The 56704-nt window shown below is 62.4% G+C and carries 51 protein-coding genes (1 of these 51 cut by a window edge); 22 read left to right on the top strand and 29 right to left on the bottom strand.

Annotated elements, in window-relative coordinates; all coding sequences use genetic code 11:
• The 4 genes from nuoL to H0Z09_RS08990 form a co-directional block, all read left to right on the top strand.
• A protein-coding gene (gene nuoL, locus H0Z09_RS09005) for an NADH-quinone oxidoreductase subunit L (protein WP_169376055.1) crosses the window boundary here: on the top strand, positions 1-445 show its final stretch. 1409 nt of this gene lie to the left of the window's left edge; only the last 445 of its 1854 coding nucleotides appear in the window; the start codon falls outside the window, past its left edge; the stop codon is at positions 443-445.
• A 55-nt stretch (positions 446-500) separates the two neighbouring features.
• A complete protein-coding gene (gene nuoM, locus H0Z09_RS09000) occupies positions 501-2033 on the top strand; it encodes an NADH-quinone oxidoreductase subunit M (protein WP_010209575.1) in 1533 nt (510 codons plus the stop codon).
• Between the two features lie 7 nt (positions 2034-2040).
• Positions 2041-3504, top strand: a complete 1464-nt coding sequence (gene nuoN, locus H0Z09_RS08995) for an NADH-quinone oxidoreductase subunit NuoN (protein WP_076950809.1) — start codon at positions 2041-2043, stop codon at positions 3502-3504.
• A gap of 444 nt (positions 3505-3948) precedes the next feature.
• Positions 3949-4185, top strand: a complete 237-nt coding sequence (locus H0Z09_RS08990) for a DUF6555 family protein (RefSeq protein ID WP_186689800.1) — start codon at positions 3949-3951, stop codon at positions 4183-4185.
• A 31-nt stretch (positions 4186-4216) separates the two neighbouring features.
• Here the strand turns inward: H0Z09_RS08990 and H0Z09_RS08985 are convergent, their stop codons facing one another.
• Together H0Z09_RS08985 and H0Z09_RS08980 are read right to left on the bottom strand one after the other, a co-directional pair.
• Positions 4217-4417 carry a DUF6021 family protein gene (locus H0Z09_RS08985; RefSeq protein ID WP_186689798.1) on the bottom strand — a complete coding sequence of 67 codons (201 nt, stop codon included), beginning with the start codon at positions 4415-4417 and terminating at the stop codon, positions 4217-4219.
• Positions 4418-4432: 15 nt separating this feature from the next.
• Complete coding sequence (locus H0Z09_RS08980; RefSeq protein WP_165448098.1) at positions 4433-4609, bottom strand: hypothetical protein; 177 nt, start codon at positions 4607-4609, stop codon at positions 4433-4435.
• A gap of 113 nt (positions 4610-4722) precedes the next feature.
• Here H0Z09_RS08980 and H0Z09_RS08975 point away from each other — a divergent pair, with 113 nt between their 5' ends.
• Positions 4723-5244: a DUF3087 family protein gene (locus H0Z09_RS08975; RefSeq protein WP_186689796.1), complete on the top strand. Its 522-nt coding sequence runs from the start codon at positions 4723-4725 to the stop codon at positions 5242-5244.
• 1 nt (position 5245) lies between these two features.
• On the opposite strand, the gene H0Z09_RS08970 is transcribed toward H0Z09_RS08975, so the two are convergent.
• The 4 genes from H0Z09_RS08970 to H0Z09_RS08955 form a co-directional block, all read right to left on the bottom strand.
• The gene (locus tag H0Z09_RS08970) at positions 5246-6385 is read right to left on the bottom strand and encodes an MFS transporter (protein WP_186689794.1); all 1140 of its coding nucleotides are present in this window, start codon (positions 6383-6385) and stop codon (positions 5246-5248) included.
• A gap of 57 nt (positions 6386-6442) precedes the next feature.
• Positions 6443-7810 carry an MFS transporter gene (locus H0Z09_RS08965; protein ID WP_186689792.1) on the bottom strand — a complete coding sequence of 456 codons (1368 nt, stop codon included), beginning with the start codon at positions 7808-7810 and terminating at the stop codon, positions 6443-6445.
• 112 nt (positions 7811-7922) lie between these two features.
• Positions 7923-8255: a hypothetical protein gene (locus H0Z09_RS08960; RefSeq protein ID WP_186689790.1), complete on the bottom strand. Its 333-nt coding sequence runs from the start codon at positions 8253-8255 to the stop codon at positions 7923-7925.
• Between the two features lie 168 nt (positions 8256-8423).
• Positions 8424-9293, bottom strand: coding sequence for a Dyp-type peroxidase (locus tag H0Z09_RS08955; RefSeq protein ID WP_186689788.1), 870 nt, complete (start codon positions 9291-9293; stop codon positions 8424-8426).
• Positions 9294-9430: 137 nt separating this feature from the next.
• Between H0Z09_RS08955 and H0Z09_RS08950 the strand changes: the two genes are divergently transcribed.
• Together H0Z09_RS08950 and H0Z09_RS08945 are read left to right on the top strand one after the other, a co-directional pair.
• Positions 9431-11047, top strand: a complete 1617-nt coding sequence (locus H0Z09_RS08950) for an NADP-dependent glyceraldehyde-3-phosphate dehydrogenase (RefSeq protein WP_186689786.1) — start codon at positions 9431-9433, stop codon at positions 11045-11047.
• A 380-nt stretch (positions 11048-11427) separates the two neighbouring features.
• A complete protein-coding gene (locus tag H0Z09_RS08945) occupies positions 11428-12489 on the top strand; it encodes an FUSC family protein (protein WP_076950818.1) in 1062 nt (353 codons plus the stop codon).
• A gap of 179 nt (positions 12490-12668) precedes the next feature.
• Here the strand turns inward: H0Z09_RS08945 and H0Z09_RS08940 are convergent, their stop codons facing one another.
• A complete protein-coding gene (locus H0Z09_RS08940; RefSeq protein ID WP_186689784.1) occupies positions 12669-13427 on the bottom strand; it encodes a TetR/AcrR family transcriptional regulator in 759 nt (252 codons plus the stop codon).
• 358 nt (positions 13428-13785) lie between these two features.
• On the opposite strand from H0Z09_RS08940, the gene H0Z09_RS08935 reads away from it, so the two are divergent.
• Genes H0Z09_RS08935 through H0Z09_RS08920 form a run of 4 tightly spaced genes read left to right on the top strand, consistent with a single transcriptional unit; the run spans position 13786 to position 18394 of the window.
• Positions 13786-14490 carry an ABC transporter ATP-binding protein gene (locus H0Z09_RS08935; protein ID WP_186689782.1) on the top strand — a complete coding sequence of 235 codons (705 nt, stop codon included), beginning with the start codon at positions 13786-13788 and terminating at the stop codon, positions 14488-14490.
• Positions 14487-15686 (top strand): ABC transporter permease, encoded by a 1200-nt coding sequence (locus tag H0Z09_RS08930; RefSeq protein ID WP_186689780.1) that lies wholly within the window; start codon positions 14487-14489, stop codon positions 15684-15686. The genes H0Z09_RS08935 and H0Z09_RS08930 overlap by 4 nt, the downstream gene beginning before the upstream one ends.
• Entirely contained in the window at positions 15679-17157 is a 1479-nt protein-coding gene (locus H0Z09_RS08925; protein WP_186689778.1) for a TolC family protein, read from the top strand. The genes H0Z09_RS08930 and H0Z09_RS08925 overlap by 8 nt, the downstream gene beginning before the upstream one ends.
• Positions 17147-18394, top strand: coding sequence for an HlyD family efflux transporter periplasmic adaptor subunit (locus H0Z09_RS08920; protein WP_186689776.1), 1248 nt, complete (start codon positions 17147-17149; stop codon positions 18392-18394). Before H0Z09_RS08925 ends, H0Z09_RS08920 begins: the two co-directional genes overlap by 11 nt.
• Positions 18395-18497: 103 nt before the next feature.
• Here H0Z09_RS08920 and H0Z09_RS08915 read toward each other — a convergent pair whose 3' ends face one another.
• The 11 genes from H0Z09_RS08915 to H0Z09_RS08865 all read right to left on the bottom strand — a co-directional run bounded on the left by H0Z09_RS08915 (position 18498) and on the right by H0Z09_RS08865 (position 29869).
• Positions 18498-19892 carry an FAD/NAD(P)-binding protein gene (locus H0Z09_RS08915; protein ID WP_186689774.1) on the bottom strand — a complete coding sequence of 465 codons (1395 nt, stop codon included), beginning with the start codon at positions 19890-19892 and terminating at the stop codon, positions 18498-18500.
• A 12-nt stretch (positions 19893-19904) separates the two neighbouring features.
• Entirely contained in the window at positions 19905-20672 is a 768-nt protein-coding gene (locus H0Z09_RS08910) for an ABC transporter ATP-binding protein (protein WP_186689773.1), read from the bottom strand.
• Between the two features lie 3 nt (positions 20673-20675).
• A complete protein-coding gene (locus H0Z09_RS08905) occupies positions 20676-22016 on the bottom strand; it encodes an ABC transporter substrate-binding protein (protein ID WP_186689771.1) in 1341 nt (446 codons plus the stop codon).
• Between the two features lie 19 nt (positions 22017-22035).
• Positions 22036-23085 carry a branched-chain amino acid ABC transporter permease gene (locus H0Z09_RS08900; RefSeq protein WP_186689769.1) on the bottom strand — a complete coding sequence of 350 codons (1050 nt, stop codon included), beginning with the start codon at positions 23083-23085 and terminating at the stop codon, positions 22036-22038.
• A gap of 4 nt (positions 23086-23089) precedes the next feature.
• Positions 23090-23971, bottom strand: a complete 882-nt coding sequence (locus H0Z09_RS08895; protein ID WP_186689767.1) for a branched-chain amino acid ABC transporter permease — start codon at positions 23969-23971, stop codon at positions 23090-23092.
• Positions 23968-24741, bottom strand: coding sequence for an ABC transporter ATP-binding protein (locus H0Z09_RS08890; RefSeq protein ID WP_186689765.1), 774 nt, complete (start codon positions 24739-24741; stop codon positions 23968-23970). The genes H0Z09_RS08895 and H0Z09_RS08890 overlap by 4 nt, the downstream gene beginning before the upstream one ends.
• Positions 24738-25640 carry an AMP-binding protein gene (locus H0Z09_RS08885; RefSeq protein WP_186689763.1) on the bottom strand — a complete coding sequence of 301 codons (903 nt, stop codon included), beginning with the start codon at positions 25638-25640 and terminating at the stop codon, positions 24738-24740. Before H0Z09_RS08885 ends, H0Z09_RS08890 begins: the two co-directional genes overlap by 4 nt.
• 594 nt (positions 25641-26234) lie before the next feature.
• Positions 26235-27614 (bottom strand): LLM class flavin-dependent oxidoreductase, encoded by a 1380-nt coding sequence (locus H0Z09_RS08880; protein WP_186689762.1) that lies wholly within the window; start codon positions 27612-27614, stop codon positions 26235-26237.
• A complete protein-coding gene (locus H0Z09_RS08875) occupies positions 27614-27940 on the bottom strand; it encodes an acyl-CoA dehydrogenase (RefSeq protein ID WP_186689761.1) in 327 nt (108 codons plus the stop codon). Before H0Z09_RS08875 ends, H0Z09_RS08880 begins: the two co-directional genes overlap by 1 nt.
• A gap of 13 nt (positions 27941-27953) precedes the next feature.
• Positions 27954-29150, bottom strand: a complete 1197-nt coding sequence (locus H0Z09_RS08870) for an SfnB family sulfur acquisition oxidoreductase (RefSeq protein WP_186689760.1) — start codon at positions 29148-29150, stop codon at positions 27954-27956.
• Between the two features lie 155 nt (positions 29151-29305).
• Entirely contained in the window at positions 29306-29869 is a 564-nt protein-coding gene (locus H0Z09_RS08865; RefSeq protein ID WP_186689758.1) for a helix-turn-helix domain-containing protein, read from the bottom strand.
• A gap of 93 nt (positions 29870-29962) precedes the next feature.
• Here H0Z09_RS08865 and H0Z09_RS08860 point away from each other — a divergent pair, with 93 nt between their 5' ends.
• The 8 genes from H0Z09_RS08860 to H0Z09_RS08825 all read left to right on the top strand — a co-directional run bounded on the left by H0Z09_RS08860 (position 29963) and on the right by H0Z09_RS08825 (position 37569).
• Positions 29963-30892 carry a DMT family transporter gene (locus H0Z09_RS08860; RefSeq protein WP_076950839.1) on the top strand — a complete coding sequence of 310 codons (930 nt, stop codon included), beginning with the start codon at positions 29963-29965 and terminating at the stop codon, positions 30890-30892.
• A 124-nt stretch (positions 30893-31016) separates the two neighbouring features.
• Positions 31017-33938: a monovalent cation/H+ antiporter subunit A gene (locus H0Z09_RS08855; RefSeq protein WP_186689756.1), complete on the top strand. Its 2922-nt coding sequence runs from the start codon at positions 31017-31019 to the stop codon at positions 33936-33938.
• A complete protein-coding gene (locus tag H0Z09_RS08850; RefSeq protein ID WP_003192163.1) occupies positions 33938-34282 on the top strand; it encodes a Na+/H+ antiporter subunit C in 345 nt (114 codons plus the stop codon). The genes H0Z09_RS08855 and H0Z09_RS08850 overlap by 1 nt, the downstream gene beginning before the upstream one ends.
• On the top strand, positions 34279-35961 hold the full coding sequence (locus tag H0Z09_RS08845; protein ID WP_186689754.1) for a monovalent cation/H+ antiporter subunit D: 1683 nt from the start codon (positions 34279-34281) through the stop codon (positions 35959-35961). The genes H0Z09_RS08850 and H0Z09_RS08845 overlap by 4 nt, the downstream gene beginning before the upstream one ends.
• Positions 35958-36446, top strand: a complete 489-nt coding sequence (locus H0Z09_RS08840; protein WP_186689752.1) for a Na+/H+ antiporter subunit E — start codon at positions 35958-35960, stop codon at positions 36444-36446. Before H0Z09_RS08845 ends, H0Z09_RS08840 begins: the two co-directional genes overlap by 4 nt.
• Positions 36443-36721 carry a K+/H+ antiporter subunit F gene (locus H0Z09_RS08835; RefSeq protein ID WP_186689750.1) on the top strand — a complete coding sequence of 93 codons (279 nt, stop codon included), beginning with the start codon at positions 36443-36445 and terminating at the stop codon, positions 36719-36721. The genes H0Z09_RS08840 and H0Z09_RS08835 overlap by 4 nt, the downstream gene beginning before the upstream one ends.
• A complete protein-coding gene (locus H0Z09_RS08830) occupies positions 36718-37056 on the top strand; it encodes a Na+/H+ antiporter subunit G (RefSeq protein WP_186689748.1) in 339 nt (112 codons plus the stop codon). The genes H0Z09_RS08835 and H0Z09_RS08830 overlap by 4 nt, the downstream gene beginning before the upstream one ends.
• A gap of 183 nt (positions 37057-37239) precedes the next feature.
• Positions 37240-37569, top strand: coding sequence for a helix-turn-helix domain-containing protein (locus tag H0Z09_RS08825; protein ID WP_186689746.1), 330 nt, complete (start codon positions 37240-37242; stop codon positions 37567-37569).
• Here H0Z09_RS08825 and H0Z09_RS08820 read toward each other — a convergent pair.
• From H0Z09_RS08820 to H0Z09_RS08805, 4 genes are all read right to left on the bottom strand, one after another.
• A complete protein-coding gene (locus tag H0Z09_RS08820; RefSeq protein ID WP_186689739.1) occupies positions 37566-38348 on the bottom strand; it encodes an SDR family oxidoreductase in 783 nt (260 codons plus the stop codon). The genes H0Z09_RS08825 and H0Z09_RS08820 overlap by 4 nt on opposite strands.
• A gap of 335 nt (positions 38349-38683) precedes the next feature.
• Positions 38684-39229, bottom strand: coding sequence for a hypothetical protein (locus H0Z09_RS08815; RefSeq protein ID WP_186689737.1), 546 nt, complete (start codon positions 39227-39229; stop codon positions 38684-38686).
• 262 nt (positions 39230-39491) lie between these two features.
• The gene (cysS, locus tag H0Z09_RS08810) at positions 39492-40874 is read right to left on the bottom strand and encodes a cysteine--tRNA ligase (protein ID WP_186689735.1); all 1383 of its coding nucleotides are present in this window, start codon (positions 40872-40874) and stop codon (positions 39492-39494) included.
• Positions 40875-40892: 18 nt separating this feature from the next.
• Complete coding sequence (locus H0Z09_RS08805) at positions 40893-42593, bottom strand: glutamine--tRNA ligase/YqeY domain fusion protein (RefSeq protein ID WP_186689733.1); 1701 nt, start codon at positions 42591-42593, stop codon at positions 40893-40895.
• A 248-nt stretch (positions 42594-42841) separates the two neighbouring features.
• On the opposite strand from H0Z09_RS08805, the gene H0Z09_RS08800 reads away from it, so the two are divergent.
• Positions 42842-43345 (top strand): peptidylprolyl isomerase, encoded by a 504-nt coding sequence (locus H0Z09_RS08800; protein ID WP_186689731.1) that lies wholly within the window; start codon positions 42842-42844, stop codon positions 43343-43345.
• Complete coding sequence (lpxH, locus tag H0Z09_RS08795; protein WP_186689729.1) at positions 43342-44091, top strand: UDP-2,3-diacylglucosamine diphosphatase; 750 nt, start codon at positions 43342-43344, stop codon at positions 44089-44091. Before H0Z09_RS08800 ends, lpxH begins: the two co-directional genes overlap by 4 nt.
• Before the next feature lie 280 nt (positions 44092-44371).
• Here the strand turns inward: lpxH and H0Z09_RS08790 are convergent, their stop codons facing one another.
• From H0Z09_RS08790 to H0Z09_RS08760, 7 genes are all read right to left on the bottom strand, one after another.
• Positions 44372-45901, bottom strand: coding sequence for a DHA2 family efflux MFS transporter permease subunit (locus tag H0Z09_RS08790; protein WP_186689727.1), 1530 nt, complete (start codon positions 45899-45901; stop codon positions 44372-44374).
• The gene (locus tag H0Z09_RS08785; protein WP_186689725.1) at positions 45901-47103 is read right to left on the bottom strand and encodes an HlyD family efflux transporter periplasmic adaptor subunit; all 1203 of its coding nucleotides are present in this window, start codon (positions 47101-47103) and stop codon (positions 45901-45903) included. Before H0Z09_RS08785 ends, H0Z09_RS08790 begins: the two co-directional genes overlap by 1 nt.
• Positions 47104-47118: 15 nt before the next feature.
• Complete coding sequence (locus H0Z09_RS08780; protein WP_186689723.1) at positions 47119-48570, bottom strand: efflux transporter outer membrane subunit; 1452 nt, start codon at positions 48568-48570, stop codon at positions 47119-47121.
• Positions 48567-49040 (bottom strand): MarR family transcriptional regulator, encoded by a 474-nt coding sequence (locus H0Z09_RS08775; protein WP_186689721.1) that lies wholly within the window; start codon positions 49038-49040, stop codon positions 48567-48569. The genes H0Z09_RS08780 and H0Z09_RS08775 overlap by 4 nt, the downstream gene beginning before the upstream one ends.
• Positions 49041-49427: 387 nt before the next feature.
• Positions 49428-53099 carry a translocation/assembly module TamB domain-containing protein gene (locus tag H0Z09_RS08770; protein WP_186689719.1) on the bottom strand — a complete coding sequence of 1224 codons (3672 nt, stop codon included), beginning with the start codon at positions 53097-53099 and terminating at the stop codon, positions 49428-49430.
• The gene (locus H0Z09_RS08765) at positions 53099-54826 is read right to left on the bottom strand and encodes an autotransporter assembly complex family protein (protein ID WP_186689717.1); all 1728 of its coding nucleotides are present in this window, start codon (positions 54824-54826) and stop codon (positions 53099-53101) included. The genes H0Z09_RS08770 and H0Z09_RS08765 overlap by 1 nt, the downstream gene beginning before the upstream one ends.
• A gap of 64 nt (positions 54827-54890) precedes the next feature.
• Positions 54891-55541, bottom strand: coding sequence for a GNAT family N-acetyltransferase (locus H0Z09_RS08760; protein ID WP_076950855.1), 651 nt, complete (start codon positions 55539-55541; stop codon positions 54891-54893).
• A gap of 169 nt (positions 55542-55710) precedes the next feature.
• On the opposite strand from H0Z09_RS08760, the gene xthA reads away from it, so the two are divergent.
• Complete coding sequence (gene xthA / locus H0Z09_RS08755) at positions 55711-56523, top strand: exodeoxyribonuclease III (RefSeq protein WP_186689715.1); 813 nt, start codon at positions 55711-55713, stop codon at positions 56521-56523.
• Positions 56524-56704 lie beyond the last annotated feature (181 nt).

Below are 56704 nucleotides of genomic sequence, written 5' to 3'. Positions count from 1 at the left end.
CGCCCTGATCACCCCGCCACTGGCCGGTGTGCTGCCTGAAAGCGTCGGCCATGCCGGCGGCGCCGACAAGCACAGCCTGGAAATCGCCTCGGGCGCCATCGCCATTGCCGGTATCCTGCTGGCGGCCCTGCTGTTCCTCGGCAAGCGTCGCTTCGTCACGGCGGTCGCCAACAGTGGCATCGGGCGCTTCCTGTCGGCCTGGTGGTTCGCCGCCTGGGGCTTCGATTGGCTCTACGACAAACTGTTCGTCAAGCCTTACCTCGCCATCAGCCATGTACTGCGTAAAGATCCGCTCGACCAAACCATCGGTTTGATCCCGCGTGCCGCCAAGGCCGGTCACACCGCCCTGAGCCGCAGCGAGACCGGCCAATTGCGTTGGTATGCAGCGTCCATGGCGGCGGGTGCCGTTCTGGTGATCGGCGCCATCGTCGTGGTAGCGGTCTGACTATGTTTAAGTGCACTGCGTACTTTGCGAACTTGCGAAAGGAAACGAGCCCGTCATGATTCTGCCCTGGCTAATCCTGATCCCCTTTATCGGCGGCCTGCTCTGCTGGATGGGTGAACGCTTCGGCGCCACCCTCCCCCGCTGGATTGCGTTGCTGACCATGTCCCTGGAACTCGCGCTCGGCCTCTGGCTGTGGGCCCATGGTGACTATTCATTCGCTCCGGCACCGGGCGTCGATCCCACCTTCGCGCTTGAATTCAAGCACGTGTGGATCCAGCGCTTCGGCATCAACGTGCACCTGGCCCTCGACGGCCTGTCGCTGTTGATGATCCTGCTGACCGGCCTGCTGGGTATCCTCTCGGTACTCTGCTCCTGGAAAGAGATCCAGCGTCACGTGGGCTTCTTCCACCTGAACCTGATGTGGATTTTGGGCGGCGTTGTCGGCGTGTTCCTGGCGCTGGACCTGTTCATGTTCTTCTTCTTCTGGGAAATGATGCTGGTGCCGATGTATTTCCTCATCGCGCTCTGGGGTCACAGCTCTTCGGACGGCAAGAAAACCCGGATCTACGCGGCGACCAAGTTCTTCATCTTCACCCAGGCTTCCGGCCTGATCATGTTGGTGGCGATCCTGGGCCTGGTACTGGTCAACTTCAACAACACCGGCGTGATTACCTTCAACTACGCCGACCTGTTGAAGACCAAGATGTCCCTGACCACCGAGTACATCCTGATGCTGGGCTTCTTCATCGCGTTCGCGGTGAAGCTGCCGGTGGTGCCGTTCCACTCTTGGCTGCCTGACGCTCACGCCCAGGCGCCGACTGCCGGTTCCGTGGACCTGGCCGGTATCCTGCTGAAAACCGCTGCCTACGGCCTGCTGCGTTTCGCCCTGCCGCTGTTCCCGAATGCCTCGGCCGAATTTGCGCCGATCGCCATGACCCTGGGTCTGATCGGGATCTTCTACGGTGCGTTCCTGGCTTTCGCCCAAACCGACATCAAGCGCCTGATTGCCTTCTCGTCCGTTTCCCACATGGGTTTCGTACTGATCGGCATCTACTCCGGCAGCCAACTGGCGCTGCAAGGCGCGGTGATCCAGATGTTGGCCCACGGTGTGTCGGCCGCTGCGCTGTTTATCCTCAGTGGCCAGCTGTATGAGCGCCTGCATACCCGTGACATGCGTGAAATGGGTGGCGTGTGGTCGCGCATCGCGTACCTGCCGGCGATCAGCCTGTTCTTCGCCGCCGCGTCCCTGGGCTTGCCGGGTACCGGTAACTTCATCGGCGAGTTCCTGATCCTGATGGGTGCCTTCGTGCAAACGCCGTGGATCAGCGCCATTGCCACCTCCGGCCTGGTGTTCGGTTCGGTCTACTCGCTGATCATGATCCACCGCGCCTACTTCGGCCCGGCCAAGTCCGACACCGTCCTGCAAGGGATGGATGCTCGCGAACTGATCATGGTGCTCGGCCTTGCGGTATTGCTGATCTACATCGGCGTGTACCCGCAACCGTTCCTGGACACTTCTGCCGCGACGATGCATGGCGTGCAGCAGTGGTTCGGCACCGCCTTCTCTCAACTCGCTTCGGCCCGGTAAGAGCGCTATGGAATTCACGATCCAACACTTTATCGCGCTTGCGCCGCTGCTGATCACCAGCCTCACCATTGTGGTGGTGATGCTGGCGATCGCCTGGCGCCGCAATCATTCGCAAACGTTCCTGCTGTCCTGTGCCGGTCTCAACCTGGCTCTGCTGTCGATTATCCCGGCCCTCAAGGTCGCGCCACTGGCGGTCACGCCGTTGATGATGATCGATGACTTCGCGTTGCTGTACATCGCGCTGATCCTGGTCGCGACCCTGGCCTGCGTCACCCTCGCCCACGCTTACCTTGGCGAAGGCGGCACCGGTTACCCGGGCAACAAGGAAGAGCTGTACCTGCTGATCCTGCTGGCGGCGGCCGGCGGTATCGTGCTGGTCAGCGCGCAGCACCTGGCCGGCTTGTTCATCGGCCTGGAACTGCTGTCGATCCCGACCTACGGCCTGGTGGCGTACGCCTTCTTCAACAAGCGTTCGCTGGAAGCCGGCATCAAGTACATGGTGCTGTCGGCCGCCGGTTCCGCGTTCCTGTTGTTCGGTATGGCCCTGCTTTACGCCGAAGCCGGCAGCCTGAGCTTCACCGGTATCGGTCACGCCCTGGCCGCCACCAGCATGCCTGCGCCCATCGCCCAGCTGGGCCTGGCCATGATGCTGATCGGCCTGGCGTTCAAGCTGTCGCTGGTGCCGTTCCACCTGTGGACCCCGGACGTGTACGAAGGCGCCCCGGCGCCGGTGGCGGCGTTCCTGGCGACCGCGTCGAAGGTTGCCGTGTTTGCGGTGATGGTGCGTCTGTTCCAGATCTCGCCAGCGGCCAACACCGGCGTGCTGAGCGACGTACTGACCGTGATCGCCATTGCGTCGATCCTGTTCGGTAACCTGCTGGCCCTGACCCAGAACAACCTCAAGCGCTTGCTGGGTTACTCTTCCATCGCTCACTTCGGCTACCTGCTGATCGCCCTGGTGGCGAGCAAAGGCCTGGCCGTGGAAGCCATGGGCGTGTACCTGGTCACCTACGTGATCACCAGCCTCGGCGCGTTCGGCGTGATCACCTTGATGTCGTCGCCGTTCAAAGGCCGTGACGCCGACGCCCTGTACGAATACCGCGGCCTGTTCTGGCGCCGTCCGTACCTGACCGCCGTGCTGACCGTGATGATGCTGTCCCTGGCCGGTATCCCGCTGACGGCCGGCTTTATCGGCAAGTTCTACATCGTGGCAACCGGTGTAGAAGCCCACGAATGGTGGCTGGTTGCATCGCTAGTACTGGGCTCCGCCATCGGCGTGTTCTACTACCTGCGCGTCATGGTCACCCTCTACCTGATCGAGCCAAACCTGCGCCGTGTAGATGCCGAGCTGCATTGGGAACAGAAGGCAGGCGGCGTGATGCTGCTGGCCATCGCCCTGCTCGCGTTCTTCCTGGGCGTGTACCCACAACCGTTGCTCACCCTGGTGCAGCACGCGGTGTTGGGCGTTTGATCGCTTAGCGTGAGGTTGTAAACAAAACGGCGCCTTCGGGCGCCGTTTTGCGTTCAAGGGTTTATAGCTAATTTGCGCTCTTTTACGATTTATCCAGCACTCGGTGGAGGGCGCAACCTGGCAACACCCGAGATCAAATGTGGGAGCTGTCGAGCCCCGGCGAGGCTGCGAAGGCGGCGGCATGGCTGGCATTTACTTCGCCTGACCCACCGCCTTCCCCCTTCTGGTTCATTAGCAGGCTGACTTCGGCGTAGGGGTTGGTTCGGTCTTAGGTCAACGGTGTCTCTGCCGAAGTCATCCACCTTGAGCTTGGTGTTCTCAAGGGGCAGCCCCTAAAAACCCATATAGAAGGCGTCACTATGCCGCGCCAGCAGGCAAACTGTCATTTTGAATGAACCTTTTTCGACGCTCCCGTATCCATCTATAACAACACAGGGAGGCAACATGAGTACCGCGAAAATCTACACCATCCACTATCAGCTTCACGGCGAGCCGAAGTCATTTGTGGTGCGTGCCGAGGTGATGAACAACGCCGAGGCCTGGCACTGGGCGGCGGTGGATGCCGATGTAGCTCATGTCAGTCGCGTTGGCCGTGTCGGTCATGAGCAAGTCAAGAAAACCACCCGGCCGTGGGCGGAGAAGTACGGGATTACCGACGTCAATTGGACGCCGCCAAAATAAGCAAAGGCCCCGCTGGATGGCGGGGCCCGATTTATTTCTTCAAGTCGCCCAACGGATCGTAGGGCGGCTTTTTTTCGGCCTGGTCTTTCTTCTCTTTGTCCAGCGGGGCTATGGCTGCGCCGATCGGGTCGACCTGCGGGTCCGCCACGTCAGGCGAGTCCGGATCGAAACCCAACTCATCCTGACCGCTGGCATGCTCGCTTGAATGCGGGCCTTTCGGGGGGTTGCTCATGTGCAATCTCCTTGTTTAAAGCGGGCGGGCTTTGTCGTGGAGGTTTTCCAGGTTTTCCTCGACGCGTTCCACGTCGTCGTCCTGGCGCTCGGCCGGGTCATTGGGGCGCAACGCATCGTTGTCGCGCTCCTCTTCGCCTGGCGTGCGGTCCGGGTCCGGCGTACCGGGCGGTGGCTGCTTGTATTCGGGCATGATGGTTTCCCTCAGAAGGTCTACACAGGTTTAGAGAAACCGTGGTGCGGCATCGTTCAACTTGTTTGCCCAAGCGTGAGATGATGCCCGCCCCTTCTGGAGATACGACTCGGATGTTCGAGCTCAAACCCTGCGATCCCGTGACCTTCCGCCAACAGACCCGGCGCAGCACGCTGATCGTGGCCTTGGTGTTCCTGGCCCTGGCCATGTTGTTGTCGAGCCTGGCGGTGATGCTGTTCGGCGAGCCCGGCGGTGATAATTTGCGTTTCAATGTCGGCGGCGTCTTCGCCGGGGTGCTGATCACCGTGGCCTTGGTGCGCGGGCCGTTCTGGACCCAGGCGTGGCTGGCGCCGGCGGTGTATGGCTGGCAACTCAAGCGTAGCCTGATGAGCGTGACCAATGTGATGCACAAGGTGACCGAGAGAGTGCAAGCCAATGACCCGACGGCCATCAAGGTACTGCGTTTTTACCACCTGGGCCTGACGCAGATGCATGAGCTGGACGCCAACTCCAGCGCTCAGGCGCAATTGGCCGGCGAGGTCGAGGCGCACAAGGCCAGGATGCAGGCGCTGGGGATCGACACCGAGCAAACCCGCTTTGACCCTGCCTGGCTGGCCGCGATCAACACTGCTTGAATCAGCCGGTCAGTTGGGCACTTTTTGCCCGCCAGCAGAACACCGCGCTCAGCGCGATGGCGGCGCCCGCCAGGCCGAACACCCAGGGCGCCGAGGCAATCGGTAGCAGCAGGCCAGCCAGCAATGGCCCGAGGCCGGCGCCGATGTCACGCCACACGGCATTCGAGGCCAGGGCCGACACGCGCATCGAACCGGGATTGCGCTCCGCCACCAGAGTGGTCACCAGCGGCAGTTGCAGCGCGCGCAGCACCAGCACCGCCGCCGCGCCGACAATCACCCAGTAGCTGCCAAACGCCGTCAGGGCCAGGGCGCTCAAGAACGAAAACAGCAGCAGCATCGACGTGGCGCCAAAACGCTGCGCGGCGCGGCCGCCCAAAGGGCTCAGGAGCATTTCCGAGACATAGCGCAGCGCCATCAAGCCCCCGGCAATCAGTACCGCATCCCCGCCAAGCAGCTTCTGCGCCTGAATCGACAGCCCGAAGATAAACAGGCCGTCGAGCGCCACGCCCTCGATAAACGACCACACCGCCACGCTGTCCGGCCATTTGAAGCGGCGCCCCGGCGTGCTCTGCAAATCATGCCCCACCGTCGGCAAGCCGCGCGCCATCCACACGCCCACCAGGCAAGCGCCCGCAAGGATCAGAAAGATCGGACGCGGGCCGGCCCACAGTGTCAACCAGCCACCCAGTGGCAACGCCAGCATCGGCCCGAGCGCGATCAGCGCCCGCGAACGCCCGGCTCGGCGTGCGGCGCCGGCCGGTTCCGAGGTGGCCAACACTTGGGTCGACAGGTTCAACGCCGCAAAACACAGGCCCCACACCAACCGCAGCCCCAACAAGGTGGCAAAACCCGACAACATCGAGTTACCCAGGGCACACAGCGTCGCGGCGCCGGCGGCAATCATGCAGGTCAGGCGGTCGCCGTGGCGCGCGTAGAAATTGAGCACGTGGCGGTAACCGAAGATCCGCACCAGGCGATTGGCCGCCAGCAAAACCCCGGCCTGGGCCAGGGTGATCCCGAAGGCCTGGGATTCCATGGGCAGCAACAGGTAGAGCAACACGTCACTGGGCAAGCAGAGAGCCAGGGTCAACGCAGCGCGGCGCGAGTGGGTATCAGCAGTTCGGAGGACCAGGCTGGACATAAAGCTGAAACATCCCGAAATATTCACCTCAGCACGGTAGCCTTGCGCAACCGTGCTTTACAACGGCTTTTTCCCATAGGGCATCAAACGCAGCCCACTGGCCACGGCACCCACCAGCGCGAACCCACAGCCCAGCCACAGCGCATCGTGCGGGCCGCTGCCCAGGGACAGGTGAAAACACAAGGCCACCAACGATGCGCCGAGCGTCTGCCCCAATAACCGCGAAATCGCCACGATGCCGCTGGCTCCGCCACTGCGCGTCAAGGGCGCGCTGGTCATCAGTGCCTTGAGGTTGGGTGACTGGAAAAACCCGAATCCGGCGCCGCACAGCGCCATGCGCCAGCCGATATCAAACGCCGATGCACCGCTGCCCAGTGTTGCCAAGGCGGCCATTCCCACGCTGAGCAGCAACAGGCCGATGCCGCACAGCAGGCCCAGGGAAACACGGTCCGCCAGGCGCCCCGCGACCAACGCCATCACCGCCACCACGGCCGGCCACGGCGTCATCAGAAACCCGGTTTCCACCTGGCTATGGCCCAGCACGGCCTGCAAGAGAAAAGGCAGCGACACAAACGCCAGGCCCTGAGCGCTGAAGGCACAAATAGCCGTCAGGGAAGACAAGGCGAACACCGGGCGCTTGAACAAATCCAGCGCCAGCATCGGCGCCGGGTGGGCTGCCTGGCGACGCAACAGCAATGCACCGCACACCAGCGCCACGGCGATCAGGCCCAGGGTCAGCTCGCCCCGGACACCGTGCACCGCCGTACCCAGCCCCAATACCAGCAAGGCAAACAGCCCGGCGCACAACACGGCGGCAAGACGATCGAACGCGTGCCCCGTCATCGGCAGGGCCGGTAATGAGCGCACGCCCAACGCTAACGCCAGCAACCCCAGGGGCACATTGATCAGGTACAGCCAGTGCCAGGTCGCTACCGACAGAATCGCCGAGGCGGCAGTCGGCCCAAGGGTAAACGCCAGGCCCACCACCAACGAGTTGTAGCCCAGGCCCCGGCCGAGCATTCTGGAGGGATAGATATGCCGCAACAACGCCGTATTCACGCTCATGATCGCCGCCGCCCCCAGGCCCTGTACCACGCGCGCGGCGGTCAGGGTGAGCAGCGAACCGGCCAACCCGCAAAACAGGGATGAGACGATAAACAGCAACAACCCGCCGAGGTACACGCGGCGATGCCCCAGCACATCACTGAGCGAGGCAAACGGTAGCACCGTGGCAATGATGGCTAACTGGTAGGCATTGACCACCCAGATCACCGAGGCAGAGTCGGTGCCGATCCCCTCGGCCAGGGTCGGCAGCGCCGTGTTGACGATGGCCGTGTCCAGGGTCGCCATACCGATGCCCAGGGAGATGGCGATCACGGCAGGCAGGCGTTTATTGAAAGGCAGCCCATCGGCAACAGAAGACATGAGTAACCCGCGCAGGTGACAAAGGCCTTAGCTTAAGGGCCGCGCTGATTTTTTTCAGTCAAGGATTGCGTGGCTGTCAGCATTTTCATGTCGCTCACACCGTGACTCGCGGTCAGTAGGAAATCTGCGCGCTGACCTGCACGTTCCCGTAATGGATGCCATTGCACGGCTTACACGCCAACGCTCCAGCAGCCATCGCTGGGTTCCAGGGCCCTATGATGCCGTCCCTCTTCCCGTTGTCATCCACCGAGTCGAGGGCATTCATCACCCGGTCGCGCTTGAGCACTTCCTGGGCCAGCTGGGTTTCCTTGTCCCGCTGTGGATCGCCGGTCAGTGGGCGTCCGGCCACCTCGCGGATCTTGTCGGCGGTTGCATTCCCGGTCTTCGGGTCTTTGAACGCCTTGAAGTTATCGCCAAATGCCGACGCCAGTTGCGAGTCAGACATGTGCGAAAAGGCATTCTCCCTCGGTGGAGAACACGGGCTGGATGTTTGCTGCACGGATAGGGTTATGGTCATGATTGAGTGTCCTGGGCTGTCCTGCACACTCTGTGGGCGGCGTGTTCCATCCGGTTCCAACGCATCGCGGCGCTGAATCAACGCGCCCGTTTGACCCTACGCCGTGACGAAGATGGTGCTCAGGTCCAGATGGCCGTCCTTCAACGGCGGGCACCAGTAATAACCGCCGGTCAAGGGTGTGCTGATGCGGTACAAGCCATCGACAATCCCGTCTTCCAAGCCGCTCATGCGGCGCAGCTGTGCTTCGAACGCATCGAAGGAGTGACCGAACGCGAGAAACATCAAGCCGGCCTGGCCATTCTCGGCCCAGGGCATGGAGCGGCGTATCACGAAGGCTTCAGGGATGAAGCTTTCCTGGGCGGTGCGCTTGGTGTGGGCGGATTCGGGGGCGTCGTCGAGCTCTTCGTTGTCGCCATGGCGGCGGCCGATGATGTGGTCACGCTCTTGCGCAGGCAAGGCGGCGAAGCCATCGAGGTCGTGCTGCCATTGCTGGATCGCGGCAAAGCTGGCGCCGCTGTCGGTCAGAGCGGCTGCAACTGCCGCGTCGTCGTGGGGGTTCTCGGTGCCGTCTTCGTAATCGGTGAGGTCGAAGCCGGTCTTGTAGCGGAAGCCCTCGGTCATTTGTACCAGGCGGAACGCCGGGGCCAGGGCCTTTTCGAAGGCGCGGCTGCGCAACAGCAGTTCACCGCGATCCACGCCATGCAACCACACCCACAGCGCCTGCTGGGTGGACGGGTTGTGCGCGCCCGGTCCGCTGACGATAGGGAAGCTGCGCAGGCCTTCAATCCGAGCACCCAATGAGTCTACCAGCGGCTCGCCGAAACCGACCACCGCCATCGAATCGGCCAACTGCACCAGCGCGTCCAGCGCCTCGGGCACGGCGGCCAGGGAATCCACGGCAAAAAACAGATGGCGTGCCTGCAACGGCACCGGTGCGGCAAGAATGCCCGGCTGGTACTGACTCATGTGAACTCCTTCAAGAAAGCCGCGCAGTTTACCCAAGCCCACCGCAGGGCGTACAAGAAAGCGCGCAAGCCTTGCCATGGAGCCTCGTGTTGGGTGACTCTCTAGTCATGTTTTGCAACTATTCCAGGGGTAGCGACATGACCACCAGCAACCTGCTCGCCCAGCTGTTTCCCGCCTCGGCCGCCGACATTCCCGCGCAATTCCAGCTCGGAGCGCCTATAGAACAGCGCGATTACCTGGTCGACGGCCAACTACGCATGTGGAACGGTCCACTGGCCAACGTGCAAAGCCCGGTGCAACTGGGCGACGAGCGCGTGCATATCGGCAGCACGCCGCTGCTGGATGCCGAGACGGCCCTCACCGCCCTGGACGCCGCCGTGCGCGCCTATGACCGCGGCCAGGGTGAATGGCCAACGATGCGCGTGGTGGAGCGCATTCAGCACGTCGAGGCTTTTTTAAGACGCATGCGTGAACAACGTGATGCCGTGGTCAAGCTGCTGATGTGGGAAATCGGCAAGAATTTCAAGGACTCGCAGAAAGAATTCGACCGTACCTGCGACTACATCACCGACACCATCAATGCCCTGAAGGAACTCGACCGCCGCTCCAGCCGCTTCGAACTGGAACAGGACACCCTTGGCCAGATCCGCCGCGTACCGATGGGCGTGGCCTTGTGCATGGGCCCCTACAATTACCCGCTTAACGAAACCTTCACCACGCTGATCCCGGCATTGATCATGGGCAACACCGTGGTGTTCAAGCCGGCCAAACTCGGCGTGCTGCTGATTCGCCCGTTGCTGGAAGCGTTCCGCGACAGCTTCCCCGCCGGAGTGATCAACGTGATCTACGGCAGCGGCCGCGAAACCGTCAGTGCGCTGATGGCCAGCGGCAAGATCGACATCTTTGCGTTTATCGGCACCAACAAGGCCGCCAGCGACCTGAAAAAACTGCACCCCAAGCCGCACCGACTGCGCGCGGCGCTGGGCCTGGATGCGAAAAATCCCGGCATCGTGCTGCCTGAGGTGGACCTGGACAATGCCGTCAGCGAAGCCGTCACCGGTTCCTTGTCGTTCAACGGCCAGCGCTGCACCGCGTTGAAGATCCTGTTCGTGCACGAAGACGTGGTCGAGTCATTTATCCAGAAATTCAACAACAAGCTCGCCACGCTCAAACCCGGCATGCCCTGGGACGACGGCGTGGCGCTGACGCCCCTGCCCGAAGTGGGCAAGGTGGATTACCTCAATGCGTTGGTGGCCGATGCGGCGCAGCACGGCGCCAGGGTCGTGAATGACCATGGCGGTGAAAGCCGCGGTTCGTTCTTCTACCCGGCGGTGCTGTATCCAGTGAACCCGCAGATGCGCGTGTACCACGAGGAACAGTTCGGCCCGGTGGTACCGATCGTGCCCTACCGTGATTTGGACAAGGTGATCGACTACGTGCTGGACTCCGATTTCGGCCAGCAACTGAGCCTCTTCGGCACCAACCCGCAAGTCATCGGGCGCCTGGTGGACACCTTCGCCAACCAGGTCGGCCGGATCAACATCAACGCCCAGTGCCAGCGCGGCCCGGACACCTTCCCGTTCAACGGGCGCAAGAACTCGGCCGAAGGCACGCTGTCGGTACATGACGCGTTGCGCGTGTTCTCGATCCGTACCCTGGTGGCGACCAAGTTCCAGGAGAGCAACAAGGCGCTGGTCAGCGATATATTGCGCAACCGCGATTCGAGCTTCCTGACCACCGACTACATTTTTTAAGAGCACCCGACCGCCTATGTGAAAACAGGCTTGATGTGGGCACTGGCTTGCCTGCGATGCACGCACCTCGGTATGTCAGACACCGAGTGGATGCTATCGCAGCATAGGTATCTACACATTTTTGTAGTGAGCAGGCTTGGCGAATCGTCGCACCGCCCGCGCTGAGTGGCGAAGCCGCCCCAATAAAGACACCGCGCAGTTTCAGACAAACCAAATCGCCTGGTGTGGGGCCGCTTCGCAGCCCAGCGCGGGACAAGCCCGCTCACTACAGGAGAGTTTTCAGCCTTTGAAAGTTGTATAGATAACTATGGCTATCGCAGGCAAGCCCGCTCCCACATTGGATCGTGCACATTCATACAATCGAGGCCACTTTACTGCCAATGAACCTGCCCTTCTTCGCCCGGCGCCTGTTGCGCCCTCTGCTCGACCCCTACCGCCGTTATCGCCATGCCAGGCTGATCCACGCCGTGCGCGTGTCCATCGGCCTGCTGGCCACGATCATGCTGACCACCGGCCTCAACCTGCCCCATGGCGAATGGGCCTCGGTGACCATGCTGGTGGTGATCGGCGGGCTGCAGCACCACGGCAACATCGGCAAGAAAGCCGTGGAGCGCGCCTATGGCACCCTGATCGGTGCCAGCGTCGGCTTGCTGCTGGTGGTACAGGAGGCGTACGTCGGCCAGCCGTTGTTGACTTACCTGCTGATGTCGGTGGTGTGCGGGTTCTTTTCCTACCATGCCATCGGCAAGGGCGGGTACACCGCGTTGCTGTCGGCGATCACCGTGTTTATCGTTGCCGGCCACGGCGACAATCCGCTGTCGGATGGGTTGTGGCGCACCGTCGATATCCTGATTGGCATCGCCCTGGCCCTGGCATTTTCCTTTGCACTGCCGCTGTATGCCGTGTACTCCTGGCGCTACAACCTGGCCAGCGCGCTACGCGATTGCGCCGAGATCTATAGCCGGATCATCAATGGCGAGTCGGTTACCGATGATCAACACCTCAAGCTGCTCAACCGGCTGAACGCGGCGATGCTGCAGCTGCGCTCGCTGATGCCGTCGGTGTCCAAGGAAGTGCGCATCTCGATGACTGAGCTGGATACGATCCAGCGGCATCTGCGCCTGTGCATCAGCACCCTGGAGATTCTCGGCAATACCCGGCCCGACCCTCGCGATGAACAGGCGATGGCACGGATGCAGATGATGTTGAAGGCCGAGCACCGGCAGATTCGAGTGCAATTGGTGGGGATGGCGCGAGCGTTGAAGTCCGGCGTCACCGAGCGGTTGGAGCGGCAGAGTCACGCCAGCGGCGTTGAGCCTGTTTTGGACGTGCCGGTGTATAGCGCGCTGGACGGCTATCGGCTGCTGACTGTGCAACTGGCGCAGAATGTGGATGCGATGCGCCAGCGCCTGGCCAAGAGTGCCGGACGCTGGAAAATCTGAATTGGCAGGCAAAACTGAAAAATCTCACGCCTTGACGGATTTGAAACTTTTCACATTTAACCTTACAAAGTTTTCACGTTTTATTCACATAGCGAAACGTACTGTGAAGCCTCATCCGTTACAAACGTTGCACATCAAGCCCGCCGCCCCAGCGGGCTTTTTTTTGCCTGGCATCCGCGCTACCGCGCCGCCTTTTTCGCAGGCGCAACCGCCTGCTCGCGAATGGCCCGCTGGGTATCCAGCACCTTGGCCAATGCGTTTTGCGCCTCCGGGCTCTGCTGCGGCACGCGAATCGCCGCCGAGACCAGGGTGATCAACTTGGCCATGACTTCGGCATCCGTTGCCGGCCGCCCCAGGCTCATGGAGTTCATCAGCAGGCGCAGCTCGGTGCCGGCCATTACGCCGGAAATCGCCTTGAGGGCAAATTGCAGGCGCACCCCCAATTCGTTGCGCGGCAGGTCCGGCAAGGCCAGGGCAAACGCTTCGAAGAAACGTTGGAACACCGGCTGGTAATGCACCTTCAGGTATTCCTGGATAAACGGCGAGGTGTCGCTGTAGACCCGCCCCAGAAAGCGGATAAACGAACGCCCTTCGCCACTGGCACTGGCTGGATCGCTACGTTCCAGGCCCATGGCCGGGGCGAACAGCACACCGAGCAAGGTGTCGCAATCGAGCGGGCCATCCGATTCGGCCTCACAGCGTGCCAGCAGTTCCAGGCGCTGCTCATTGAGCGGCTCCAAGCGCTGCATCAGCAGGGTTTTCATCAGGGAATCCTTGTCCCCGAAGTGGTAGTTCACCGCAGCCAGGTTCACCTGGGCGCGCTCGGTAATCTGCCGCAACAAAACCGCGTCGTATCCGTACTTGATGAAGAGAGCTTCTGTCGCATCCAGCAATCGAGTCTTGGTAATGTTCGGAGCGCTGACTTTCTTCGCGACCATAGAGATTCCACGGGAAAAATTGTTTAAAAATATAATTTGATTTTTTTATACCGGGGCCTTCGTTCGAAAGCAAGCAATGGCGCGTCGCCCTGTGCTTGAAAGCCTTGGACAACGGGCTCATCAAGGGTAATCGCCGGGCTTTTCGCTGCCCTCTTTGCCCCCTGAAATGTGCCTTTCCCAGCGGTAAAACCGCTCTATGCCGACGGCTGGCGAAGCCGCTGGAACGCGGTTAGTATTCAAACAATGTTTTAAAAACAAGAAACAAAACCGGCCAGTATGCATTCCCAAGCCGCCCCGCTAACTTGTTACAAGGCTTTACCGGGGCGACACAGGCGGCGTCGAGGCTGAAGGCGTATTCATGACAGATACCCGGGCGCACCCAAGCTTGATTTCCCTGCAAGGCATCGGCAAAAGCTATCAGCTGGCCGGGCAACACCTGTCCATTCTCAATGATGTCTGCCTGACCATCGCCAGCGGTGACAGTTGCGGCATCCTCGGCGCGTCCGGTTCAGGCAAAAGCACGCTGCTCAATATCCTCGGCCTGCTGGACTTGCCCAACCGTGGTCAGTACCACTTTGCCGGCCACGACATCTTCACCGCCACGCCTGATCAATTGGCGGCCATCCGCAACCAGCAGATCGGCTTCGTGTTCCAGAGTTTCAACCTGCTGCCACGCCTCAGCGCCCTGGACAACATCGCCCTGCCCTTGAGTTATCGCGGCGTATCGCGCCATGAGTCGGTGGAGCAAGCCTTGCGCATGCTCGAACAAGTCGGCCTGGCCGACCGCGCCCACCACCGCCCCGCCGACCTTTCCGGCGGCCAGCGCCAGCGGGTCGCCATCGCCCGTGCACTGGTGGGCAAGCCGTCGGTGATACTGGCCGACGAACCCACCGGCAACCTCGACAGCACCACCGCCCAGGACATCATGGAGCTGTTGCTGGCGTTGAACCGCGAGCAACAGGTCACGCTGATCATCGTCACCCACGACCCGCACATCGCCGAGCGCCTGGAGCGCAAGATCCTGGTGCGCAACGGCGTGGTGCAAGAGGCCGGGCGTCCATGACCCGGCAGGTCGAACAGAACCTCAGCCAACTGCTGCATGAAGCCTTCGTCAGCCTGCGCACCCTGGGCAAGCGTTCGATCCTGGCGCTGCTGGGTATCGTGATCGGCAGTTCGTCGGTGGTGGCGTTGATCAACATCGGCCATAACGCGGCGGTGGATGCCGCGATGATTTTCAAGGACATGGGCACCGATACCCTGATCGCCCAGTTCCCGCCCAAGGCCGGCAGCAGCCTGCCGATGCCCGCGCGCCTGGACCTTCAAGCCGTGCGCCGGAGCGTGCCCGGCATTGCCCATATCGGCGCGCTCACTTTGTTCAGCGGGCCGATTGTATTCCACGGCCGTACCGTCAACGCCAACTTCGTCGGCAGCACAGCGGGTATCAAGGACGCGATGCGCCTGGCGGTGCAACAGGGGCGTTTCCTGTCGAGCTTCGATAGCCATGAAACCTACGCGGTGATCGGCGACCAGGTGGCCCAAGCCCTGGGTGCGCCGGGCGACCCGCTACGACTGGGCGATCGTGTGCGCATCAACGACTACCTGTTCCTGATCGTGGGCATCCTGCGCAGCCAGCCGCGCGCGATGCTGATGCCGGTGCAGGCCAACGAATCACTGTTCATCCCCGCCGAAGGCATGCGCCGCATCTATGCCACGCCGCAGATCGGCAACGTGATCATCCGCGCCGCGCCCGGCCAGGACATGGAACGCGTTGCCCGGGACGCCGCCACCGCCCTGCAACCGCAACTTCCCGACCACGATGTGGACATCCAGGTGCCCCAGCAAATGATCGACGGCATGACCCGGCAAAGTCGCACGTTCGCCTACCTGCTGCTGGCCCTGGGGGCGATCTCCCTGGTGGGCGGCGGCGTCGGCGTGATGAACGTGATGCTGATGAACGTCTCGGAGCGCCGTCGCGAAATCGGCATCCGCATGGCCCTCGGCGCGCGCCAGCGGGATATCCGCAACCTGTTCCTGCTCGAAGCCGTGACCCTCACCGCGGTTGGCGCACTCTGTGGTGCGGTGCTGGGCATGACCGCCGCCTGGCTGTACGCCTGGCTATCGGGCTGGGAATTTGCCCTGGCCGTCGCCGCCCTGCCGCTCGGGGTGGGCAGTACGTTGCTGGTGGGGTTGTTCTTTGGCATCTACCCGGCGGTTTCGGCCTCGCGGTTGCAGCCGGTGGAGGCCTTGCGCGATGAGTAGATGGCTGCTGTGGCTGGCGCTGGTCAGCCTGCCGGGCGCGGCCGCCGACGTGGTGATCAAGCCGTCGGCGCCGAGTACCACGCGCAGCGGCTACGACCGGGGCGTGTCGTTGAATGCCCAGGCCACCACCATGACCCTGGGCGATGCGGTCTACCTGGGCCTGCGCAACAACCCGGCGATTCGCAGCGCGTACCTGCAACGGGTGGCGCAGAAGTTCGACCTGCGCGTGGCCGAAGATGTGTTCAAACCCAAGCTCACCCTCAACAGTTCCTACCGCGGCAGTCGTGGTTCGGCCGACAACGCACGCAATGCCAACGTCGCGCCGGCCACCAGTTTGCTCGGCGAGTACGGTACGCGCCTGAGCATGGCCTGGACCCAGCAACTGAACAATGCCGACCGCGCCGGCCGCTACCGCAGCGACGGCCTCGACCTGGCGATCATCCAGCCGCTGCTGCGTGGCGCCGGCTGGGACGCCACCACCGCGCCGCTGCGCCTGTCGCGCCTGTCGGAGCAGGCCAACCGCTTGAACCTCAAGGCCACCGTCGCGCAGACCATCAGCCAGATCATCGGCACCTACCGCGAGCTGTTGCGCGCCCAGGAGCAGCTGAGCATCGTGCAGGACGCGCTCAAGCGCTCCACGACCTTGCTGGAAGTGAACAAAGCGCTGATCAGCGCCGGGCGCATGGCCGAATTCGAAATCGTACAGACCGAAGCCGATATCGCTACCCAGCAACTGGGCGTGGAAGAAGCGCAGAACCAACTGGACGCCAGCCGCCTCGCGCTGCTGCGCCTGTTGGCCCTGGATCTGTCCACGCCGATTCGCGCCACCGAAGCCCTGGAGGCCAGGCCCATGCAGATCGACAAGGGCCAAGCCTTCAACCTGGCGCAGAACCAGCAGCCGGAATACCTCGCCGCCCTGCTCGGCAGCCAGCAGGCCGACCTCAACCTGGTGATCGCCAAGGACTCCGGGCGCTGGCAGGTGGACCTGGTAGCCGGCGCGAACCAGGTGCGCGACGCCTACAATAACGACACCGGCAGCAGCAACAACCGAACCTGGGACAGCTACGCCGGAGTACAGGTGCAGATTCCCATCGGCGATATCAGCACGCGCCAGGCCGAAGTACGCGCACGGGTCAACGTGGAGGACCAGGAGATCCGCATCACCGAGGCACGCCAGGAGCTGGAGCGCAGCGTCAACGATGTAGTGCGCGACCTCGGCACCCGCTGGCGCCAGTATGAAATCTCCCAGCGCGCCGTGGAATTGTCACGGCGCAAGATCCAGATCGAACGGGAAAAACTCAGCGCCGGACGCTCCACCAACTTCCAGGTGCTGAGCTTCGAGACCGACCTGCGCAACGCCGAAAATGCGCAGCTCAATGCGCTGATCGCTTATTTGAACGCCCAGACCCAGCTCGACTTGACCCTGGGCATGACGCTGGAAAGTTGGGAAATCGCCCTCAATGACTACTAATCACAAACGCCTGCTGGGCGCTGTACTTATCCTGCTGCTGTGCGGCGCGGGCCTGGCCCTGCGCAGTCCGGCATCCGACCCGGCCACGGCCACCGAGCAATGGTTGGCGGTAGAGCCCGACGCGCTGGTGCACCAGATCGGCCTGGTGGGCAAGATCGAGCCCGACACCACCGTCACCCTTACCGCGCCGTTCGACGGCAATGTGCAAGCCAACCTGGTCGAGCAAGGCCAGCGGGTCGAGGCCGGCCAAGTGCTGTTGCGCATGGACCCGGCCACCCTGGAGGTGCAACTGCGCGACGCCCTCTCCGCCCAGCTCAAGGCGCGGCGCACCGTGCAGGAGATGCAGGATTGGGACAACGGCCCCGCTGTCAGCCGTGCCCGCCGTAGCCTGCGCACCGCCGAAATGACCGCCGGCAACACCCGGCGCAAACTCGCCGAAAGTGAAAACCTGTTTCAGCGCGGCATCATCCCGCGCAATGAGCTGGACGACCTCAGGCAACAGACCCAGCAGCAACAACTGGACCTCGCCTCCGCCCGCAGCGAGCTGCAGCAGGCCATCGACCAGGGCAAGGGCGAATACCGCCAGATCGCCGATATGGAGCTGACCAACGCCACGGTGAAATACGAGGCCCTGCGCACGTTGCTCGAAGGCCGGGAAGTCAAGGCGCCGTTCTCCGGCATCGTGGTACCGCCGCCCGGCAATCCCTCGGCCCAGGGTGGCGGCGGCAGCAACAATGCCCCGGTGCAGGCCGGCAGCAAGGTCAGCCAGGGCCAGGTGCTGTTTGGGCTGGCGAATATCGAGCGGCTGAAAATCGTCGCCAAGGTGTCGGAGCTGGACATCAACCAGTTGCACCAGGGCCAGGCAGTGGAAGTGTTGGGGGATGGTTTCGAGGGTGAGCGGCTGACCGGCTCCGTCAGCGTCGTGAGCGGCTTGGCGGTCGCCAGCGACAGCCAGGGCAGTGCGCAATTCCCGGTGACCTTGTCGATTCCCCGGCTCACGCCCCAACAGCTGCAACGCGTGCGGTTGGGGATGAGCGCGCGCTTGACCATCGTGACCTACAACAACGCACAGGCAATCGTGATTCCAAGCCAGGCCATCGGGCCGGACATGACGGTCCAATACCGCGAGGCGATGGATAAACCGGTGGAGCGGGTGAAGGTGACAATCGGGCAATCGACGGCGCAGGGGGTCGAGGTGTTTGGGCTAAAGTCCGGACTTGTGAAAATCCCAAGATAAATGAAGAACCTAATGTGGGAGCGGGCTTGCTCGCGAATGCGGTGTATCAGCCAGAGATGTATTGGCTGACACACCGCATTCGCGAGCAAGCCCGCCCCCACATTTAGATGCGTGTCAGCTTGGCGGCCAGCGCCTTGGCCTGAATCGCCACATCGGTCACCGCCGTGCTCTCCCACCACATCCCCCGCAACGGCGGGCCCATCGCAAACAGCCGCCCACTCACCTGCCCCTGGGCATCCAGCACCGCGCCCGAAGCATCCGCCGCAATCCCCAACGCCAATGGCCCAGGCCGGATCAACCCGCGCTTGAGCAACTGCTGCGGCAACGGCCGAGCCACGCGGCGCCAGTCGTATTCGATGCCGCTGGAGTTGATCAGCGCCGCACCTGACACCTGCGTGATCGCGTGCTCGCCGCGGTAACGCAAGCGAATGGTCACGCCTTCAACCGAAGGCACCAGGCCTTTGAAGGAAGCAGCCCGAATCCGCAACCGCCCTGCTTCATACAGCCGCGCCACCAGCTGCGCGCTCAACGGTGGCGAGCGGTGGTGATGGCTTTCCCACCAGGGGCGCACGTGGCGCACGAACTGACGTTTTTCACGCTCGCTGGCCTGGCTCCACAACCGACCGATATGCGCACGCACCGTGTCCAACGGCGCCTGCCAATCGATGCCCTGCGCTTGCGCGCTGCGGCACTGGCCACGCACTTCGCGCAGCAATTGCAGGGGGCTGCGCAGGCTGTGGTCTTCGCCGAGAAAATCCACCCAGCCCGGCGGTTGCCGGCGCACATGGGGGAGCAGGCCGTGGCGTGAAAAAACTTCGATGGGCCCACGGTGCCCGGCCTGTTCCAGGGACACCACCGCGTCGACCATGGTCAGCCCGGAACCGATGATCAGCACCGGCGCGTGCGGGTCGATCCGGGTCATCGCCGCCACGTCCCAGGGGTCTACCGCCGCTGCGTTCAAACCGTTGGGTTCGGTCTGCGGCGTACGCGCCGCCGGGAACATGCCGGTGGCCAGTACCGCCAACGCACCACGCAGTTGCTGGCCGTCATCCAGGGTCAGCACGGTTGATGCGGCATCCACCTGCAGGTCGACCACTTCGCCGCGCACATGCTCGACGCTGGACGCGGACTGCGCCTTGGCTTCGGCCAAACGTTGCTGGGCGTACAACCCGAATATCCCGCGGGGCGGAAACAGTTCGCTGATCGGCACAGGCTGCTGCGCCGACTCGGGCCAGCCGCCGGCGCCGATATAGTCGGTGAGCCATTGGGTCAGGTCGTCGGCATTGTCCGGGTCGACGCTCATGCGCGCCGCATTGCCGTTCAGGGTGTGGCCCAGCTCGACGGCGCTGTAGGCCTCGCCCCGGCCGAGTTCGGCGCGCGGCTCGATCACCAGGACCCGGCGCGTGCCCGGCAGGCGCAGCAGTTGCACGGCCAGCATCGTGCCGCTCAGGCCGCCGCCGATGATCAACACATCGGCGTTGCGGGTGGATTCAGTCATGCGCGGTTGCCCTTAGTGTTTGCCCAGGTAAATGCCATGCAAATCGCCCCGCGCCAGCAGTTCAGCGGCGCTGCCGCTTAGGGCCACGCGCCCAGTATCCAGCACATAGCCGTGGGACGCATAGCTGAGCGCGACGTTGATGTTCTGCTCGGCGATCAAAAAGCTCACCTGCTGTTCGCGGTTGAGTTGCGCAACGATCTCGAAGATCTCCTGCACGATCATAGGCGCCAAACCCATGGACGGCTCGTCGAGCAGTACCAAAGTAGGACGCGTCATCAATGCCCGACCGATCGCGACCATTTGTTGCTCGCCGCCGGAGGTAAGCCCGGCGCGGGTGTGACGCTTGGTCTTGAGCCGGGGAAACCAGGCATAGATGCGCTCGAGGTCGTGCTCCATGTCCCTGCGGCTCAGGCGCCGAACAAAGCCGCCGCTGCGCAGGTTGTCCTCCACGGTCAGTTGGCCGAACACATGGCGCCCTTCCAGCACATGCACCATACCCTGGCGCACGCGCTGGCTGGGGTCGATGCCGGCCAGGTCGGCGCCCGCGTACTCGATCACGCCACGGCTGACCTCGGCCCGCTCGGCACGCACCAATCCGGAGATCGCCTTGAGCGTGGTGCTCTTGCCGGCGCCATTGACACCGAGCAACGCCACGATAGCGCCCTTGGGCACGCTCAGCGATACCCCGGCCACGGCGAGGATCGCGCCGTCGTAAATGACTTCGATATCATTGACCGTCAGCAGCGACGGGCTGGCGGAAACGGTGGCGGGTTGGCTCATGGTTTATTCATCCCCGGTGCAGGTGCGCGGCGTCAGGCCTTTTTCCTTGGCGAACGCGGCGGATTTTTCATCGATCAACGGGCGCAACAGGGCGCGGTCGGCGGCGATCCAGTCGCTGATCAGCGTCCAGTTGGCGCCGTCCCACTGCTGCACCCGCGCCGAACCGCCGCCCTCGTGGTCACGGCACGACAGCTTGAGGTTCTGCATCAGGCCCAGGTAGCCCATGTCTTTCAAGCGTGCGTCATCAATGTTCAGGTGCTCCAGGCCCCAGCGGCCTTCCTCGCCGTTGAGTGGGCGCTTGCCGAATTTGGCCTGGGCAGTACGGATCGCTTCCACTGCCACGGCGGCGTTCACCAGGCCGGAGTTGTAGTAGACGCTGCCGAAGTTTTTCAGGTCCTTGAGATCACTGTGGCCCTTGTCGAGCACGAACTGCTTGAGGCGTTTGTGGATCTCGAAGTCGGCGCCCGCCGGGTACGGCGTGAGCGCCAGGTAACCCTTGGCTGCGGCGCCGGCCGGCAATACATCCTCGCTGGAACTGGCCCAGATATCCCCGATGATATGGTCCACCGGAAAGCCGAAGCGCGCGGCGGTCTTCACCGCCACCGGCGTGGACACGCCCCAGGTGCGCAGGAACACCCAATCGGGGTTGGCCTGGCGCACCTGGCGCCATTGCGCGGATTGCTCGTTGCCGGGGTCGGCGACGGGAATCTGGATATTTTCAAAGCCGTACTTCTCGGCGAGCAACTTCAGCGGGCCGAGGGTTTCGCGACCGTAGGCCGAGTCGTGGTAGACCGTGGCGATCTTCTTGCCCTTGAGTTTGTCGAAACCGCCTTCGCGCTGGGCGATGTAGTTAACCAATGTCGACGCCTCGCTGTAGAAGGTCAGCATCACCGGGAAGTTATACGGGAACACCGTGCCGTCGGTGGCTTCGGTGCGGCCGTAGCCGAGGGTGATCAGCGGGATCTTGTCCACCTCCGCCCTTTCGCTGAGCGCATAGGCCGCCGGCGCGCCGTTGGGCTGGTACACCGCGACCGGCGCGCCATCCAGGCCATTCTTGAAGCGCTCGTAGCACTCGATGCCCTTCTCGGCCGTCCATTCGGTCTCGCATTCCTGCCACACCAGCTTGACGCCGTTGATGCCGCCTTCGACCTCGTTGATATAACGCAGGTAATCGATCATCCCGGCCCACACCTGCACGCCGCTGGAGGCATAAGCGCCCACACGGTAGGTGGCCAGGGGAATGAATTGCTGGTCCGGCGAAGCCATTGCCTGGGGTACGGCGCCGGCCACTGCGGCCAGCGCAAACGCGGCGCCGACCAGGGAACGTTTCAAGGATGCACGCATGGAGATTCTCTTTTATGGATTAGAAACGCAGCGGCCACTGCCGCAGCCGATCGCGAAGGTTGTGCAGCAGGCGAACCAACCCTTCGGGTTCCTTGATCAGGAACACGATGATCAACACGCCAAAGATGATTTTCTGCAGGTTCTGCAACTGCCCCGCATCCACCGAGCCGCCGAACAATGCCTGCCCGGCATGGCTGAGGAAGATCGGCAGCAAACTGATGAAGGCCGCGCCGACGAAGTTGCCGGCGATGCTGCCCATGCCGCCGATAATGATGATGAACAGGATCTGGAACGAGCGGTTGATATCGAAACTGCTGGCGCTGGCCGTGCCCAGGTAGGCAAAGGCCCACAGCGCGCCGGCCAGCCCTAAGTAAAACGAGCTGACCGCAAACGCCAGGCGCTTGTAGCGCACCACCGCAATGCCGACCACGGCGGCGGCGGTGTCCATGTCGCGGATCGCCATCCAGTTGCGCCCGACCTGGCTGCGCACCAGGTTGATGGCGGTCCAGGTCAGCAGCAGCACCGTCACCAGGGTCAGCAGGTAACGGCCCAGCGGCGTGTTGAGGTCATGACCGAACAGCGCCAGCTTCGGCGCGGAGATGGTGCCGGACGAGCCATAGTTGTAGAACCAGGGGAATTTGACGAACAGCCATTCCAGGAAGAACTGCGCGGCCAGCGTGGTGACCATCAAATAGAAGCCTTTAATTCGCGAGCTGGGCAGGCCGAACAGCAGCCCCACCAACGCGCTGATAACCCCACCGCCGAGCAATGCCACCGGCAAGCCCAGCTCCGGCAGGCGCAGCAAGAACCCATAAGTGGCAAACGCGCCGACGGCCATGAAGCCGGCGGCACCCACCGAGGTTTGCCCGGTGTAGCCGGTGAGCAGGTTCAAGCCCAACCCGGCCAACGACAGCACCAGGAAGGGAATCAGGATCGCATTGAGCCAATAATCATTGCCCCACAGCGGCACCCCGATAAACGCCAGCGCCAACAGGCCGATCAGGCCCCAGGGAATGCGCCGCTGGATCAGCAGCAACGGTGCGGTGTCTTGAGCAACGGGAATCGACATGGTTTCAGACTCGCTCGATGGCGCGCTCGCCGAACAGGCCGGCGGGACGGATATACAGGAAGGCCAGGGCCAATACGTAGGCGAACCACGGCGTGATGCCACCGCCGATCAGCGGGCCGATATACACCTCGGCGAGGTTTTCCGCCGCGCCGACAATCAGCCCGCCGACAATCGCCCCACCTATCGAGGTAAAACCACCGATGATCAACACCGGCAGGGCCTTGAGCACCACCAGCGACAATGAAAATTGCACGCCCTGACGCGCGCCCCACAGCAGCCCCGCCACCAGCCCGACAATCCCGGCCACCGCCCAGACGATCTGCCAGATGCGGTTTAGGTTGATGCCGATGGACAGCGCCGCCGTGGTGCCATCCGCCACCGCACGCAGCGAGACGCCGATGCGGGTCTTGTTGAACAGCAGCGCCAATACCGTCACAAGCACCACCGCGGCAGCGGCGGCGATCAGGTCGAACTGGCTGAGCATCAGTGGGCCAACGAACAGCGGCACGTCGTCGATGCCCAGGTCCAGCGCGCGCACTTGCGAGCCCATCAAGCCTTGGGCCAGGCCTTCGATGATGAACGAGAGGCCGAGGGTGGCCATGAACAAGGTGATTTGCGAACGGTTCACCAGCGGTCTCAAGACCAGACGCTCGATCAGCAACGCGCCGACGATCATCACGATCACGGTCAGCAGCAGCGCCAGGGCAAACGGCACGCCCTGGTCGTGCAGGCTGACGAAGGTCAGCGCGGCGAACAGCAGCATGGAACCCTGAGCGAAATTGAACACGCCGCTGGCCTTGTAGATCAGCACGAAGCCGATGGCGACCAGCGAATACATGGTGCCGGCGAGCAGGCCGCCGAGCAGGGTTTCGAAGAAGAAGGTCATGCGTGTGGAACTCCCAGGTACGCCGCGATCACCTCGGGGTTGGCTTGCACTTCGCTCGGTGTGCCATCGCCGACCTTGCGCCCGTAGTCGAGCACCACCACGTGGTCGGACAGGCCCATGACCACGCCCATGTCGTGCTCGATCAACACCACGGTGGTGCCGAGGTCGCGGTTCACGTCGGCGACGAAGCGTGCCATCTCCTGTTTTTCCTCGGCGTTCATGCCGGCCATGGGTTCGTCGAGCAGCAGCAAGCTCGGTCCTGCGATCAGTGCGCGGCCCAGTTCCACGCGTTTTTGCAGGCCGTACGACAGGTTACCGACCAGCACATCCCGGTGCGCTTGCAGTTCAAGCAACTCGAGAATGCCCTGGCCACGCCGGCGGAACGCCAAGGCTTCGCGCCGCGCGCGGGGCAAGCCGAGGGCTTGTTCGATGAAGCTGCTGCGCATATGCCGCGACAGGCCGGTGAGGATGTTGTCGAGCACGCTCATTTTCTTGAACAGCGCGTTGTTCTGGAACGTTCGGCCAATGCCTCGGCGCGCTGCGCCCAACGGGTCGATGCGGTGCAAGTGTTGGTCTTCGAACACAATCTCACCGGCATCAAAGCGGTACACGCCATTGAGCACATTGAGCAGCGAGCTTTTACCCGCGCCGTTGGGCCCGATCAGCGCGCAAATCTCACCGCGCGCCACATCAAAGGACAAAGCATTGATCGCCTTGACGCCCTTGAACGACAGCGAGATATCGCGCACCTGGAGAATGGCTTGGCTCATGCGATGTCCCGTTTGAATTCGGCCAGCCACGTTGGCTGCGCAGTGGCTTTAAGCGGTTGCCAGATGTAGGCCAGGCGCTGGAAACCCAGCAGCGTGCGCACGCGGTTTTTCAGCAGACGCCGCAGGCCGCTCTGCGGATGGGCGATGGCCCACTCGCACAGGCGCCGGCGCCAGGTACCGTGGGGCGCCAGGCGGCTCTCGATCTCATCGGCCAGGTGCTGCAAGCGGGCGGGCGACAACAGCAGGCCGGTGGGCGCCACCTCGCTGCGATCACGCCGTGCCGAGGCCGGGCTTTCCGGGAAGGCCAGGCCATGGCCGGTGTTTAGCCATTGCTCCAGCAGCACCGCAAGGCCGCCCTGCCAACCGGTGCCCTCTTCGCTCCACAGTGCGGTCTCATCGCTGATTTTTCTCCAGCGTACAAGACGTTGCGCGGGAGCGACCGGGCCGAGTAACTGGGCAAAATCCAGCAGATTGGCAGACTGCCAATGCGCTATTTGCCGGCGGCCTTGCACATAAGAATGGGTGGGGCGAATGCGCCACAGGTGTTGCTGCAGCGCCTCGGGCTCCAGGTCATCGGCCAGGGTCAACACCTGCCCCCCGATGGAGTGGGCCGCCAGGGCCAGCAGCACCACGTTCGGCTCGAACGAACCGCTGAGGGCCAAGCGCGAATGCTCGCTGAAACCCTGCTGGCGCAAGCCGTCGGCCAGGCGTTCTACGTCACGTAATGCGTCGATCCAGCGCCACGCATACCACTGGCCCTGGCGCTTATGACGCAGAGCAGTGTGCAACGGCGTGATCTGCGCCCAGTGCCGCAGGTGGTCCAAGGCCTTGGGCAAGTCACCGAGCAGCTCGGCGGGCCATTCCAAGGTCAGTGGGCGTTTGAGTTCGTGCACGCTCATAGGGGGGTTCCTATTGGTGTTCAAGCGTGCGGTGGTCCGCTGGCTATAAGGGGAATGACTGTGTGTTGCACGAGTCGTGCCTAGCCGCGAAGTCAGCGATTCTTGGGGGGAACGCCGTGGTGCGACGCGCGCAGAGAGTGGCAAAGGAACAGATTGTTTATTCGATGTTGCGGGATAAACACTTTGGAATGATGTATGAAGCGTGCGGTGGTCCGCTGGGCGGGGATCGATCAAACAATGACGATCACATGTGGGAGCTGGCTTGCCTGCGATAGCCATAGGTATCTACACAACTTTGGCTCGCCGCTGAAACCGCAGTGAATGGGCTGTTGTGGCGAGCGGGCTTGTCCCGCGTTGGGCTGCGAAGCAGCCCCAGTTAGCAGAATGCGGTGTATCAGACATTCCGCAGAGGTTGGTTTTAGGGCTGCTTCGCAGCCCAACGCGGGACAAGCCCGCTCGCCACACGGGAACTCGCCTGCCTTTGCAAAGTTGTGTAGGTACCTATGCTGCGATAGGGTGGTTCAGGCGGATATGTATCAACCGACAGGCCGCTATCGCAGGCAAGCCAGCTCCCACATTGATCGGATTCGCCAGTTAGAGAGCAGTGGCCTTGAGGTCACGGTAGCCGGCGCCCGGGTGGTTTGGCGCGAGTCGCGCGCCGTCGCCGAACAGCTTCTCGCGCAACGTGCCCTTGGCATATTCGGTCTTGTACACGCCGCGCTTCTGCAACTCCGGCACCAGCAGGTCGACGGCGTCGATGAAGGTTTCGTGGGTCAGTGCATAGGCCAGGTTGAAGCCGTCCACATCGGTCTCTTCGACCCATTCCTGCAACAGGTCCGCCACGGTTTGCGGGCCGCCGACCAACAGGGGGCCGAAGCCGCCGATGCCAACCCAGTCGGCCAGTTCGTTCGGCGTCCATACCTTGTTCGGGTCCGCCGTGGAGAACGCTTCGACGGCGGATTGAATGGCGTTGGTGTGCACATGCTTGAGCGGCTCATCCGGCTTGAACCGGCTGAAGTCGATGCCGGTCCAGCCGGAGATCAGCGCCATGGCGCCTTCATAACTGACGTAGGATTTGTAGTCGTCGAACTTGGCTTTGGCCTTGGCATCGGTCTCGCCGACGATGACGGTCTGCAAGTTGAAGATCAGGATTTTCTTCGGGTCGCGTCCCGCCTCGGCGGCACGGCGGCGGATATCGGCGACGGTCTTTTTCAGCAATACCTTGGACGGCGCGGCGACGAACACGCACTCGGCTTGTTCGGCCGCAAACTGCTTGCCGCGGCTGGACGCACCGGCCTGGTAGAGCACCGGCGTGCGCTGCGGCGACGGCTCGCACAGGTGAATGCCCGGCACTTGGAAGTGTTTGCCGACATGCCGAATCTCGTGGATCTTGCTCGGGTCGCTGAAAATCCGGCGCTCGCGGTCGCGCACTACGGCGCCTTCTTCCCAACTGCCCTCCCAGAGCTTGTAGCAAACCTGCAGGTATTCCTCGGCATAGTCGTAGCGTGCGTCGTGCTCGGTCTGGGCTGTCTGGCCGAGGTTCTTGGCACCGCTTTCCAGGTAAGACGTGACGATGTTCCAGCCAATGCGGCCCTTGGTCAGGTGATCGAGGGTGGAGAGGCGGCGCGCGAACGGGTACGGATGTTCGAACGATAACGAAGCCGTCAGGCCGAAACCCAGGTGTTCGGTGACCAATGCCATCGGTGCGATCAGCGACAACGGGTCGTTGACCGGCACCTGGGTCGCCTGGCGAATCGCTGCGTCGCCGTTGCCGTTGTACACGTCATAGATGCCCAGCACGTCGGCGATGAACAGGCCATCGAACTTGCCGCGCTCGAGGATTTTGGCGAGGTCGGTCCAGTATTCCAGGTCCTTGTACTGCCACGAACGGTCGCGCGGGTGTGCCCACAGGCCAGGGGATTGGTGGCCGACGCAGTTCATGTCGAAGGCATTCAAGCGGATTTCACGGGACATCAAAGCACTCCGTTGAGGTGGTAGTTGCCGACGATCTGGTATTTCCAGCGCAACGGATCATCCAGGGTGGGCGGCAACGCGGTGCGTTGGCCGGTCAGTTCGAACTCGGCGTTGCTCGCGGCGATCAAGGCTTCGGCGGCTGCGATCTGCGCTTCGGTGACGGCGACCGGGCTGGGGTGGGTTTCAGCGCGTTCGAACAACGCCGCGGCCACCTCGACGCGGATCTGCAAGTCACCGAAGCGGCTTATCACGTAGGGGTCGTCGCTTTTCTCGACATGGCGTCGGGTGCTGTCCAGCAGTTGGCGCGCAAGCTTGAGTACGGTCATGGGCTAAGCCTCCTCAGTTCCAGGCGTGGCGCGCGGGTTTCACGCCGTTGAGCACGAAATTGCCGATCAGGTGGTACTTCCAGCGGGCCGGGTCGTGCAGGGTGTGGGTGCGCGCGTTACGCCAGAAGCGGTCAAGGTTGTGTTTGCCGGTGACCGAGCGGGTGCCGGCCAGTTCGAAGAGTTTGCTGCTGGCCAGCAACGCGGTTTCGGCCGACAGCACCTTGGCCTGGGCGACCACCAGCGAGGCGTGGGCCACGCTGTCTTCACTGGGTTCGGCGAGGGCACGGTCCACGGCCTGGCCTGCTTTGGCGAGGATGGCTTCGGTGCCGTGTACGCGCCACTCCAGGTCGCCGATAGTGGCGATGGTGAACGGATCCTGCCAGCCATGATCTTGCTGGCTGTCGATCCACGGCCGCGCCTGGCGTGCGTGGAGCTTGGCCTGCTCCAGCGCGCCGAGGGCGATGCCGGTGTCGACGGCAGCCTGGATGATCTGCGAGATCGGGCCGTTGGCGGTGGGTTGGTCGAATGCCAGGTGCGCAGGAATCACGGCACTTAATGGCACCGTCACACCGTCAAGGGTCACGCCGCCGCTGGCCGTGGTGCGCTGGCCGAAGCCGTCCCAGCTGTCGACTACCGTCAAGCCCTGGGCATCGCGTTCGACCAAGGCGATAAACGCCTGGCCGTGTTCGTCGTTGCCCACCGTAGGCACGAGGTGGGCAAACAGCGCACCGGTGCAGTAGAACTTCTCACCATTGATCTGCGCGATATCGCCATGGAAGCGAATCTGGGTGTCGAAGGTGCCGGCGTTCTTGCTCTTGGCCTCGGAGAAGGCATTGCCGAAACGGTAGCCGGCCAGCACCTTGGCGAAGTAATGGCGCTTTTGTTCCTCGGTCGCGGTTTGCAGCAGGATGTCGACCACGCCCAGGTGGTTCTGTGGAATCTGCCCCAATGAAGGGTCGGCGGCGGAGATCAGTTTGATCACCTCGGCCACGGTCACATAGGACACTTCGGCACCGCCGTAGGCCTTGGGCACAGTGATGCCCCACAGGCCACTGGCGGAGAATTCGTCGAGCTCGGCCACCGGCAGGCGCCGGTCACGGTCGCGCTCGCTGGCGCCGACAGCAAAGCGCGCGGCCAGGCGCGTGGCGACTTCGATGGCCTCCGCGTCCGAGCGGATGATATGGGCAGGGTGTTGAGGGTGGGCTGACATGGGCCGACTCCAGGCTCCGATGGGATGACCTGGGTGATTGCAGGAGTCGTGCCTGAATTTAATCGTCAGTAAAATCAGCAGGTTGCCGGTAAATCAGCGCAGTAGAAAGCTTTTCAAACCAGCAAAGTGTCCGTTCACTGTTGCCTGGCGAACAGTCAGATCACCACCGTACGCACGAAGCACACCGCCACTTCACCGGCGTTGCGATAGCCGTGGGACTGGCGGCTGGCGAACATGTAGAACTCACCGGCGGCCACGTGTTTTTCTTCGTCGTCGAGTATCAGGGTCAGTACGCCCTCGTACACGAACAGTTGCACGCTCCAGCCTTCGGGGTCGGGTTCAGGGCTGTAGCGATCACCGGGTTCCAGGCGCATCTCCCACAATTCGACTTCGCGCCGGGCGTTGGCCTTGGCCAGCAACACGGCTTTGCTGCCGGGGATGTCACCGGCCCAGGCCAGCTCGTTGATGCGGCTGTGGTCGGGAGCGTCCGGCGCCTGGATCAGGTCACTGAACGCCACGTCCAGGGCTTCGGCCACGCGGTCGAGGGTGGACAGGCTGACATTCTTCTCCCCCGCCTCGATCGCCACCAGCATGCGCCGGCTGACACCGGACTTTTCCGAGAGCGCGGTCTGGCTCAAGTCGGCGGCGTGGCGCAGGCGACGAACATTCTGGCTGACGTGCTGCAGGACCGAGGCCCGGTGTGGATTTTCTTTGTGCACTATATTGCTCAATGGGTGGGTGTGCGCAGTATACTGCCCAGCGTGCGCCGCATTGTGCGGTCCGTGCCTTTGCCATGCAAGACCAGAGCCGCCATGACCACCCCAACTTCCCCTTCGCGTTTCAACCGTTTGAGCAAAGCCGAATGCATCCTGGTGTTCATCACGATGATCTGGGGCGGTACGTTTTTGCTGGTGCAGCACGCCTTGACCGTCAGCGGGCCGATGTTTTTCGTCGGCCTGCGCTTTGCGGCCGCGGCTATTGTGGTCGGTTTTTTCACTTTGCACACCTTGCGTGAACTGACCCTGCTGGAGCTGAAGGCCGGGGTCTTCATCGGTGCAGCGATCATGTTTGGCTACGGCTTGCAGACTATCGGCCTGCAGAGTATTCCCAGCAGCCAGTCGGCATTCATTACCGCGTTATATGTGCCGTTCGTGCCGTTATTGCAGTGGCTGGTTTTGGGAAGGCGCCCGGCGCTGATGCCGAGCATCGGTATCATGCTGGCGTTTACCGGTTTGATGCTGCTGACCGGGCCGGCCGGCGCCTCCTTCAATTTCAGCCCCGGCGAAATCGCCACGCTGATCTGCGCAATGGCAGTCGCGGCAGAGATCATCCTGATCAGCGCCTATGCCGGACAAGTCGATGTGCGCCGCGTCACCGTGGTGCAGCTGGCCACGGCGTCGCTGCTGTCATTCCTGATGGTGGTGCCGATGGGCGAGGCGCTGCCGGGGTTCTCCTGGTTGCTGCTGTTCAGCGCGGTAGGTTTGGGCTTGACCAGCGCAGTGATCCAGGTGGCGATGAACTGGGCGCAACGCAGTGTTTCACCCACCCGAGCCACCTTGATCTACGCGGGCGAGCCGGTATGGGCGGGGGTGATCGGACGCATTGCCGGTGAACGCTTTGCCCCCATTGCCATGGTGGGCGCGGCGTTGATTGTGGTGGCGGTGATTGTGAGCGAACTGAAGACGAAGGGGCAAAAAGCCATCGAGCTGCAGGATCAGATGGAACAGGAGCAGCAGGGCTAGGGTCCGAACCCATGCCAAACGGAGGTTTTCGGCCTACCTTGTAGGATCCTGCCACATGTTGCCGTTTGGTGATCAAGAAAGCGGCACGTATGATGCATCCCAAACTCCTGCAGACTAGAAGCCTATGTCCCTGATAGTTCTACTGCTTCTGCCCTTCGTTGGCAGCTGTCTCGCGGCCTTGCTGCCGCACAATGCACGTAACACCGAATCCCTGCTGGCCGGCCTCGTGGCCCTGGTCGGTACCCTTCAAGTCGCCCTGCTGTACCCGCAGATCATCCACGGTGGGGTGATCCGTGAAGAATACATGTGGTTGCCCAGCCTCGGGCTGAACTTCGTGTTGCGCATGGACGGGTTTGCCTGGCTGTTCTCGTTGCTGGTGCTGGGCATCGGCACGCTGGTGTCGCTGTATGCGCGTTACTACATGTCGCCGGAAGACCCGGTGCCGCGCTTCTTTGCGTTTTTCCTGGCGTTCATGGGCGCCATGCTCGGGCTGGTGATCTCCGGCAACCTGATCCAGATCGTGTTCTTCTGGGAACTGACCAGCCTGTTCTCGTTCCTGCTGATCGGCTACTGGCACCACCGCGCCGATGCCAGGCGCGGCGCGTACATGGCGTTGATGGTCACTGGCGCCGGCGGCTTGTGCCTGCTGGCGGGCATGATGTTGCTGGGGCATATCGTCGGCAGCTATGACCTGGACCTGGTGCTGGCGGCGGGCGATCAGATTCGCGCGCATGCCCTATACCCGGTCATGCTGGCCCTGGTGCTGGTCGGCGCGCTGAGCAAAAGCGCGCAGTTCCCGTTTCACTTCTGGCTGCCCCACGCGATGGCGGCGCCCACGCCGGTGTCGGCGTATCTGCATTCGGCAACGATGGTGAAGGCCGGCGTGTTCCTGCTGGCCCGCCTGTGGCCGTCGCTGTCCGGCAGCGAAGAATGGTTCTGGATCGTCGGCGGCGCCGGCGCCCTCACCCTGCTCCTCGGCGCTTACTGCGCCATGTTCCAGAATGACCTCAAAGGCCTGCTGGCCTACTCCACCATCAGCCATCTCGGGCTGATCACCTTGTTGCTGGGCCTCAACAGCCCGCTGGCCGCCGTCGCGGCCGTGTTCCATATCCTCAACCACGCGACGTTCAAGGCCTCGCTGTTCATGGCGGCGGGCATCATCGACCACGAAAGCGGCACCCGTGATATCCGCAAGCTCAGCGGCCTGGTGCGGTTGATCCCGTTCACCGCGACCCTGGCGATGGTGGCCAGTGCGTCCATGGCCGGCGTGCCGTTGCTCAACGGTTTCCTGTCCAAAGAGATGTTCTTCGCCGAGACCGTGTTTATCTCCGCGACCGCCTGGGTGGAATTCGCCCTGCCGTTGATCGCCACCGTGGCCGGCACCTTCAGCGTGGCCTACGCCCTGCGCTTCACCGTCGACGTGTTCTTCGGGCCGCCTGCGACCAACCTGCCCCACACCCCACACGAACCGCCGCGCTGGATGCGCGCCCCGGTGGAACTGCTGGTGTTCACTTGCCTGCTGGTGGGGATCTTCCCGGCGCAGGTGGTCGGTTCCATCCTTGCCGCCGCCGCGCTGCCGGTGGTGGGCGGTGTGTTGCCGGAGTACAGCCTGGCGATCTGGCACGGCTGGAATGCACCGATGATCATGAGCCTGGTGGCCATGTCCGGCGGCGTGGTGCTGTACCTGCTGTTGCGCAAGCAGCTCAAGCGTGGCCGCTTCAAGTACCCGCCGGTCATCAGCTACTTCAACGGCAAGCGCGGCTTCGAACGCAGCCTGGTGGTAATGATGCGCGGCGTGCGCAGGATCGAGAAACGCATCAGCACCAAGCGCCTGCAGACCCAGCTGTTCCTGCTGGTACTGGTGGCGGTCATTGGCGGCCTGATCCCGATGCTCGACAGCGGCCTCACGTGGGGCGACCGGCCGAAGATTCCCGGCTCCGTGGTGTTCGTCACCCTGTGGGTGCTGGCGATCGCCTGTGCCCTGGGTGCCGCCTGGCAGGCCAAGTATCACCGGCTCGCGGCCCTGACCATGGTCAGTGTGTGCGGGCTGATGACCTGCGTCACTTTCGTGTGGTTCTCGGCGCCGGACCTGGCGTTGACGCAACTGGTGGTCGAGGTGGTCACCACGGTGCTGATCCTGCTGGGCCTGCGCTGGCTGCCACGGCGGATCGAGGAGGTGTGGCCGCTGCCGAACACCTTGCGCAAGGCGCGGATCCGCCGGGTGCGCGACTTTCTGCTGTCTACCGTGGTGGGCGGCGGCATGGCGTTGCTGTCCTACGCGATGCTGACACGCCAGACGCCTAACGATATTTCCTCGTTCTACCTCAGCCGTGCCCTGCCCGAAGGCGGCGGCAGCAACGTGGTGAATGTAATGCTGGTGGACTTTCGTGGCTTCGATACCTTGGGCGAGATCACCGTGCTCGGTGCCGTGGCGCTGACGGTGTACGCGCTGCTGCGTCGCTTCCGCCCTTCCAGGGAAAGCATGCAGCTGCCCGCGCAACAGCGTCAGTTGGCGCCGGACGTGGCCACCGATCTGGTCAACCCGCGCCAGGCCAGCGACACCGCCCTGGGTTACATGATGGTGCCGGCGGTGCTGGTGCGCCTGCTGCTGCCGATTGCGCTGGTGGTGTCGTTCTACCTGTTCATGCGCGGCCACAACCAACCGGGCGGCGGGTTTGTCGCGGGTCTGGTGATGTCGGTGGCGTTCATCCTGCAATACATGGTCGCCGGTACACAGTGGGTCGAGGCGCAGATGAGCCTGCGGCCGATGCGCTGGATGGGCTTCGGCTTATTCTCCGCGACGCTCACCGGAATCGGCGCGTTGTTTGCCGGGTACCCCTTCCTGACCACCCACACTTGGCACTTGAGCCTGCCCGTGCTGGGCGACATTCATATCGCCAGCGCGCTGTTCTTTGACGTCGGCGTGTACGCCATGGTCGTCGGTTCGACGCTGCTGATGCTCACCGCCCTCGGTCACCAGTCCGTGCGGGCGCACAAACCGAGCAACCAGGCCAAAGTGGTTGCCGCAACCGAAGGAGCCGCCTGATGGAAGAAGTCATCGCAATTGCCATTGGGGTCCTGGCGGCCTCCGGCGTCTGGTTGATCCTGCGCCCGCGAACATTCCAGGTGGTGATGGGCCTGTGCCTGTTGTCGTATGGGGTCAACCTGTTCATTTTCAGCATGGGCAGCCTCTTTATCGGCAAGGAGCCGATCATCAAGGACGGCGTGCCGCAAGACCTGCTCAACTACACCGATCCCCTGCCCCAGGCGCTGGTGCTCACGGCCATCGTGATCAGCTTCGCCATGACCGCCCTGTTCCTGGTGGTACTGCTGGCTTCCCGTGGCCTGACCGGCACGGACCATGTCGACGGCCGGGAGCCCAAGGAATGAACTGGGTCAACCAACTGATCGTTGCGCCTATCCTGTTGCCGTTGCTGACCGCTGCATTGATGTTGATGCTGGGCGAAAAACGCCGCCCACTGAAGGCACAGATCAACCTGGTGTCGAGCATCCTCGGCCTGGGCGTGGCGATCCTGCTGCTGTACTGGACGCAAAAAGGCGGCCCCGGCTCGATCGGCGTGTACCTGCCGGGCAACTGGCAAGTGCCGTTCGGCATTGTGCTGGTGGTTGACCAGCTGTCGGCCTTGATGCTGGTGCTCACCGGCATCATCGGCGTTAGCGCACTGCTGTTCGCCATGGCCCGCTGGGACCGTGCCGGCACCAGTTTCCATGCGCTGTTCCAGATCCAGATGATGGGCCTGTACGGTGCCTTCCTCACCGCCGACCTGTTCAATCTGTTCGTGTTCTTCGAAGTGCTGCTGGCGGCGTCCTATGGCTTGATGCTGCACGGCTCAGGCCGCGCGCGGGTGTCGTCGGGGCTGCATTACATCGCGATCAACCTGCTGGCGTCTTCGTTGTTCCTGATTGGCGCGGCGATGATCTACGGCGTGACCGGTACGCTGAACTTCGCCGACCTGGCGCTGAAAATCCCGCTGGTGCCGGAGGCTGATCGCGGCCTGCTGCACGCGGGTGCGGCGATCCTGGCGACGGCGTTCCTGGCCAAGGCCGGCATGTGGCCGCTGAACTTCTGGCTGGCGCCCGCCTACTCTTCGGCCAGTGCGCCGGTGGCGGCGATGTTTGCGATCATGACCAAGGTCGGCGTGTACACCGTGCTGCGCCTGTGGACCCTGCTGTTCTCCGGCCAGGCCGGTGCATCGGCGTTGTTTGGCGGCGACTGGCTGGTGTATGGCGGCATGGCGACCATCATCTGCGCGGCGCTGGCGATGCTGGCGGCACAGCGCCTGGAGCGCATGGCGAGCCTGAGCATCCTGGTCTCGGCCGGGATTCTGTTGTCCGCCGTGGGTTTCGCCCAGCCCAGCCTGATCGCGGGTGCGCTGTTCTATCTGGTCAGTTCGACCCTGGCATTGAGCGCCCTGTTCTTGCTGGCCGAGCTGATCGAGCGCTCGCGCTCGGCCAACGACCTGCCATTGGATGAAGAAATCGACGCGCTGCCCAAGGCCATGGAATCTCTGCATCCGCGCCCTGGCGTCAACCTGGATGACGAGCAAAAAGCTGTGATCGGCCAGGTGATCCCGTGGACCATGGCGTTCCTCGGCTTGAGCTTTGTTGCCTGCGCGCTGCTGATTATCGGCATGCCGCCGTTGTCCGGGTTTATCGGCAAGCTCAGCCTGCTGAGTGCGCTGCTCAATCCGCTGGGCCTGGGCAATGCGGTGGATGAGCCGATTCGCCCGGCCGCCTGGGGCCTGGTGGCGCTGTTGATCCTGTCCGGCCTGGCCTCGTTGATCGCTTTCGCGCGCTTGGGTATCCAACGCTTCTGGACCCCGGAGGAGCGCCCGTCGCCGCTGTTGCGGCGCTATGAGTGCTTGCCGATCTTCTTCCTGGTCGGCCTGAGCATCCTGCTCACCTTCAAGGCCGAACCGCTGATGCATTACACCCTGGCGACCGCGAAAAACCTGAACAATCCGGAGCAATACGTGATGGCAGTGATGGCCACGCGTCCGGTGCCAAGCCCCGAAGCCAAGGCCGCCGCGCTGGAGGTGCAACCATGAAGCGTCTGCTGCCTGCTCCCTGGCTTTCGCTGGCCCTGTGGGGGTTATGGCTGGTGCTGAACCTGTCCGTCAGCCCCGGCAACCTGCTGCTGGGCGCGCTGCTGGGCCTTGTTGCGCCGCTGATGATGGCGCCGCTGCGCCCGCAACCGATCAGCCTGCGCCGCCCCGGCGTGATCCTGCGTCTGTTGCTGCGGGTGGGCCGCGACGTGATTGTCTCCAACCTGCAAGTGGCCCGGGGCGTGCTGACGTGCGGCTCGCGCCCGCCGCGCGCGCGGTTCATCAAGATCCCCATGGACCTGCACAGCCCCAACGGCCTCGCGGCGCTGGCGATGATCACCACGGTGATCCCCGGCACCATCTGGTCGGAACTGGCGCTGGACCGCAGCGTCCTGCTGCTGCACGTGTTCGACCTGGACGATGAGACGCAGTTTATCGAGCACTTCAAATCCGCCTACGAACGGCCCCTGATGGAGATCTTCGAATGAGCGCCCTGCTCGCCAATGCGGTCCTGTTCAGCCTGTTCCTGTTCTCGCTGGCCATGGTGCTGACCCTGATTCGCCTGTTCAAAGGCCCCTCGGCGCAAGACCGGGTGCTGGCGCTGGACTATCTGTACATTCTCGCGATGCTGATGATGCTGGTGCTGGGCATTCGCTATGCCAGTGACACCTACTTCGAAGCGGCACTGCTGATCGCACTGTTCGGCTTCGTCGGCTCGTTTGCCTTGGCCAAATTCCTGCTGCGTGGGGAGGTGATTGAATGATGCCGTTATGGATGGAAATCATCGTCGGGCTGCTGCTGGTCTTGAGCAGCGTGTTTGCGCTGATCGGTGCGCTTGGGTTGTTGCGCATGAAAGATTTCTTCCAACGCATGCACCCGCCGGCGCTGGCCTCGACGCTCGGCGCGTGGTGCGTGGCGTTGGCGTCGATTATCTACTTTTCGGTGCTCAAGTCCGGGCCGGTGCTGCACGGGTGGTTGATTCCGATTTTGCTGTCGATCACGGTGCCGGTCACAACATTGCTGCTGGCGCGAACGGCGCTGTTTCGCAAGCGTATGGCGGGTGATGATGTGCCGGCAGAAGTCAGCAGCCGCCGCTGATTCATCAAATGAACACAGTGCAAAATGTGGGAGCTGGCTTGCCTGCGATGAGGGCGTGTCAGCCACCGAAAATGTTGGCTGACCCACCGCTATCGCAGGCAAGCCAGCTCCCACAGTTGGATCGATGCCAGGCAATGGATCGGATTCGCGACGCCCATTCCGGCGATTTCCAGGAAGTACGCAATGAGCAAAACCTACACCCCCGCCACCGCCGCGGCCGACGTCGAAACCACCCTCGCCTGGCTCGGCGGGCGCTGGAAGCTGATCATCCTGTTTCACCTGTTTGGTGGTCAGGTGCAGCGCTATTCCGACCTTGAGCGACTGATCCCGGAGATCTCGCAAAAGATGCTTGCCCAACAACTGCGCCAGCTCGAAGCCGACGGCCTGGTGCACCGCACGGTCTACCCGGTGGTGCCACCCAAGGTCGAATACCGCATGACAGAATGGGGCCAGAGCCTGTGCCCGGTGCTCGACGGACTGCTCAAATGGCAGGCCGCCAAGCCTGCGAACTAGACCGTGGGCACCGTGCCGCCGTCGATCACATATTCAGTGCCGCTGATCGAAGCGGCGCGCGGCGATACCAGGAATGCGATCAAATCGGCCACTTCCTCGGGTTTGGCCGGGCGCCCAAGGGGAATACCACCCAACGCCTCCATGATGATTTGTTTGCCGCCTTCGTAATCCGTACCCGCCTCCTGCGCCAGACGCTCCGCCAGGGCCACCGCCGCATCCGTTTCCACCCAGCCCGGCGACACGCGCACCACCCGCACGCCCTTGGGCGTCACTTCTTTAGACAGGCTCTTGCTGTAGGTCGCCAATGCCGCCTTGGCAGCGGCGTAGGCCGTGGTCGATTCGGGCAATGGCAACACCCGTTGGATCGAAGTGACGTGAATAATCACCCCCGCCCCACGCTCGACCATCCCTGGCAGCAACGCCCGGTCCACCCGCACGGCCGCCATCAGGTTCTGGTTCAGCGCATTCGCCCATTGCTCATCATCGAGCACCGCAAACCCACCGCCCGGCGCGCTGGAACCACCAAGCACATTGACGATGATATCCACGCCGCCAAACCGATCCTTCACCGCCTCGGTGGCGCTCACGCAACCCTCGGCCGTGCCTAGGTCAGCGGCGATGAAATGCACGCCTTCGGGCGTCGAATCCGCCGCCGAACGCGCGACCGAAATCACTTGGGCGCCTTGCTCATGCAACACGGCGACCACTGCAGCACCGATACCCTTGGTGCCACCGGTGACCAGCGCGCGAAGCCCATCTAGTCCGAGATCAAAGCTCATGAAACCTACTCCTGGGTAAATAAAGGTCTCAGGATAGGAACGGGACGAACAGGCCACAAGAACGCACAGAAAGGTAATGGGCTCACTGAAAAGTAAGTACCTGAATTCAGCGGGATGCCGAAGAACTCATGACGCAAAGAATTTTCCGACATCTTTTTAGGAGGGCCCTCTGAAGATGGCTGCCAAATCTTTGGTGGTCGTTGCAAATTCAGCGACCGGGTTTTGCTGCGTGGTTAAACGCTAGACGCACTGCGCCCACCTCAAGATTGCAGGCGCCTAGAGTTACGGCCTGTGAACCTGCGTACAACGGCCGCTTGGTTGTCGTTTCGCAGCTATCAGTAATCTTTCAAGGCGATTTGAGACTTTTCTATAGGCGTGAGCATCCACTCAAGATTCCCCTGCCCGAACCCTGCCCCGGAAGGCACCATGAAATAGCCGGAAGCCACAAATAATCCCCCGTGCTCGTCTTGACGACAGGTCGCGAACTTATCATTCATCCAAACACCATTTCTGTCATCAACACGATCAGGGTGAGAAAAATAATAAGTGGTACTGGTGCACATTGTCCCCTCTTCGCAATCATCATGACGAACAACCAATGCATTTGACGGCGACTCTATAACAGGTAAATCTGTTTCCACCCGAGTTCGGCAAAGCGCAATCGACAACTGAACTATTTTATTAACGTTTTTATCCAGAAAAGCATCCAGCTTATCAACGTCTGCTCGATCAACTATCTCCAGATCAAGCTGCTGCATCTGTTTCTTTTGCAAATTCAGAGCATCCGGGTAAAAAACAGCCAACACCCCCAATATTGTCGCTATTACACCGGCAATGGAGCTGACTGCAACCCAGACTTTCTTTTTTAAACTTACACTCACGCTACTCTCCTTGAAGTCTATATTCCTGTAAACAAACCGTTATTAGTCGATCACTTCCTTTCGTATCGGAGTTGGGAGCGAGAACGTAAGTGATATGACACTCGACCTAACCAAGACGATGATAGCCAAAAGCCACCGACGCAATATTAGTATAACCAGAAAAAGCCCTCAACAGCGCCAAGACAGATGCACTGAACAAGACGCAAAAAAAACGCCCCGAACCAGTCGGGGCGTTTTTCATTCTGCGTGCAGCAACCAACCGTCAGTCAGCCAACCGCCACGTCGTCCCACCCTTCCCGTCTTCCAACACCACGCCCATCGCGGTCAGTTGGTCACGGATACGGTCGGATTCCGCCCAGTCTTTACCAGCACGCGCAGCCAGACGCGCCTGGATCAAGGCATCCACTTGCGCCGCATCCACACGCCCTTCGGCGCCGGCTTGCAGGAAGTCATCGGCCTCCATCTGCAACACGCCCAGCACACTGGCCAACTCTTTCAAGCGTGCCGCCAGACCCGCCGCTGCGTCGATATCCGTCTCACGCAGGCGGTTGATCTCGCGCACCATCTCGAACAAAACAGCGCAGGCTTCCGGGGTGCCGAAGTCGTCGTTCATGACTTCGGTGAAACGTGCCACGAAGGCGTCGCCGCCGGCAGGCGCCACAGCGGGCAAACCTTTCAACGCGTGGTAGAACCGTTCCAGGGCGCCCTTGGCGTCCTTGAGGTTGTCTTCCGAGTAGTTGATGGCGCTGCGGTAGTGGCTCGACACCAGCAGGTAACGCACAACCTCAGGATGATACTTTTCCAGCACGTCGCGAATGGTGAAGAAGTTGTTCAAGGACTTGGACATCTTCTCGCCATTGATGCGGATCATGCCGCAGTGCATCCAGGCGTTGGCGTAGGTCTTGCCGGTGGCGGCTTCGCTCTGGGCGATTTCGTTTTCGTGGTGCGGGAACTCCAGGTCGCTGCCGCCGCCATGAATGTCGAAGGTCTCGCCCAGGCAGCAGGTGGACATCACCGAGCATTCGATGTGCCAGCCCGGACGCCCGGCGCCCCATGGCGATTCCCAGCTGGGCTCGCCCGGCTTGGTGGCTTTCCACAGCACGAAGTCGAGCGGGTCTTGCTTGGCTTCGTCGACTTCGATACGCGCGCCGATGCGCAGGTCTTCGATCTTCTTGCGCGACAGCTTGCCGTAGCCCATGAACTTGGCGACGCGGTAGTACACGTCGCCATTGCCTGGGGCGTAGGCGTAGCCCTTGTCGATCAGGGTCTGGATCATCGCGTGCATGCCGGGGATGTGGTCCGTGGCACGCGGTTCCATGTCCGGCTTGAGGATGTTGAGGCGGGCCTCGTCCTCGTGCATCGCGGCGATCATGCGCTCGGTCAGCGCATCGAACGCCTCGCCGTTTTCGTTGGCGCGGTTGATGATCTTGTCGTCGATGTCGGTGATGTTGCGCACGTAGGTCAAATCATAGCCGCTGAAACGCAACCAGCGGGTCACCAGGTCGAAGGCAACCATGCTGCGGCCGTGGCCGATGTGGCAGTAGTCGTACACGGTCATGCCGCACACGTACATGCGCACCTTGTTGCCATCGAGCGGCTTGAAGACTTCTTTGGTCTTGCTGAGTGTGTTGTAGATCGTTAGCACAACGGCTTCCTTAGAGAATCACTGGCCCCACGAATCACGCAAGGTCACGGTACGGTTGAATACCGGCCGACCGGGTTTCGAGTCCTTGATATCCGCGCAGAAGTAACCTTCGCGCTCGAACTGGAAACGGTCTTCCGGCTGTGCGTCGCCAAGCGATGGCTCGGCACGACAACCAGTGAGTACTTGCAGGGAGTCAGGGTTGATGTTGTCCAAGAAGCTCGCGCTGTCTTCGGCCTTTTCAGGATTCGGCGAGCGGAACAGACGATCGTACAAGCGCACTTCGCATTCGATGCTGGCCGCGGCCGGCACCCAGTGGACCACGCCCTTGACCTTGCGGCCCTCGGGGTTCTTGCCCAGGGTGTCAGGGTCGTAGGAGCAACGCAGTTCGACGATGTTGCCGTCGGCGTCCTTGATCGTTTCATCGGCACGGATCACGTAGCTGCCGCGCAGGCGCACTTCGCCGTTCGGTTCCAGGCGCTTGTAGCCTTTTGGCGGCTCTTCCATGAAGTCATCGCGGTCGATGTAGATTTCGCGGGCGAACGGCAGCTTGCGCACGCCGAGTGCTTCGTTTTGCGGGTGACGCGGCAACTCGAGGTTGTCGACCTTGTCTTCCGGGTAATTGGTGATCACGACTTTCAACGGACGCAGCACGCACATGGCGCGCGGGGCGTTCGCGTCGAGGTCCTGGCGGATGCTGAACTCGAGCATGCCGAAGTCGACCACGCCGTCGGAACGGTTGGTGCCGACCATGTCGCAGAAGTTGCGGATCGACGCCGGGGTGTAGCCGCGACGGCGGAAGCCCGACAGGGTCGACATGCGCGGGTCGTCCCAGCCATGCACGTGCTTCTCATCCACCAGTTGCTTGAGCTTGCGCTTGCTGGTGATCGTGTAGTTGAGGTTCAGGCGGCTGAATTCGTACTGGCGCGGCTGGGCCGGCACCGGCAGGTTGCTCAGGAACCACTCGTACAGCGGGCGATGGCTTTCGAACTCCAGGGTGCAGATGGAATGCGTGATGCCTTCGATGGCGTCCGACTGGCCGTGGGTGAAGTCGTAGTTGGGGTAGATGCACCACTTGTCACCGGTCTGGTGGTGATGGGCATGGCGGATGCGGTACATGATCGGGTCGCGCAGGTTCATGTTCGGCGAGGCCATGTCGATCTTGGCGCGCAGGACGCGGGCGCCGTCCGCGAACTCACCGGCGCGCATGCGGTTGAACCAGTCGAGGTTCTCTTCCACCGAACGGTCGCGGAACGGGCTGTTCTTGCCCGGCTCGGTCAGGGTGCCACGGTATTCCTTGGCCTGCTCGGGGGACAGGTCGTCGACGTAGGCCTTGCCGGCCTTGATCAGCTCGACCGCCCAGTCGAACAACTGGTCGAAGTATTGCGAGGCGTAGCGCACTTCACCGGACCATTGGAAGCCCAGCCACTTGATGTCGCTTTCGATGGCGTCGATGTATTCCTGGTCTTCCTTGGCCGGGTTGGTGTCGTCGAAACGCAGGTGCGTGACGCCCCCGAACTCCTGGGCCAGGCCGAAGTTCACACAGATCGACTTGGCGTGACCGATGTGCAGGTAGCCGTTGGGCTCCGGCGGGAAGCGGGTGACGATCTGCGTGTGCTTGCCCGAATCCAGGTCCGCCTGGATGATCGGGCGCAGGAAATTGACCGGGACCGCAGGTCCGGCCTTGGCATTCGAGGTAGGGTCGACAGTGGGCTTGCTCATAGGATCCTTGAACAGACAAGTACATGGCCGGGCTAGGCCGACAAAACAAAGGCGATATCATAGCCGATGCTGTCAAGCACCTGACAGGGCAGCACCGAAAACTGCTGCATTTATTGCACCGGCGGTAAAAAACCACCTCGAAATTCCTGGCAGGCACGCTAAACTGCGCGCCTTGGCCGCCGTTTCGCCAAACCGGTCGTGGTGCCAAGGCACCCAAACCCACGAATTCCCTGAAAAGAGTAGTGAACATGACTCAAGTCAAACTGACCACCAACCACGGTGACATCGTCATCGAGCTGAACGCCGAGAAAGCGCCGATCACCGTCGCCAACTTCATCGAATACGTTAAGGCCGGCCACTACGAAAACACCGTTTTCCACCGTGTCATCGGCAACTTCATGGTCCAGGGCGGCGGTTTCGAGCCTGGCATGAAAGAAAAGAAAGACAAGCGTCCAAGCATCCAGAACGAAGCGGACAACGGCCTTTCCAACGACAAGTACACCGTCGCCATGGCCCGTACCATGGAGCCGCATTCGGCCTCCGCGCAGTTCTTCATCAACGTCGCCGACAACGCCTTCCTCAACCACACCGGCAAGAACGTGCAGGGTTGGGGTTACGCCGTGTTCGGTAAAGTCACCGAAGGCCAGGACGTGGTCGACAAGATCAAAGGCGTGCAGACCACCGGCAAGGCCGGCCACCAGGACGTTCCGGTAGAAGACGTTATCGTCGAGAAAGCCGAGATCGTTGGGTGATATTGCTGATTTCAGATTTGCATCTGGAAGAGGGACGCCCGGACATCACCCGGGCGTTTCTGGATCTGCTCCACGGCCGCGCCCGTGGCGCCCAGGCGTTGTACATTCTGGGGGACTTCTTCGAGGCCTGGATTGGCGACGATGGGATGACACCGTTCCAACGCTCGATTTGCGCAGCCCTGCGCGAACTCAGCGACAGCGGCACCCCGATTTTCATCATGCACGGCAATCGCGATTTCCTGATCGGCAAGGCGTTCTGCAAAGCGGCAGGCGCCACCTTGCTCAAGGACCCGAGTGTCGTGCAGCTGCATGGCGAACCCGTGCTGTTGATGCACGGCGACAGCCTCTGCACCCGCGACGTCGGCTACATGAAGCTGCGACGCATCCTACGCAACCCGGTTGTGCTGTTTATCCTGCGCCATCTGCCGTTGGGCACACGGCACAGGCTGGCGCGCAAACTGCGCAGCGAAAGCCGTGCGCAGACGCGCATGAAAGCCAACGACATCGTCGATGTGACCGCCGAGGAAGTGCCTCGGGTGATGCAGCACTTTGGCGTGCGCACCCTGGTCCACGGCCACACCCACCGCCCTGCCATCCATAAGCTGCAGATTGGCGACCAGGCGGCCAAGCGCATTGTGCTGGGGGATTGGGACAAGCAAGGCTGGGCGTTGCAAGTGGATGAACAAGGGTTTGCGCTGGCGGCGTTTGACTTCGTCAATCCGCAGTTGGCGTTGCCTGGCGCCTGACGAGCAAGCAACACAAATCACCCGTGGGAGCTGGCTTGCCTGCGATAGCCATATCGTTCAGAAGCTGACGAATCTCTCTGTAGTGAGCGGGCTTGCCCCGCGCTGGGTGGCGAAGCCGCCCCAATAAAGGCACCGCCGAGTTCCAGATAGAACCAGGTCGTCTGGATTGGGGCCGCTTCGCAGCCCAGCGCGGGGCAAGCCCGCTCACTACAGGGTAGCTTCTGCGGCCTCAATGCGATGCAGGCAAGCCAGCTTCCCACAGTGGATTGCATTTCAACGCTCAATGGCCCGAAGCTTCCGGCCCGGCCTTGGCGCCGAACGGCGGTTTGGCCAGCCACACCAGCAGCATCAAGCCCGCGAAGATCCATCCCATCAACGTGAAGTAGTCCACGGTGGACATCATGTACGCCTGGCTGGTGAGGATCTGATCCAACTGCGCATATGCCTTCTGCCCCGTCCCGCCGAGCGCTTGTATCGCGTCGCGCGTGGTCGAGTCATAGGTGGTCATGTTTTCGCTCATGTACGCATGGTGCTGGTCCGCCCGGCGAATCCATATCCAGGTGGTGAGCGAGGCCGCGAAGCTGCCGCCCAATGTGCGCAGGAAGGTCGCCAGGCCTGCGCCGTCGGCGATCTGCTGCGGCGGCAGGTCGGACATCAGGATGCTCAAGGTCGGCATGAAAAACAGCGCCACACCGATCCCCATGAACAACTGCACCAGGGCAATGTGGGTGAAATCCACCTCATTGGTGAAACCGGCGCGCATGAAGCAGCTTAAGCCCATCGCCAGGAACGACAACCCCGCCAGCAGCCGCAGGTCGAACTTGTGCGCATATTTGCCCACGAACGGTGACATCAACACAGGCAGAATGCCGATCGGCGCCACCGCCAGGCCCGCCCAGGTGGCGGTGTAGCCCATCTGGGTTTGCAGCCACTGCGGCAGGATCAGGTTGATACCGAAGAAGCCCGCATAACCGCCGATCAACACAATGGTGCCGATGCGGAAGTTGCGGTAGGCAAACAATCGCAGGTTAACCACCGGGTGTTTGTCGGTCATTTCCCAGATGATGAACACCGCCAGGGCAATCACCGAAATTGCCGCGCCAATGATGATGAAGTTGGATTCGAACCAATCCAGGTCATTGCCCTTGTCGAGGATGATCTGCAAGGCGCCGACCCCGACGATCAGGCTCAACAGTCCCACATAGTCCATCGGCTGGTAACTGGTGACCACCGGCCGTTTCTTCAGCTGTGCACGCACCACCATCGCCGCGAAGATGCCGATGGGCACGTTGATGAAGAAGATCCACGGCCAACTGTAGCTGTCGGTGATCCAGCCACCGAGAATCGGGCCTGCAATCGGTGCCACCACCGTGACCATAGCCAATAACGCCAAGGCCATGCCACGCCTGGCCGGCGGGTACACCGCGATCAGCAGCGTCTGGGTCATCGGGTACAGCGGCCCGGCCACCAGGCCTTGCAGCACGCGAAAGCCGATCAGCTCGGGCATCGAAGTCGAAATACCGCAGAGGAACGAGGCCAGCACGAACAGGATGGTCGCCCACAGAAACAGCTTCACCTCGCCAAAGCGGCGGCTCAGCCAACCGGTAAGCGGCAAGGCAATGGCGTTGCTCACCGCAAACGAGGTGATCACCCAGGTGCCCTGCTCCGAACTCACGCCGAGGTTGCCCGAAATGGTCGGCAACGCCACGTTGGCGATGGTGGTGTCGAGCACCTGCATAAAGGTCGCCAGCGACAGGCCGATAGTGGCCATCAACAGGCTGGGTGGCGTGAAGGAGGCGTTATTGCTCATCAGCGTTGCGCAGCCTTGGGCGCGGCGCTGCTGTTGTCATGGATCAACTGGGTGATCATCGCGTCAGCCTCGGCCAATTGGCGGTCGTACACGTTGGTGGTGAACGAGGCCTTTTGCGGCGGTTGTTGCGCCAGCACCGGGCCGCTCTGGTCGTGCAGGTCCACATTGACCACGGTGGAGAGGCCCACGCGCAGCGGGTGTTTGGCCAGCTCTTCGGCGTTGATATGGATGCGCACCGGCACCCGTTGCACGATCTTGATCCAGTTGCCGGTGGCGTTCTGCGCAGGCAGCAGGGCGAATGCGCTGCCGGTGCCGGCGCCCAGGCTGTCCACGGTGCCGCTGTACTTTACGTCACTGCCGTAGATGTCCGACTCGATGTCCACCGGCTGGCCAATGCGCATGTCGCGCAGTTGGGTCTCCTTGAAGTTGGCGTCGATCCACAGCTGGTTCAGCGGGATCACCGCCATCAACGCCGTGCCGGGTTGCACGCGCTGGCCCAATTGCACAGTGCGCTTGGCCACGTAGCCGGTGACCGGCGCAATCAAGGTGCTGCGCGCATTAGTCAGATAGGCCTGGCGCAATTGCGCGGCGGCGGCCTGCACATCCGGGTGGGACGAGATCACCGTGTCATCCACCAGGGCATTGGTGGATTTGAGTTGCTGCTCAAGGTTGGTCAGCGCGTTCTTCGCCGCGGTCAGGCTGTCACGGGCGTGAGACAGTTCTTCCTGGGAGATCGCGCCGCCCTGGGCCAGAGTCTTGCGTCGGTTGTAGTTGTCCTGGGCGGTTTGCACGTCGGCTTTCTGTGCGTTGACCTGGGCCTTCATGCCATCGACGTTGCTGTACAAGCCCCGCACCTGACGCACGGTGCGGGCCAGGTTGGCCTGGGCACTTTGCAGGCCGACGGCGGCGTCGTTGGGGTCGAAATTGATCAGCACCTGGCCTTCATGGACCAGGTCGCCATCGTCGGCGCCGATGCTGACCACGGTGCCGGTGACCAGCGGGGTGATTTCCACCACGTTGCCGTTCACATAGGCGTCGTCGGTGCTTTCGTTGAAGCGCCCGTAGAGTTCATACCAGCCCCACACGCCGACAATGGCGAGAATGACGACCAGCGCGAGGCCGATCAGCATCACTTTGCGTTTGCGCGGATTGTTGTCTTGCTTGGGTTGTTCAGTTGCGTTGTTGCTGTCGGCAGTGGCCATGACAAATACCTCAAATTATTCCGAGCGTGTGGCGGGGGTGGTTGCGGCCACGTTGTTGGCGCCATAGCCGCCACCCAGTGCCTGCATCAATTGAATCGACAGATCGATCTGCGCGGCATTCAGGCTCGCCAGCTGGCGCTGGGCCTGCAGCAATTGCTGCTCGATGCTGAGCACATCCAGGTAGTTACCAATCCCGGCGCTGTAGCGCTGCACGCTAGTGTCGTAGGACTGCTGGGCAATGTCCGCTGCGTGTTGCTGGGCCTGGATCTGCCGGCCGGTGTCGCGCAGTTGCGAGAGGGTGGTGCCGATATCGCCCAGGGCTTGCACCAAAGTCTTGTTGTACTGCGCCACCGCAAGGTCGTAGTCGGCGTCGCGGGCATCGAGATCGGCACGCAGGCGGCCGCCGTCGAAGATCGGCAGCGAGATCGTCGGTGCAATATTGAAGAAGCGGCTGGCTGGACCGAACATCGCATCGCCCAGCAACGACTCGGCCCCGGCGCTCGCGCTCAGGTTGAGGTTGGGGTAGAAGCGGGTCTTGCTCGCATCGATGTTGCGGGCCGCCGCTTCGACGCGCCAGCGCGCGGCGATCAGGTCCGGGCGCCGACCCAGCAGCTCGGCGGGCAGCACCGAAGGCACGGCGACCGCGCCGGGTTTGAGCACGGTGGGCCGGGCCAGCTCGTTGCCGCGGTCCGGGCCTTTGCCGAGTAGCACTGCCAGGGCGATTTTCGCGCTTTGCAGCTGTTTTTCCGCATCGATCAGTTGCGACTGCGAGCTGGCTTCCAGGCTCTCGGTCTGCTGGTACTGGTACTGACTGTCGATGCCCGAATCCAGGCGACGCTTGCTCAGGTCGAGCATCTGCCGGGTGCGTTTGAGGTCATCATTGGCCAGGTCGCGCACGATATGCGCCTGGCCCAGGTCGCTGTAGGCCTTGGCGACGTTGGCGGCCAGGGTCAGGCGCGCCGCCTGCTGATCGACCTGGGCGGCACGGGCCTCGCCCAGCGCGGCTTCCCAGGCGGCGCGCTGGCCACCCCAGAGGTCGAAGTTGTAATTGAAGCTGGCGCCGATGTTGCGCACGGTCGAATAGGCGTCGCCTTCGCCGCGCGGGTCCTGGTCTCTGGCCAGGCGTGAACGGCTGACACCGGCGCTGGCATCCAGGGTCGGCATGCGCTCGGCGTTGGCGGCGTAAGCGGCGGCTTCGGCCTGGTGAGCCCGGGCGCTGGCCACTTGCATGTCGGGGCTGTTGTGCAGGGCTTCCTGGATCAGGCCGTCGAGCTGCGGGTCGCCGAGGCTTTTCCACCAATCGGTGCTGGGCCAGGCGGCGCTCGACAGGGTCACGCCGTTCAGGGACTGCCCGGTGTGCAGGGTATTGGCGTCCAGGCGCTTGCCTTGGGTATCGAGGCCGCTGTAGTTGGCGCAACCGGCCATGCTCATGGCCGCGAGCACCAGGCAAAGGGCACGTGTGTTCATGTGTTACCTACCCGCTGCAGAGTGATGGGATCACCGGCAGCTACCAGAATTTTCTTGAGGATGCGTTCCAGGGTTTCCAGCTCGCCAGGCTCCAGTGCGCCGGCCAGCTGGTTCAACGCCTGGGCGCCGATCTGCGGCAGCATGTCCGCCAGGCGCTGGCCGCCGGCGGTCAGCACCAACTGCACCTGGCGGCGATCCAGCTCGGAGCGTTTGCGGCTGAGCAAGTCTTTTTGCTCCAGGCGGTCGAGCATCCGCGTCATCGAACCGCTGTCCAGGGACAGGTGGCGGCACAGCTCTGCCGGGGTGTCGACGCCGAACTGGGCCATGATGATCAACACCTTGAACTGCGCGGCGGTGATGCCGTGGGGTTCCATGTGGGTGTCGATGATGCGGTCCTTGAGAATCGCGGCGCGCCCCAGCAGTAGGCCGAGGTGGCAGTTATGGAAATTTTCAGGGGTGAAGTGCGGCATCGAGAGTCACCTTATTACTGCCTAGGCAGTGAATGTGTGACGAGATATTACTGCTTAGGCAGCGAATGTCAAATGGAATTATTAGCTTGCTTGCTACTTGCATGGCTAGCAGGTTGAAATGCAGATAATTGTGGGAGCTGGCTTGCCTGCGATGGTCATAGCTAGCTACGCATTTCGTGCGGCCGCATGGCCAATTTGTAGTGAGCGGGCTTGCCCCGCGCTGGGTGGCGAAGCCGCCCCAAAACAAGTCGCCCCAATTTAACCTGACACACCGCGGCGGTCCGATTGGGGCGGCTTCGCCACCCAGCGCGGGACAAGCCCGCTCACTACAGAGAAATTTGTCAGTTTTGAGGTCATGTGGAATCCACATTTTTGACCGAGTACGGATCAGAAATCGCGCTTGTAGAAAATGTCGAGAGAACTGGCAACGCCGCTCGCCACTTCCAGATACACCTTCTTGCTCAATAGATAGCGCAAGGCAATGGTGCTGGCCGGCTCGAACACGCCCATGCCGTAACGCAGGCTGAGTTTCTCCGTGATCTTGCCACTGGCCACCACGGCGGTCTTATTGCCGCTGCCCTGGGTATCGAGGTCGAAATCCTGGATGCCCAGTTTGTTGGCCAGGTCTGACGTAACCCCGGCGCTGCCCATCAACCCCAGGCCCAGCGCGGCCTGGGCCAGCATGTTGTTGTCTTCACCGGTGGTGCTCAACGGACGCCCCAGCACCAGGTAGGACAGCGCCTGTTCCTGGCTCATGGCCGGTTCAGAGAAGATTTGTGTGGCGGGGTGTTCGGCGCTGCCGCTCAGGCGGATGCCGGCGACCACCTCGTCGGTCTTGCGGATCGCTTCGATGTCCAGGTACGGCTGGTCCAACGGTCCCGCGAACAACAGCCGTGCCCGTCGCACATCGAGTTTCTGGCCGTAGGCGCGGTAGCGACCGTCGTTCAGCCATAGCTCGCCACGGGTGTCGAGGTTGTCGCCGATATGCACGTGGCCCTGCACCTTGGCGGTGAGGCCGAAGCCCGAGAAGTTGAGCCGCTCTTCACCCACCACCACGTCGATATCCATGGCCATGGCCATCGCGGGCTTGCCCTCTTCGGTCTGGCTGCCGACGATCACGGTGTCGTTCGAGACCTTGACGGTAGACGGTGGCAATTCGCGCACCGTGATATCTCCACGCGGTATGTGCACCTTGCCGGCGACGGCCAGCTTGTCGTCCTTCAGGCTGATGGTCAGGTCGGGCGCCACTTCCAGCACCGCGTAAGGCTCGACCGTCACCGGCAGTTGCGCGCCTTGCAGGCTGAGATTCATCGCCAGGGCCTGGCCCCAGTCGATCCGGCCCTTGAGGCTGCCCTGCCCGGCCTTGCCACTGCGCCAGCCGCCGTTGAGCTGCACGCTGTCGCCGGCGATCAGCGCCTGCACGTTCAGGTCTTCCAGGCTTATGGGCAGTTCCGGGCCGGAAACCTCACCGCCCACCAGGTTGACGCTGCCGTTGACCTGAGGCGCCAGCAAGCCACCGGAGAGACGACCGCTGCCATTGAGCTTGCCGCTGAGGGTCTCCACCATCGGCACGAATGGCCGTGCCACCGCGAGGTCAAGGCCAACCAGGCTGAAGTTGCCCGTGATCGGCTTGTCTTTCGGCAAGGGGTTGATCTGCGCCTGCAACAGCAGCTCGCCGAGCTTGCCGCCATGGAAGTTCAACTGCGTGTCGATGCGCTTGGGGTTGAGGGTGGTTTCCAGCTTCAGGGTGTCGTAGGGGAAATCCAGCCACTGGTGCTTGTCCTTGACGCGCAAGGTGCCGCCGCTGGCATCCACCGAGACCAGGCCTTTGGGGCCGCTGTCGGGCAGGTCCAGTTGCAGGTCGGCGTTGAGCTTGCCCTGCCAGGCAAAATCCTTGGGCATGAACGCCGCCAGGCTGTCGACGGGAAATTGCTTGAGATGGTAGCGCAGCTTCGGCTCGGGCATCAGGCGCTGGTCTTCGCCGCACAGGCTGGCGGCCCCGGACACCCAGCAGTGCGCGGCAAACGTCAATTTGCCATCGGCCAGACGCTCGATCTTCGCCGGCGCCTGCAGCTTCCAGTCCTGGCCGCCAGCTTGCACATCGCCACTGGCCAGGCGCCCGCGCCAATTGCCGTGGTCGAGGTTGCCATCCAACGCCAGCGCCAGCTTGACCAACGGGCCGGCCAAATCCAGCTGGACCTTTTGCTGCTTGATATCGCCCTGGGCGCTGGCGGTCAGGGTGCCGACCTGGGTGTCACCGGATTGGATACCGCTGCCCTTGAGGTCGAGCCTGGCGCGCTGAGCATTATCGAGGCTGGCGTCGAGGGTAAGGTTCTGCAGACGATTGTCGGCAAACGCCAGTTGCTGGCCCTTGAAGGCGAGTTTGCCTTGCGGCGCCTTGAGGCTGCCGGCCACGTCGAGGCGGCCGTTGACTTGCCCGCGTAACTGCGGCCACAGCTGGGCCAGGCGCGCCAATTTGATATCGATCTGGCCAGCCAGGCGTTGCTGCAGGCTGCCGCTGCCATTGATGCGGTTATCGCCGAGGCGAACATCCAGGTTGGCGAGCGTCCACTGCTCGCCCGCGCCTTCGGCCTTGGCCGCCAGCACCGCGGTTTGCCCACGCAGGCGGCCCTTGAGATCGAGGTCGGCATTGAGCTTGAGTTGCTCGTTCTTGAACTCGCCCTTGCTGCGCAACGGCCCGGCCAGGGTGCCGGGCAACTCAGCCACCCAATACGCAGGGTTCAGTGCCGACAGGTCCAGGGCCGTGTCCCAGGCAATGCCATCGGCGAATTGCAGGTTGAGGTGGCCTTCGGCCTTGCCCTGGCCGGCGCTGAGTTTCAGTTCAGGCAGGAAGAGTTGCTTGAGGTCGCCACTGAACGGTGTGACCACATTGAATTTGCCGGCGGGGCCATCGAGATCGGCCTTGAGATTGCCCAGGTAGTTGCCGTCTTTGTAGGAAATCTCACCGTTGAACGTACGGAGCGCGACGTGTGGCTCATCGATCAGCGGATAGAGGCGATGCCAGGGGAAGTCTTGCCAATCGACCTTGGCGTCGGCGCTGAAGCCTTGCTGCCAGTCCAACTGCGCCGCGAGGTTCAGGCTTTGCTTGTCACCGGCGCTCAAGTACAACCTGGCGATCTGCGCCCCCCTGGCGTCGACCCTGCCCTGCACAAGCAATCCCACCGGGCCTTTCTCCGCCGGGAGCACGGCTTTCCCAAGCAGTAGGTAACCGTTTTTCAAATCCCCCTTGGCGCTAAGGTCGAGTTGGTTGAGTTGCAGGGTGTCCGGCAAGTCGGCGCTGGGCTTGAAGCCGTTCGCGGTGATGTGCAATCGGGCCGGAAGGTTTTGCGCCAGGGGTTGCAGTTCGCCCGTGAGCTTGGCCGGCAGGTAGCCCGTACTGTCGGCGTCGAGCTTGAGGGTCTTGAGCAGGTCGCCATCGATCTTGAGCGCGACATTCCACGCAACGCCGCCCGGCGCGTAGGGCAGGCTCAGGTTACCGCTGGCGGCCAACGGCCAGTCGCCAGCGGGTTGCAGCAGGCCGGCCAGGTCCAGCACCAGGTCGTCGCGTTGCAGGTGCAACGAATCGATGCGCAGGCCGGCAGCGGTCCAATGCGCGGCCAATTGCAGGCCCTTGAGTTCTTCAGTGCCGTTGAACAGCAGGCTACCGACGCGGACCTCGCCCAATTGGATGGCCAGCGGCAGGTCCAGGTCGGGGAGTTGGATCGGTCCGCTGCTGTCCTCGGTACCCGGCGGGAATTGCAGGCTGACCTGTTCCACATCCAAGCGGTCGATGCACAAGGTCATGCGCAACAGGCACGCCGGCGACCAATCCAGCAACGGTGCCTGGAGTTCGACACGGCTGCCGCCCTGTTGCCACAACAGATGGTCGGCGCTCCACTGGCCGCCCAAATGCCCCTGGAAGTTCTCCACGCTCAAACCCGGTACGCGGCCCAACGCCCAGCGGCTGCCCGCCTGGGTGCCCAGCACCGTCCACAGCGCCAGTAGCAGCACGGCAAGGATGGCCACTACGGCCAGCCCGGCTATTTTCACACCACGCATCACAGCTCAGGCCCCATGGAAAAGTGCAAGCGAATGCCGCCCGGATCTTCGAGGGCATGGGCCAGGTCAAGGCGGATCGGACCGACCGGCGACACCCAGCGCACGCCTACGCCCACACCGGTTTTCAGGCTGGGCAAATCCAGGTTGTTGAAGGAGTTGCCCTGGTCGATAAAGGTCGCGATCCGCCATTTATCGGTGATGGAATATTGATACTCGGCGCTCAGGGCCACCATGTAGCGCCCGCCGATGCGTTCGCCCCGGTTGTTCTTGGGCGACAGCGTCTGGTACGCGTAGCCGCGTACGCTCTGGTCGCCACCGGCAAAGAAACGCAGTGACGGCGGCACCGACTGGTAGCCGTTGGTGGCGCTGCCGCCCACCTGCGCGCGCGCCAGGAAGCGGTGATTGTCCCACAGGGTGGTCAGGCCTTTGACCATGGCGGTGCCGTAAAGCAGGTTGGTGTCGGAGCCCAGACCTTCCTTGGCGACCTTGGCATCGAACGCCAGGCGATAGCCATTGTGCGGATCGATGCGGTTGTCGCTGCGCAGGTACGAATAGTTGATACCCGGCATCACCAGGTTGCTCAGGCCCGAGTCGTCGCCCAGGCGATATTCTTCGCGCTGGTACTTGAGCGAGATCACCCGGGTCCAGCCGCTGGGCAACTTGCTGTGCCATTCGGGGCCGAGGGTGAGCAATTTACTCAGGGTATCGGTGTCGGCGATTTCTTCATTCTGATAGCCCCCGGCAAAACGCAGTTTGTCGGTCAGCGGCGGGTCCAGCGGGATGTCGTACCACAGTCCGACGTTCTGGCGCGGCGCCGACAGCTCGGCCTCCCAACCGTAACTATGCCCTTGGGGGTTGACCCAATGGCGGGTCCAGTTGGCCCGGCCGCGTGGGCCGACGTCGGTGGAGAACCCAAGACCCAGGCCCATGGTGCGCGGCTTGCGGGTCTCCAGGCGCACGGCCACCGGGATGATGTCGTCGGTCGAAGCCGCAGGCGCGGCGTCCACGCGCACGCCTTCGAAAAAGCCGCTGGCCTGCAGGTTCTGGTTAAGCTCGGCGATCAATTCGGAATCGTAGGGCGTGCCGCTTTTGAACGGCACCATGCGTTGCAGCAGGTCGTCGTCGAACGGCGTATCGCCGGCAAAGCTGACTTTACCCAGGGCGTAGCGCGGGCCACTGTCGTAGATGAGTTCGATATCGGCGACACCGGCCTGCGGGTCTACCGAGAGTGTCTGCCGGGTAAAGCGCCCGCTGAAAAAGCCGTAGCGCGAGGCCTGGTTCTGGATCAGGCGCTTGGCGTCTTCGTAGTGGCCATGGTTGAGCACCGCGCCGGACTTTAAGTCGTCGCTGACGGGCACGCGAAACGCCTTGAGGTCGGCGGCCTGGCCGTCGACCCGGATGGTCACGTTGCGCAAATGCACCGGTTCGCCGGGGTCGATGGTCAGGACAAGGCGCGGAGTCTCGCCGCCCTTCACCTCACTGTCGATCCGGGGTTGATAGAAGCCCAAGGCCTGGGCGGCCTTGCGCGCCTGCTCTTCGGCACCACGGCTGAAGCGCAGCAAGGCCTCTTCATCACGATCGCCGACCCCGCCGATGTAGCCTTCGATGTTGGCTTTCAACGCGTCGTTCGAAGGCTTGATCCGCACGTCCAATTCGCTTTGCGCCAAGGCACCGCAGCTTGTGAACAGCAGAATCAAGCCGCTGGTAAATCTTCCTGGAAACTTCATAGGCGCGGATGCTACACGAGCTGGGGAGAATTTTAGAACTCAGACATTTCTGAAAAATTCTGAGTTAAACCGTAGCCGCCTGTACCGCCTGGGGGTTGGGATGGAAAAACACGTGTTCCAGGATAGGGCCTACGGCGACCTCACCAATTTCCTCGTAGCCCTGGCGCTTATAGAAATCCAGGTAGCGTGAATTGCCCGTATCCAGCACCACGCCGGATGAATGCGGGTCTTCGGCGCACCAATTGTGTACCGCCTCCAGTAACTGCTCGCCGTAGTGTTTGCCCTGGAACTGCGGGTGGATGCCCAACAAGGGCAGCACATGCACCGACTCGCTGGGCAGGCAGGCCAGTACCGCGTGATGGTAGTCGAGGTAACGCCGCGTGCCGCGCACGCCGGTGCTCAGCCACATGCGAATTTGCCAGGCCCAGCTCTCGGTGATCCCCAGGCGTCGCTGCGGTGGTGCGATCAGGGCGATGCCGATCAGCCGGTCGTTGACGAACAAGCCGATAGCGGGAAGTTTCTGAAAGAAATGCTGCTTGACCAACTCGCGCACGGTGGCGCGTACCCGTTGCTCGTAGCCCGCACGCTCGGCTTCGAAGATGTAGGCAAAGGTCGGTTCGTGACGATAGGCTTGATACAGCAGGGAGCGGGCCTCGCGGGAATAGCCGCTGTTGAGCAGGCGAATTTCGGCAGTGGCGGTCAACGTGTCAGACATACAATGAATCTCCCTGGGCACCGCGCGAAAGGCGGCGTGCTCATGGGTACGAACCCAAGCGGCACGAGTCGTTCCCAGACATTAGCAGCGCAACGGCCATACCGCCACGCTGGCCCCCGTCCGACTTGTCCGCTAGCATCGCCCTTTTGCCAGGACGTCACCTGCGACCATGAAAATCGTTTCCTTCAACATTAACGGGCTGCGCGCCCGCCCTCATCAGCTGGCGGCGCTGATCGAGAAGCACCAACCGGATGTGATCGGCCTGCAGGAAACCAAGGTGCACGACGACCAGTTCCCGTTGGCCGAAGTACAAGCCCTGGGCTATCACGTGTACTACCACGGCCAGAAAGGTCACTACGGCGTGGCCATGCTTTCGCGCCTGCCGGCGCTGAGCCTGCATAAAGGCTTTGCCAGCGACGAAGAAGACGCCCAGCGCCGGTTTATCTGGGGCACTTTCGCCGATGAAAACGGCGATCCGGTGACCATCATGAACGGTTATTTCCCCCAGGGCGAAAGCCGCGACCACCCGACCAAGTTCCCGGCCAAGCAGCGCTTTTATGAAGACCTGCAGCAGTTGCTCGAAAGCCAGTTCAGCAATGACCAGGCGCTGGTGGTCATGGGTGACGTGAATATTTCCCCGGAAGATTGCGACATCGGCATCGGTGCCGACAACGCAAAGCGTTGGCTCAAGACCGGCAAGTGCAGCTTCCTGCCGGAAGAGCGCGAGTGGATGGCCCGCCTGAAGAACTGGGGCCTGGTGGACAGCTTCCGCCACCTGAACCCGGACGTGGTCGACCGATTCAGCTGGTTCGACTACCGCAGCCGCGGCTTTGAAGATGAGCCCAAGCGCGGACTGCGGATTGACGTGATCCTGGCGTCCAATGGTTTGCTGGGGCGGGTCAAGGATGCAGGTGTGGATTACGAGCTGCGCGGGTTGGAAAAGCCGTCGGATCATGCGCCGATCTGGCTTGAACTGAGCTGAACTAAAGGCTGGTGAATATCTAATGTGGGAGCTGGCTTGCCTGCGATAGCCATAGGTATCTACACAACCCTCAAAGGCTGACAAATCTCTCTGTAGTGAGCGGGCTTGTCCCGCGCTGGGTGGCGAAGCCGCCCCAATAAAGGCATCGCCGAGCTTCAGGTAGAATCCGGTCGCCTGGTTT

It is taken from the genome of Pseudomonas sp. SWRI18 (assembly GCF_014268345.1).
Lineage (GTDB): Bacteria > Pseudomonadota > Gammaproteobacteria > Pseudomonadales > Pseudomonadaceae > Aquipseudomonas > Aquipseudomonas cedrina.
Note: the sequence above shows the minus strand (reverse complement) of the source record. Positions and strands in the feature narration are given on the sequence as shown.

What these genes read in the sequence shown, in the direction of transcription:
- nuoM (WP_010209575.1), top strand. Translation starts at nt 501, where the DNA reads ATGATTCTGCCCTGGCTAATCCTGATCCCCTTTATCGGCGGCCTGCTC.
- nuoN (WP_076950809.1), top strand. Translation starts at nt 2,041, where the DNA reads ATGGAATTCACGATCCAACACTTTATCGCGCTTGCGCCGCTGCTGATC.
- H0Z09_RS08990 (WP_186689800.1), top strand. Translation starts at nt 3,949, where the DNA reads ATGAGTACCGCGAAAATCTACACCATCCACTATCAGCTTCACGGCGAG.
- H0Z09_RS08985 (WP_186689798.1), bottom strand. Translation starts at nt 4,417, where the DNA reads ATGAGCAACCCCCCGAAAGGCCCGCATTCAAGCGAGCATGCCAGCGGT.
- H0Z09_RS08980 (WP_165448098.1), bottom strand. Translation starts at nt 4,609, where the DNA reads ATGCCCGAATACAAGCAGCCACCGCCCGGTACGCCGGACCCGGACCGC.
- H0Z09_RS08975 (WP_186689796.1), top strand. Translation starts at nt 4,723, where the DNA reads ATGTTCGAGCTCAAACCCTGCGATCCCGTGACCTTCCGCCAACAGACC.
- H0Z09_RS08970 (WP_186689794.1), bottom strand. Translation starts at nt 6,385, where the DNA reads ATGTCCAGCCTGGTCCTCCGAACTGCTGATACCCACTCGCGCCGCGCT.
- H0Z09_RS08965 (WP_186689792.1), bottom strand. Translation starts at nt 7,810, where the DNA reads ATGTCTTCTGTTGCCGATGGGCTGCCTTTCAATAAACGCCTGCCTGCC.
- H0Z09_RS08960 (WP_186689790.1), bottom strand. Translation starts at nt 8,255, where the DNA reads ATGTCTGACTCGCAACTGGCGTCGGCATTTGGCGATAACTTCAAGGCG.
- H0Z09_RS08955 (WP_186689788.1), bottom strand. Translation starts at nt 9,293, where the DNA reads ATGAGTCAGTACCAGCCGGGCATTCTTGCCGCACCGGTGCCGTTGCAG.
- H0Z09_RS08950 (WP_186689786.1), top strand. Translation starts at nt 9,431, where the DNA reads ATGACCACCAGCAACCTGCTCGCCCAGCTGTTTCCCGCCTCGGCCGCC.
- H0Z09_RS08945 (WP_076950818.1), top strand. Translation starts at nt 11,428, where the DNA reads ATGAACCTGCCCTTCTTCGCCCGGCGCCTGTTGCGCCCTCTGCTCGAC.
- H0Z09_RS08940 (WP_186689784.1), bottom strand. Translation starts at nt 13,427, where the DNA reads ATGGTCGCGAAGAAAGTCAGCGCTCCGAACATTACCAAGACTCGATTG.
- H0Z09_RS08935 (WP_186689782.1), top strand. Translation starts at nt 13,786, where the DNA reads ATGACAGATACCCGGGCGCACCCAAGCTTGATTTCCCTGCAAGGCATC.
- H0Z09_RS08930 (WP_186689780.1), top strand. Translation starts at nt 14,487, where the DNA reads ATGACCCGGCAGGTCGAACAGAACCTCAGCCAACTGCTGCATGAAGCC.
- H0Z09_RS08925 (WP_186689778.1), top strand. Translation starts at nt 15,679, where the DNA reads ATGAGTAGATGGCTGCTGTGGCTGGCGCTGGTCAGCCTGCCGGGCGCG.
- H0Z09_RS08920 (WP_186689776.1), top strand. Translation starts at nt 17,147, where the DNA reads ATGACTACTAATCACAAACGCCTGCTGGGCGCTGTACTTATCCTGCTG.
- H0Z09_RS08915 (WP_186689774.1), bottom strand. Translation starts at nt 19,892, where the DNA reads ATGACTGAATCCACCCGCAACGCCGATGTGTTGATCATCGGCGGCGGC.
- H0Z09_RS08910 (WP_186689773.1), bottom strand. Translation starts at nt 20,672, where the DNA reads ATGAGCCAACCCGCCACCGTTTCCGCCAGCCCGTCGCTGCTGACGGTC.
- H0Z09_RS08905 (WP_186689771.1), bottom strand. Translation starts at nt 22,016, where the DNA reads ATGCGTGCATCCTTGAAACGTTCCCTGGTCGGCGCCGCGTTTGCGCTG.
- H0Z09_RS08900 (WP_186689769.1), bottom strand. Translation starts at nt 23,085, where the DNA reads ATGTCGATTCCCGTTGCTCAAGACACCGCACCGTTGCTGCTGATCCAG.
- H0Z09_RS08895 (WP_186689767.1), bottom strand. Translation starts at nt 23,971, where the DNA reads ATGACCTTCTTCTTCGAAACCCTGCTCGGCGGCCTGCTCGCCGGCACC.
- H0Z09_RS08890 (WP_186689765.1), bottom strand. Translation starts at nt 24,741, where the DNA reads ATGAGCCAAGCCATTCTCCAGGTGCGCGATATCTCGCTGTCGTTCAAG.
- H0Z09_RS08885 (WP_186689763.1), bottom strand. Translation starts at nt 25,640, where the DNA reads ATGAGCGTGCACGAACTCAAACGCCCACTGACCTTGGAATGGCCCGCC.
- H0Z09_RS08880 (WP_186689762.1), bottom strand. Translation starts at nt 27,614, where the DNA reads ATGTCCCGTGAAATCCGCTTGAATGCCTTCGACATGAACTGCGTCGGC.
- H0Z09_RS08875 (WP_186689761.1), bottom strand. Translation starts at nt 27,940, where the DNA reads ATGACCGTACTCAAGCTTGCGCGCCAACTGCTGGACAGCACCCGACGC.
- H0Z09_RS08870 (WP_186689760.1), bottom strand. Translation starts at nt 29,150, where the DNA reads ATGTCAGCCCACCCTCAACACCCTGCCCATATCATCCGCTCGGACGCG.
- H0Z09_RS08860 (WP_076950839.1), top strand. Translation starts at nt 29,963, where the DNA reads ATGACCACCCCAACTTCCCCTTCGCGTTTCAACCGTTTGAGCAAAGCC.
- H0Z09_RS08855 (WP_186689756.1), top strand. Translation starts at nt 31,017, where the DNA reads ATGTCCCTGATAGTTCTACTGCTTCTGCCCTTCGTTGGCAGCTGTCTC.
- H0Z09_RS08850 (WP_003192163.1), top strand. Translation starts at nt 33,938, where the DNA reads ATGGAAGAAGTCATCGCAATTGCCATTGGGGTCCTGGCGGCCTCCGGC.
- H0Z09_RS08845 (WP_186689754.1), top strand. Translation starts at nt 34,279, where the DNA reads ATGAACTGGGTCAACCAACTGATCGTTGCGCCTATCCTGTTGCCGTTG.
- H0Z09_RS08840 (WP_186689752.1), top strand. Translation starts at nt 35,958, where the DNA reads ATGAAGCGTCTGCTGCCTGCTCCCTGGCTTTCGCTGGCCCTGTGGGGG.
- H0Z09_RS08835 (WP_186689750.1), top strand. Translation starts at nt 36,443, where the DNA reads ATGAGCGCCCTGCTCGCCAATGCGGTCCTGTTCAGCCTGTTCCTGTTC.
- H0Z09_RS08830 (WP_186689748.1), top strand. Translation starts at nt 36,718, where the DNA reads ATGATGCCGTTATGGATGGAAATCATCGTCGGGCTGCTGCTGGTCTTG.
- H0Z09_RS08825 (WP_186689746.1), top strand. Translation starts at nt 37,240, where the DNA reads ATGAGCAAAACCTACACCCCCGCCACCGCCGCGGCCGACGTCGAAACC.
- H0Z09_RS08820 (WP_186689739.1), bottom strand. Translation starts at nt 38,348, where the DNA reads ATGAGCTTTGATCTCGGACTAGATGGGCTTCGCGCGCTGGTCACCGGT.
- H0Z09_RS08805 (WP_186689733.1), bottom strand. Translation starts at nt 42,593, where the DNA reads ATGAGCAAGCCCACTGTCGACCCTACCTCGAATGCCAAGGCCGGACCT.
- H0Z09_RS08800 (WP_186689731.1), top strand. Translation starts at nt 42,842, where the DNA reads ATGACTCAAGTCAAACTGACCACCAACCACGGTGACATCGTCATCGAG.
- H0Z09_RS08790 (WP_186689727.1), bottom strand. Translation starts at nt 45,901, where the DNA reads ATGAGCAATAACGCCTCCTTCACGCCACCCAGCCTGTTGATGGCCACT.
- H0Z09_RS08785 (WP_186689725.1), bottom strand. Translation starts at nt 47,103, where the DNA reads ATGGCCACTGCCGACAGCAACAACGCAACTGAACAACCCAAGCAAGAC.
- H0Z09_RS08780 (WP_186689723.1), bottom strand. Translation starts at nt 48,570, where the DNA reads ATGAACACACGTGCCCTTTGCCTGGTGCTCGCGGCCATGAGCATGGCC.
- H0Z09_RS08775 (WP_186689721.1), bottom strand. Translation starts at nt 49,040, where the DNA reads ATGCCGCACTTCACCCCTGAAAATTTCCATAACTGCCACCTCGGCCTA.
- H0Z09_RS08770 (WP_186689719.1), bottom strand. Translation starts at nt 53,099, where the DNA reads ATGCGTGGTGTGAAAATAGCCGGGCTGGCCGTAGTGGCCATCCTTGCC.
- H0Z09_RS08765 (WP_186689717.1), bottom strand. Translation starts at nt 54,826, where the DNA reads ATGAAGTTTCCAGGAAGATTTACCAGCGGCTTGATTCTGCTGTTCACA.
- H0Z09_RS08760 (WP_076950855.1), bottom strand. Translation starts at nt 55,541, where the DNA reads ATGTCTGACACGTTGACCGCCACTGCCGAAATTCGCCTGCTCAACAGC.
- xthA (WP_186689715.1), top strand. Translation starts at nt 55,711, where the DNA reads ATGAAAATCGTTTCCTTCAACATTAACGGGCTGCGCGCCCGCCCTCAT.